At 59.9% G+C, this 54,289-nt stretch carries 65 protein-coding genes (2 of these 65 cut by a window edge); 45 read left to right on the top strand and 20 right to left on the bottom strand.

Annotation, left to right across the window (positions count from 1 at the left end):
• The 35 genes from rpoC to cysK all read left to right on the top strand — a co-directional run.
• A protein-coding gene (rpoC, locus tag FGKAn22_RS09585) for a DNA-directed RNA polymerase subunit beta' (RefSeq protein ID WP_212785426.1) crosses the window boundary here: on the top strand, positions 1–3,870 show its 3' portion. It extends 387 nt beyond the left edge of the window; the window shows 3,870 of its 4,257 coding nt (coding positions 388–4,257); its start codon lies off the left edge, out of view; it ends in the stop codon at positions 3,868–3,870.
• Positions 3,871–3,986: 116 nt separating this feature from the next.
• Positions 3,987–4,361: a 30S ribosomal protein S12 gene (gene rpsL, locus FGKAn22_RS09580; protein ID WP_212785425.1), complete on the top strand. Its 375-nt coding sequence runs from the start codon at positions 3,987–3,989 to the stop codon at positions 4,359–4,361.
• 37 nt (positions 4,362–4,398) lie between these two features.
• The gene (gene rpsG, locus FGKAn22_RS09575; protein ID WP_212785424.1) at positions 4,399–4,869 is read left to right on the top strand and encodes a 30S ribosomal protein S7; all 471 of its coding nucleotides are present in this window, start codon (positions 4,399–4,401) and stop codon (positions 4,867–4,869) included.
• A gap of 24 nt (positions 4,870–4,893) precedes the next feature.
• Positions 4,894–6,987 (top strand): elongation factor G, encoded by a 2,094-nt coding sequence (gene fusA, locus FGKAn22_RS09570; RefSeq protein ID WP_212785423.1) that lies wholly within the window; start codon positions 4,894–4,896, stop codon positions 6,985–6,987.
• A gap of 23 nt (positions 6,988–7,010) precedes the next feature.
• Entirely contained in the window at positions 7,011–8,201 is a 1,191-nt protein-coding gene (gene tuf, locus FGKAn22_RS09565) for an elongation factor Tu (protein ID WP_212785422.1), read from the top strand.
• 89 nt (positions 8,202–8,290) lie between these two features.
• On the top strand, positions 8,291–8,602 hold the full coding sequence (rpsJ, locus tag FGKAn22_RS09560) for a 30S ribosomal protein S10 (protein ID WP_212785421.1): 312 nt from the start codon (positions 8,291–8,293) through the stop codon (positions 8,600–8,602).
• 72 nt (positions 8,603–8,674) lie between these two features.
• On the top strand, positions 8,675–9,319 hold the full coding sequence (gene rplC / locus FGKAn22_RS09555) for a 50S ribosomal protein L3 (protein WP_212785420.1): 645 nt from the start codon (positions 8,675–8,677) through the stop codon (positions 9,317–9,319).
• Complete coding sequence (gene rplD, locus FGKAn22_RS09550) at positions 9,319–9,945, top strand: 50S ribosomal protein L4 (RefSeq protein WP_212785419.1); 627 nt, start codon at positions 9,319–9,321, stop codon at positions 9,943–9,945. The genes rplC and rplD overlap by 1 nt, the downstream gene beginning before the upstream one ends.
• Positions 9,942–10,259, top strand: a complete 318-nt coding sequence (gene rplW, locus FGKAn22_RS09545; RefSeq protein WP_212785418.1) for a 50S ribosomal protein L23 — start codon at positions 9,942–9,944, stop codon at positions 10,257–10,259. The genes rplD and rplW overlap by 4 nt, the downstream gene beginning before the upstream one ends.
• A gap of 5 nt (positions 10,260–10,264) precedes the next feature.
• The gene (gene rplB, locus FGKAn22_RS09540) at positions 10,265–11,092 is read left to right on the top strand and encodes a 50S ribosomal protein L2 (protein ID WP_212785417.1); all 828 of its coding nucleotides are present in this window, start codon (positions 10,265–10,267) and stop codon (positions 11,090–11,092) included.
• Between the two features lie 13 nt (positions 11,093–11,105).
• Positions 11,106–11,381 carry a 30S ribosomal protein S19 gene (gene rpsS, locus FGKAn22_RS09535; RefSeq protein ID WP_212785416.1) on the top strand — a complete coding sequence of 92 codons (276 nt, stop codon included), beginning with the start codon at positions 11,106–11,108 and terminating at the stop codon, positions 11,379–11,381.
• 9 nt (positions 11,382–11,390) lie between these two features.
• On the top strand, positions 11,391–11,723 hold the full coding sequence (gene rplV / locus FGKAn22_RS09530) for a 50S ribosomal protein L22 (RefSeq protein WP_212787203.1): 333 nt from the start codon (positions 11,391–11,393) through the stop codon (positions 11,721–11,723).
• A gap of 9 nt (positions 11,724–11,732) precedes the next feature.
• The gene (gene rpsC, locus FGKAn22_RS09525; protein WP_212785415.1) at positions 11,733–12,443 is read left to right on the top strand and encodes a 30S ribosomal protein S3; all 711 of its coding nucleotides are present in this window, start codon (positions 11,733–11,735) and stop codon (positions 12,441–12,443) included.
• The gene (rplP, locus tag FGKAn22_RS09520) at positions 12,427–12,843 is read left to right on the top strand and encodes a 50S ribosomal protein L16 (protein WP_212785414.1); all 417 of its coding nucleotides are present in this window, start codon (positions 12,427–12,429) and stop codon (positions 12,841–12,843) included. The genes rpsC and rplP overlap by 17 nt, the downstream gene beginning before the upstream one ends.
• 1 nt (position 12,844) lies before the next feature.
• Entirely contained in the window at positions 12,845–13,039 is a 195-nt protein-coding gene (gene rpmC, locus FGKAn22_RS09515) for a 50S ribosomal protein L29 (protein ID WP_212785413.1), read from the top strand.
• Positions 13,036–13,302, top strand: a complete 267-nt coding sequence (gene rpsQ, locus FGKAn22_RS09510; protein WP_212785412.1) for a 30S ribosomal protein S17 — start codon at positions 13,036–13,038, stop codon at positions 13,300–13,302. The genes rpmC and rpsQ overlap by 4 nt, the downstream gene beginning before the upstream one ends.
• Before the next feature lie 133 nt (positions 13,303–13,435).
• Positions 13,436–13,804 carry a 50S ribosomal protein L14 gene (gene rplN / locus FGKAn22_RS09505; protein WP_212785411.1) on the top strand — a complete coding sequence of 123 codons (369 nt, stop codon included), beginning with the start codon at positions 13,436–13,438 and terminating at the stop codon, positions 13,802–13,804.
• Positions 13,805–13,832: 28 nt separating this feature from the next.
• On the top strand, positions 13,833–14,147 hold the full coding sequence (gene rplX / locus FGKAn22_RS09500; protein WP_212785410.1) for a 50S ribosomal protein L24: 315 nt from the start codon (positions 13,833–13,835) through the stop codon (positions 14,145–14,147).
• A gap of 10 nt (positions 14,148–14,157) precedes the next feature.
• Positions 14,158–14,697, top strand: coding sequence for a 50S ribosomal protein L5 (rplE, locus tag FGKAn22_RS09495; RefSeq protein ID WP_212785409.1), 540 nt, complete (start codon positions 14,158–14,160; stop codon positions 14,695–14,697).
• A 10-nt stretch (positions 14,698–14,707) separates the two neighbouring features.
• Positions 14,708–15,013, top strand: a complete 306-nt coding sequence (rpsN, locus tag FGKAn22_RS09490; protein WP_212785408.1) for a 30S ribosomal protein S14 — start codon at positions 14,708–14,710, stop codon at positions 15,011–15,013.
• 10 nt (positions 15,014–15,023) lie between these two features.
• Positions 15,024–15,422, top strand: a complete 399-nt coding sequence (rpsH, locus tag FGKAn22_RS09485) for a 30S ribosomal protein S8 (protein WP_212785407.1) — start codon at positions 15,024–15,026, stop codon at positions 15,420–15,422.
• A 10-nt stretch (positions 15,423–15,432) separates the two neighbouring features.
• A complete protein-coding gene (gene rplF / locus FGKAn22_RS09480) occupies positions 15,433–15,966 on the top strand; it encodes a 50S ribosomal protein L6 (protein ID WP_212785406.1) in 534 nt (177 codons plus the stop codon).
• Between the two features lie 14 nt (positions 15,967–15,980).
• Positions 15,981–16,334, top strand: a complete 354-nt coding sequence (gene rplR, locus FGKAn22_RS09475; protein ID WP_246487496.1) for a 50S ribosomal protein L18 — start codon at positions 15,981–15,983, stop codon at positions 16,332–16,334.
• Between the two features lie 34 nt (positions 16,335–16,368).
• On the top strand, positions 16,369–16,869 hold the full coding sequence (gene rpsE / locus FGKAn22_RS09470; RefSeq protein WP_425513858.1) for a 30S ribosomal protein S5: 501 nt from the start codon (positions 16,369–16,371) through the stop codon (positions 16,867–16,869).
• A gap of 3 nt (positions 16,870–16,872) precedes the next feature.
• Positions 16,873–17,058: a 50S ribosomal protein L30 gene (gene rpmD, locus FGKAn22_RS09465; protein WP_212785403.1), complete on the top strand. Its 186-nt coding sequence runs from the start codon at positions 16,873–16,875 to the stop codon at positions 17,056–17,058.
• Positions 17,059–17,061: 3 nt separating this feature from the next.
• Positions 17,062–17,496 (top strand): 50S ribosomal protein L15, encoded by a 435-nt coding sequence (gene rplO, locus FGKAn22_RS09460; RefSeq protein ID WP_212785402.1) that lies wholly within the window; start codon positions 17,062–17,064, stop codon positions 17,494–17,496.
• 9 nt (positions 17,497–17,505) lie between these two features.
• Entirely contained in the window at positions 17,506–18,822 is a 1,317-nt protein-coding gene (gene secY / locus FGKAn22_RS09455; protein WP_212785401.1) for a preprotein translocase subunit SecY, read from the top strand.
• The gene (infA, locus tag FGKAn22_RS09450) at positions 18,822–19,040 is read left to right on the top strand and encodes a translation initiation factor IF-1 (protein ID WP_212785400.1); all 219 of its coding nucleotides are present in this window, start codon (positions 18,822–18,824) and stop codon (positions 19,038–19,040) included. Before secY ends, infA begins: the two co-directional genes overlap by 1 nt.
• 22 nt (positions 19,041–19,062) lie before the next feature.
• On the top strand, positions 19,063–19,176 hold the full coding sequence (gene rpmJ, locus FGKAn22_RS09445) for a 50S ribosomal protein L36 (RefSeq protein WP_212785399.1): 114 nt from the start codon (positions 19,063–19,065) through the stop codon (positions 19,174–19,176).
• 59 nt (positions 19,177–19,235) lie between these two features.
• On the top strand, positions 19,236–19,601 hold the full coding sequence (rpsM, locus tag FGKAn22_RS09440; protein ID WP_212785398.1) for a 30S ribosomal protein S13: 366 nt from the start codon (positions 19,236–19,238) through the stop codon (positions 19,599–19,601).
• A gap of 30 nt (positions 19,602–19,631) precedes the next feature.
• Positions 19,632–20,024, top strand: coding sequence for a 30S ribosomal protein S11 (rpsK, locus tag FGKAn22_RS09435; protein ID WP_212785397.1), 393 nt, complete (start codon positions 19,632–19,634; stop codon positions 20,022–20,024).
• Between the two features lie 17 nt (positions 20,025–20,041).
• Complete coding sequence (gene rpsD / locus FGKAn22_RS09430) at positions 20,042–20,671, top strand: 30S ribosomal protein S4 (protein WP_212785396.1); 630 nt, start codon at positions 20,042–20,044, stop codon at positions 20,669–20,671.
• 17 nt (positions 20,672–20,688) lie between these two features.
• Positions 20,689–21,657, top strand: coding sequence for a DNA-directed RNA polymerase subunit alpha (locus FGKAn22_RS09425; RefSeq protein WP_212785395.1), 969 nt, complete (start codon positions 20,689–20,691; stop codon positions 21,655–21,657).
• A gap of 33 nt (positions 21,658–21,690) precedes the next feature.
• Positions 21,691–22,077: a 50S ribosomal protein L17 gene (rplQ, locus tag FGKAn22_RS09420; RefSeq protein ID WP_212785394.1), complete on the top strand. Its 387-nt coding sequence runs from the start codon at positions 21,691–21,693 to the stop codon at positions 22,075–22,077.
• 93 nt (positions 22,078–22,170) lie between these two features.
• A complete protein-coding gene (gene cysK / locus FGKAn22_RS09415) occupies positions 22,171–23,175 on the top strand; it encodes a cysteine synthase A (protein WP_212785393.1) in 1,005 nt (334 codons plus the stop codon).
• A 30-nt stretch (positions 23,176–23,205) separates the two neighbouring features.
• Here the strand turns inward: cysK and uvrA are convergent, their stop codons facing one another.
• Positions 23,206–26,025 carry an excinuclease ABC subunit UvrA gene (gene uvrA, locus FGKAn22_RS09410; RefSeq protein ID WP_212785392.1) on the bottom strand — a complete coding sequence of 940 codons (2,820 nt, stop codon included), beginning with the start codon at positions 26,023–26,025 and terminating at the stop codon, positions 23,206–23,208.
• Between the two features lie 187 nt (positions 26,026–26,212).
• On the opposite strand from uvrA, the gene FGKAn22_RS09405 reads away from it, so the two are divergent.
• A complete protein-coding gene (locus tag FGKAn22_RS09405) occupies positions 26,213–27,568 on the top strand; it encodes an MFS transporter (protein WP_212785391.1) in 1,356 nt (451 codons plus the stop codon).
• 1 nt (position 27,569) lies between these two features.
• Positions 27,570–28,025 carry a single-stranded DNA-binding protein gene (ssb, locus tag FGKAn22_RS09400; protein ID WP_212785390.1) on the top strand — a complete coding sequence of 152 codons (456 nt, stop codon included), beginning with the start codon at positions 27,570–27,572 and terminating at the stop codon, positions 28,023–28,025.
• A 70-nt stretch (positions 28,026–28,095) separates the two neighbouring features.
• On the opposite strand, the gene FGKAn22_RS09395 is transcribed toward ssb, so the two are convergent.
• On the bottom strand, positions 28,096–29,187 hold the full coding sequence (locus FGKAn22_RS09395) for a sensor domain-containing diguanylate cyclase (RefSeq protein WP_212785389.1): 1,092 nt from the start codon (positions 29,185–29,187) through the stop codon (positions 28,096–28,098).
• 29 nt (positions 29,188–29,216) lie between these two features.
• The gene (locus FGKAn22_RS09390; protein WP_212785388.1) at positions 29,217–29,828 is read right to left on the bottom strand and encodes a sigma factor; all 612 of its coding nucleotides are present in this window, start codon (positions 29,826–29,828) and stop codon (positions 29,217–29,219) included.
• Between the two features lie 220 nt (positions 29,829–30,048).
• Here FGKAn22_RS09390 and FGKAn22_RS09385 point away from each other — a divergent pair, with 220 nt between their 5' ends.
• Positions 30,049–34,254: a PAS domain S-box protein gene (locus FGKAn22_RS09385; RefSeq protein ID WP_212785387.1), complete on the top strand. Its 4,206-nt coding sequence runs from the start codon at positions 30,049–30,051 to the stop codon at positions 34,252–34,254.
• 40 nt (positions 34,255–34,294) lie between these two features.
• On the top strand, positions 34,295–34,930 hold the full coding sequence (locus tag FGKAn22_RS09380) for a response regulator (protein WP_212785386.1): 636 nt from the start codon (positions 34,295–34,297) through the stop codon (positions 34,928–34,930).
• Here the strand turns inward: FGKAn22_RS09380 and FGKAn22_RS09375 are convergent.
• Complete coding sequence (locus tag FGKAn22_RS09375; protein WP_212785385.1) at positions 34,925–36,226, bottom strand: RsmB/NOP family class I SAM-dependent RNA methyltransferase; 1,302 nt, start codon at positions 36,224–36,226, stop codon at positions 34,925–34,927. The two genes, FGKAn22_RS09380 and FGKAn22_RS09375, sit on opposite strands and share 6 nt — an antisense overlap.
• Positions 36,227–36,381: 155 nt before the next feature.
• Here FGKAn22_RS09375 and FGKAn22_RS09370 point away from each other — a divergent pair, with 155 nt between their 5' ends.
• A complete protein-coding gene (locus FGKAn22_RS09370; RefSeq protein WP_212785384.1) occupies positions 36,382–36,819 on the top strand; it encodes a bacteriohemerythrin in 438 nt (145 codons plus the stop codon).
• Between the two features lie 9 nt (positions 36,820–36,828).
• Here FGKAn22_RS09370 and FGKAn22_RS09365 read toward each other — a convergent pair whose 3' ends face one another.
• Genes FGKAn22_RS09365 through purM form a run of 4 tightly spaced genes read right to left on the bottom strand, consistent with a single transcriptional unit; the run spans position 36,829 to position 40,265 of the window.
• Positions 36,829–37,857, bottom strand: coding sequence for a DUF3108 domain-containing protein (locus FGKAn22_RS09365; protein WP_212785383.1), 1,029 nt, complete (start codon positions 37,855–37,857; stop codon positions 36,829–36,831).
• 26 nt (positions 37,858–37,883) lie between these two features.
• Complete coding sequence (locus tag FGKAn22_RS09360) at positions 37,884–38,585, bottom strand: DUF3108 domain-containing protein (RefSeq protein ID WP_212785382.1); 702 nt, start codon at positions 38,583–38,585, stop codon at positions 37,884–37,886.
• 1 nt (position 38,586) lies between these two features.
• Entirely contained in the window at positions 38,587–39,225 is a 639-nt protein-coding gene (gene purN, locus FGKAn22_RS09355; RefSeq protein WP_212785381.1) for a phosphoribosylglycinamide formyltransferase, read from the bottom strand.
• Complete coding sequence (purM, locus tag FGKAn22_RS09350; RefSeq protein WP_212785380.1) at positions 39,225–40,265, bottom strand: phosphoribosylformylglycinamidine cyclo-ligase; 1,041 nt, start codon at positions 40,263–40,265, stop codon at positions 39,225–39,227. Before purM ends, purN begins: the two co-directional genes overlap by 1 nt.
• A gap of 62 nt (positions 40,266–40,327) precedes the next feature.
• On the opposite strand from purM, the gene FGKAn22_RS09345 reads away from it, so the two are divergent.
• The 4 genes from FGKAn22_RS09345 to FGKAn22_RS09330 all read left to right on the top strand — a co-directional run bounded on the left by FGKAn22_RS09345 (position 40,328) and on the right by FGKAn22_RS09330 (position 42,983).
• Positions 40,328–41,386, top strand: coding sequence for an AI-2E family transporter (locus FGKAn22_RS09345; RefSeq protein WP_212785379.1), 1,059 nt, complete (start codon positions 40,328–40,330; stop codon positions 41,384–41,386).
• Positions 41,383–42,033 (top strand): DnaA regulatory inactivator Hda, encoded by a 651-nt coding sequence (hda, locus tag FGKAn22_RS09340; RefSeq protein ID WP_212785378.1) that lies wholly within the window; start codon positions 41,383–41,385, stop codon positions 42,031–42,033. Before FGKAn22_RS09345 ends, hda begins: the two co-directional genes overlap by 4 nt.
• Before the next feature lie 63 nt (positions 42,034–42,096).
• Complete coding sequence (locus tag FGKAn22_RS09335; protein ID WP_212785377.1) at positions 42,097–42,762, top strand: histidinol-phosphatase; 666 nt, start codon at positions 42,097–42,099, stop codon at positions 42,760–42,762.
• On the top strand, positions 42,759–42,983 hold the full coding sequence (locus tag FGKAn22_RS09330; protein ID WP_212785376.1) for a glutaredoxin family protein: 225 nt from the start codon (positions 42,759–42,761) through the stop codon (positions 42,981–42,983). The genes FGKAn22_RS09335 and FGKAn22_RS09330 overlap by 4 nt, the downstream gene beginning before the upstream one ends.
• Positions 42,984–42,997: 14 nt before the next feature.
• Here the strand turns inward: FGKAn22_RS09330 and FGKAn22_RS09325 are convergent, their stop codons facing one another.
• Entirely contained in the window at positions 42,998–43,495 is a 498-nt protein-coding gene (locus FGKAn22_RS09325) for a hypothetical protein (RefSeq protein WP_212785375.1), read from the bottom strand.
• A gap of 10 nt (positions 43,496–43,505) precedes the next feature.
• On the bottom strand, positions 43,506–46,352 hold the full coding sequence (locus tag FGKAn22_RS09320; protein ID WP_246487381.1) for an AMP-binding protein: 2,847 nt from the start codon (positions 46,350–46,352) through the stop codon (positions 43,506–43,508).
• A gap of 176 nt (positions 46,353–46,528) precedes the next feature.
• On the opposite strand from FGKAn22_RS09320, the gene FGKAn22_RS09315 reads away from it, so the two are divergent.
• A complete protein-coding gene (locus FGKAn22_RS09315) occupies positions 46,529–47,275 on the top strand; it encodes an alkaline phytoceramidase (protein WP_212785374.1) in 747 nt (248 codons plus the stop codon).
• A gap of 91 nt (positions 47,276–47,366) precedes the next feature.
• On the opposite strand, the gene FGKAn22_RS09310 is transcribed toward FGKAn22_RS09315, so the two are convergent.
• The 10 genes from FGKAn22_RS09310 to FGKAn22_RS09265 form a co-directional block, all read right to left on the bottom strand.
• A complete protein-coding gene (locus tag FGKAn22_RS09310) occupies positions 47,367–48,656 on the bottom strand; it encodes an MFS transporter (RefSeq protein ID WP_212785373.1) in 1,290 nt (429 codons plus the stop codon).
• A gap of 80 nt (positions 48,657–48,736) precedes the next feature.
• Positions 48,737–49,387: a YkgJ family cysteine cluster protein gene (locus FGKAn22_RS09305; protein WP_212785372.1), complete on the bottom strand. Its 651-nt coding sequence runs from the start codon at positions 49,385–49,387 to the stop codon at positions 48,737–48,739.
• 19 nt (positions 49,388–49,406) lie between these two features.
• Entirely contained in the window at positions 49,407–50,183 is a 777-nt protein-coding gene (locus FGKAn22_RS09300; protein ID WP_246487380.1) for a class I SAM-dependent methyltransferase, read from the bottom strand.
• 130 nt (positions 50,184–50,313) lie between these two features.
• Positions 50,314–50,856, bottom strand: a complete 543-nt coding sequence (locus tag FGKAn22_RS09295; protein ID WP_212785371.1) for a DJ-1 family glyoxalase III — start codon at positions 50,854–50,856, stop codon at positions 50,314–50,316.
• Positions 50,853–51,287, bottom strand: coding sequence for a hypothetical protein (locus FGKAn22_RS09290; protein WP_212785370.1), 435 nt, complete (start codon positions 51,285–51,287; stop codon positions 50,853–50,855). Before FGKAn22_RS09290 ends, FGKAn22_RS09295 begins: the two co-directional genes overlap by 4 nt.
• A 2-nt stretch (positions 51,288–51,289) precedes the next feature.
• On the bottom strand, positions 51,290–51,784 hold the full coding sequence (locus tag FGKAn22_RS09285; RefSeq protein ID WP_212785369.1) for a hypothetical protein: 495 nt from the start codon (positions 51,782–51,784) through the stop codon (positions 51,290–51,292).
• A 101-nt stretch (positions 51,785–51,885) separates the two neighbouring features.
• Entirely contained in the window at positions 51,886–52,692 is an 807-nt protein-coding gene (locus FGKAn22_RS09280; RefSeq protein ID WP_212785368.1) for a phosphatase PAP2 family protein, read from the bottom strand.
• 22 nt (positions 52,693–52,714) lie between these two features.
• Complete coding sequence (locus tag FGKAn22_RS09275) at positions 52,715–53,203, bottom strand: YajQ family cyclic di-GMP-binding protein (RefSeq protein ID WP_212785367.1); 489 nt, start codon at positions 53,201–53,203, stop codon at positions 52,715–52,717.
• Between the two features lie 80 nt (positions 53,204–53,283).
• Entirely contained in the window at positions 53,284–53,601 is a 318-nt protein-coding gene (gene ppnP, locus FGKAn22_RS09270) for a pyrimidine/purine nucleoside phosphorylase (RefSeq protein WP_212785366.1), read from the bottom strand.
• Positions 53,602–53,615: 14 nt separating this feature from the next.
• Positions 53,616–54,289, bottom strand: the 3' portion of a protein-coding gene (locus tag FGKAn22_RS09265) for an argininosuccinate synthase (RefSeq protein ID WP_212785365.1). Its footprint extends 553 nt past the window's final position; only the last 674 of its 1,227 coding nucleotides appear in the window; its start codon lies beyond the right edge, outside the window — the gene reads right to left on this strand; its stop codon occupies positions 53,616–53,618.

Here is a 54,289-nt window from a genome sequence, read left to right as displayed (position 1 = left end):
ATGACCCTGCGCGACATCGAGCGCGTGCTGTACTTCGAAGCCTACGTGGTGACCGAGCCCGGCATGACCCCGCTGAACCGCGGCCAGTTGTTGACCGAAGACGACTACCTCGCGAAGACCGAGGAATACGGCGACGAGTTCACCGCCATGATGGGCGCTGAAGGCGTGCGCGCGCTGCTGGCCAACCTGGACGTCACCAGCGAGATCGAGACCATCCGTGCCGAGCTGGCCGCAACCGGCTCCGAGACCAAGATCAAGAAGTACGCCAAGCGCCTGAAGGTGCTGGAGGCGTTCAACGCGTCCGGCATCCAGCCGGAGTGGATGGTCATGACCGTGTTGCCGGTGCTGCCGCCGGAACTGCGTCCGCTGGTGCCGCTGGATGGCGGCCGCTTCGCGACCTCCGACCTGAACGACCTGTATCGCCGCGTGATCAACCGTAACAACCGTCTGCGCCGCCTGCTCGAACTGAAGGCGCCGGATATCATCGTGCGCAACGAGAAGCGCATGCTGCAGGAGTCCGTGGACTCGCTGCTGGACAACGGCCGTCGCGGCAAGGCGATGACCGGTGCGAACAAGCGCCAGCTGAAGTCCCTGGCCGACATGATCAAGGGCAAGAGCGGCCGTTTCCGTCAGAACCTGCTGGGTAAGCGCGTCGACTACTCCGGCCGTTCCGTCATCGTGGTGGGCCCGCAGCTCAGGCTGCACCAGTGCGGCCTGCCCAAGAAGATGGCACTCGAACTGTTCAAGCCGTTCATTTTCAGCCGTCTCGAGGCGATGGGCCTGGCGACCACGATCAAGGCGTCCAAGCGCATGGTCGAGGCCGAAGAGCCGGTGGTGTGGGACATCCTCGAAGAAGTGATCCGCGAGCATCCGATCCTGCTGAACCGTGCGCCTACGCTGCACCGTCTGGGTATCCAGGCGTTCGAGCCCATCCTGATCGAGGGCAAGGCGATCCAGTTGCATCCGCTGGTCTGTTCCGCGTTCAACGCCGACTTCGACGGTGACCAGATGGCCGTTCACGTGCCGCTGTCGCTGGAAGCGCAGATGGAAGCGCGCACGCTGATGCTGGCATCCAACAACGTGCTGTCGCCCGCCAACGGCGAGCCGATCATCGTGCCGTCGCAGGATATCGTGCTGGGTCTGTACTACATGACCCGCGAGAAGATCGGCGCGCTGGGCGAAGGCTCGATGTTCGCCAACATCGCCGAAGTGTCGCGTGCCTATGAGTCTCGCGAAGTCGAGCTGCAGGCGAAGGTGGTGGTGCGTCTCAAGGAAGTCCACAAGGACGAGGCCGGCCAGCCGTTCGAAAAACTGACCCGCTACGAGACCACCGTGGGCCGCGCGCTGTTGTCCGAGGTGCTGCCTGCCGGCCTGCCGTTCGCGCTGATCAACAAGGCGCTGAAGAAGAAAGAGATCTCGCGTCTGATCAACAGCAGCTTCCGCCAGTGCGGTCTGCGCGACACCGTGATCATGGCCGACAAGCTGATGTACACCGGTTTCGCGTATGCGACCCGTGCCGGCATCTCGATCTGCGTGGACGACATGCTGATGCCTCCGCAGAAGAACGAGCTGATCGGCGCCGCCGAGAAGGAAGTGCACGAGATCCACACCCAGTACACCTCGGGTCTGGTGACCGACGGCGAACGCTACAACAAGGTTGTGGACATCTGGGGCCGTACCGGCGACGTCGTGGCCAAGGCCATGATGGAACAGCTGGGCAGTGAGCCGGTGCTCGACCGTGTTACGGGCGAGCCGCGCATGGAAAAGGGCAAGCCGGTGATGCAGGAGTCGTTCAACTCCATCTACATGATGGCCGACTCCGGCGCCCGCGGCTCCGCAGCCCAGATTCGCCAGCTGGCCGGTATGCGCGGCCTGATGGCGAAACCGGACGGCTCCATCATCGAAACGCCGATTACCGCGAACTTCCGCGAAGGCTTGAACATGCTGCAGTACTTCATCTCCACGCACGGCGCCCGTAAGGGTCTGGCCGATACGGCGTTGAAGACTGCGAACTCCGGTTACCTGACCCGCCGTCTGGTCGACGTCACGCAAGACCTGGTTGTTATCGAACAGGATTGCGGCACCGAGAACGGCACCGCGATGAAGGCGATCGTCGAAGGCGGTGAAGTGATCGAGGCATTGCGCGAGCGTATCCTCGGCCGTGTGCTGAGCGCCGATGTCGTCAATCCGGAAACTGCTGAAACGGTTTATGAAGCGGGAGTCCTTCTGGATGAAGCCGCGGTGGAGCGCATCGAGGTGCTCGGCATCGACGAGGTGCGCGTGCGCACCCCGTTGAACTGCGAAACCCGCTTCGGTCTGTGCGCCAAGTGTTACGGCCGCGACCTGGGCCGCGGCGGCCTGGTGAACGTGGGCGAGGCGGTCGGTGTGATCGCGGCGCAATCCATCGGCGAACCGGGTACCCAGCTGACCATGCGTACCTTCCACATCGGTGGCGCGGCTTCGCGTACCGTGGTGGCAAGCCAGGTGGAAAGCAAGTCCAACGGTGTACTGAAGTACAGCCCGAACATGCGTGTGGTGACCACCGTACGCGGCGAACTGATCGTGGTGGCGCGCAGCGCCGAAGTCATCATCGCAGATGATCACGGCCGTGAACGTGAACGACACAAGGTGCCTTATGGCGCGACGCTGGCAGTCAAGCAGGGCGACGCAGTGCGTGCGGGTGTGGTACTGGCTAACTGGGATCCGCATACCCGTCCGATCGTTACAGAATATGCCGGTAAGGTCAGCTTCCAGAATGTGGAAGAGGGCGTAACGGTCGCCAAGCAGATTGATGAAGTGACTGGTTTGTCTACGCTGGTGGTTATCGATCCTAAGCAGCGTGCTGGCGCCCAAAGCAAGGGCGTGCGCCCGATGGTTCGCCTGATCGATGATGCTGGTCAGGAAGTCAAGCTGACCGGTACCGAAACGGCTGTTAGTGTTACCTTCCAGACCGGCTGTATCATCACCGTGGAAGACGGTCAGCATGTCGGCGTGGGTGATGTGTTGGCGCGTATTCCGCAGGAATCGTCGAAGACGCGCGATATTACCGGCGGTCTGCCGCGCGTGGCCGAGTTGTTCGAAGCACGTGTACCGAAGGATGCCGGCATGCTGGCAGAAGTGACCGGTACCGTCTCGTTCGGTAAGGACACCAAGGGCAAGCAGCGTCTGGTCATCACCGATGTGGACGGCATTGCGCATGAATTCCTGATTCCTAAGGAGAAGCATGTGCTGGCTCACGATGGTCAGGTGGTTAACCAGGGTGAGATGATTGTGGACGGCCCGGCCGACCCACATGACATCCTGCGCCTGTTGGGTGTTGAGGCACTTGCCCGCTACATCACCGACGAAGTACAGGAAGTGTACCGTTTGCAGGGCGTGAAGATCAGCGACAAGCACATCGAAGTGATCGTGCGCCAGATGCTGCGCCGCGTGCAGGTCTCCGACGTGGGCGATACCCGCTTCATCACCGGCGAGCAAGTGGAGCGTGCCGACGTGCTGGAAGAGAACGAGCGCATGGCTGCGGAAGGCAAGAACCCCGCCAGCTTCGAATACATGCTGCTGGGTATCACCAAGGCGTCGCTGTCTACCGACTCGTTCATTTCTGCAGCATCGTTCCAGGAGACCACGCGTGTCCTGACCGAAGCGGCGATCATGGGCAAGAAGGACGAATTGCGCGGTCTGAAGGAAAACGTGATCGTGGGTCGTCTGATCCCGGCCGGTACCGGCTTGGCATATCACACCACGCGTCGCAAGCAGCGCCTGGGGATCGATATGGCGGAAGGGCGCGAATTGCAGGAGGCCGATGCGGGCGCAGTGGGCGAGACGGTAGCTTCTACCGATTCGCTTGACACCCCAGGGCTTTCTCAATAGAATTCGCAACCTTTTTTGCCGTCGCGGCGGGTATTTTCGTGCCAAGTCGCGGCGGTAGCTTTTTTATTTGTTTGATTTTAAAGAGATTTGAAATTCACTTTTAGGACGTGTAGATAATGCCAACCATTAACCAGTTGATCCGCAAACCTCGTGTTGCAATCGTAGAAAAGAGCAAAGTGCCGGCTTTGGCGGGCTCCCCGCAGAAGCGTGGTGTGTGTACCCGTGTCTATACCACGACACCGAAGAAGCCTAACTCTGCGCTGCGTAAGGTGGCCAAGGTTCGTCTGACCAACGGTTTCGAGGTTATTTCGTACATCGGCGGTGAAGGCCACAACCTGCAGGAGCACTCGGTTGTGCTGTTGCGCGGCGGTCGTGTGAAGGACTTGCCTGGTGTGCGTTACCACATGGTGCGCGGCAGTCTGGATACGGCTGGCGTGAAGGATCGTAAGCAGGCTCGCTCCAAGTACGGCGCGAAGCGTGCTAAGAAGTAATTAAACAGTAACTATCAGAAATTAATTCGAGGTTGATATGCCAAGACGTAGAGAAGTCCCCAAGCGCGAAGTCCTGCCGGATCCTAAGTTCGGTAACCAGGATTTGTCCAAGTTTGTGAACGTGTTGATGACTGCAGGCAAGAAGTCGGTTGCTGAGCGCATCCTGTACGGCGCGCTGGAGCAGGTTGGTAAGAAGACCAACAAGGACGCGATCGAGGTGTTCAATCTCGCATTGAATAATGCCAAGCCGCAGGTGGAAGTGAAGAGCCGTCGCGTCGGTGGTGCAAACTACCAGGTGCCTGTCGAGGTTCGTCCTTCCCGTCGTATGGCGCTGGCGATGCGCTGGTTGCGCGAAGCTGCACGCAAGCGCGGCGAGAAGTCCATGGGTATGCGTTTGGCTGGTGAGCTGATCGACGCGTCCGAAGGTCGCGGTGGTGCGGTGAAGAAGCGTGAAGAAGTGCACCGTATGGCAGAGGCGAACAAGGCCTTCTCGCATTTCCGTTTCTAAATCAGATCAAGTTAGGTATCTACCGTGGCACGTAAAACACCCATTAGCCGTTACCGTAATATCGGCATCAGCGCGCACATCGATGCGGGCAAGACGACGACGACCGAGCGCATCCTGTTCTACACCGGCGTAAGCCACAAGATCGGCGAAGTGCATGATGGCGCTGCTACCATGGACTGGATGGAGCAAGAGCAGGAGCGTGGTATCACCATCACCTCCGCTGCGACGACATGCTTCTGGAAGGGCATGGAGAACCAGTATCCTGAGCATCGCTTCAACATCATCGACACCCCGGGTCACGTGGACTTCACCATCGAGGTGGAGCGTTCGATGCGTGTGCTGGACGGCGCGTGCATGGTGTACTGCGCGGTGGGTGGTGTGCAGCCTCAGTCCGAGACCGTTTGGCGTCAAGCCAACAAGTACAAGGTTCCTCGTCTGGCGTTCGTCAACAAGATGGACCGTTCCGGCGCGAACTTCTTCAAGGTCGTCGAGCAGATGCAGCTTCGCCTGAAGGCGAACCCGGTTCCCATCGTGATCCCTATCGGTGCGGAAGATAGCTTCGTCGGTGTCGTCGATCTGATGAAGATGAAGGCGATCTACTGGGATGAAGCGTCGCAAGGTATGAAGTTCGACTATCGTGACATTCCGGCTGACCTGGTTGCGACAGCCAATGAATGGCGCGAAAAGATGGTCGAGTCCGCTGCAGAGGCCTCTGAAGATCTGATGAATCAGTATCTTGAGAATGGCGAGTTGACGGAAGAACAGATCATTGCAGGTCTGCGTGCCCGTACGCTGGCGTGCGAGATCCAGCCGATGCTGTGCGGCTCCGCGTTCAAGAACAAGGGTGTTCAGCGTATGCTGGATGCGGTGATCATGTTGCTGCCGTCGCCGGTCGATATTCCCGACGTGACAGGCGAGAGCGAGGCGGGTGAGCCCCTCACTCGCAAGGCTGATGATGGCGAGGCTTTCTCCGCGCTGGCATTCAAGCTGATGACCGACCCGTTCGTGGGGCAGTTGACCTTCGTGCGCGTGTATTCCGGCGTGCTGAAGAAGGGTGATACGGTTTACAACTCCGTTCGCGGCAAGAAAGAGCGTATCGGTCGTATCGTGCAGATGCACGCGAACAATCGCGAAGAAGTCGATGAGATCCTGGCTGGCGACATCGCTGCCTGTATCGGCCTGAAGGAAGTGACCACTGGCGAGTCGTTGTGCGATGTGGACAAGCCTATCATCCTCGAGCGCATGGTGTTCCCGGAGCCGGTGATTCACGTCGCCGTTGAGCCGAAGACCAAGGCCGACCAGGAAAAGATGGGTATCGCGCTGGGCCGTCTTGCGGCAGAAGATCCTTCTTTCCGCATCCGTACCGACGAAGAGTCTGGTCAGACCATCATGTCGGGTATGGGCGAGTTGCACCTGGAAATTCTGGTTGATCGCATGAAGCGCGAGTTTGGCGTCGAAGCCAACGTGGGTGCTCCTCAGGTTGCATACCGCGAAGCGATCCGCAAGGCTGTCGAGGTCGAAGGCAAGTACGCCAAGCAGACCGGTGGTCGCGGTCAGTACGGTCACGTCTGGATCAAGATGGAGCCGAGCGAGGCTGGTAAGGGCTTTGAGTTCGTCGACGCGATCAAGGGTGGTACCGTTCCTCGCGAATTCATCCCGGCAGTTGAGAAGGGCTTGCGTGAGACATTGCCGAGCGGTGTGCTGGCCGGCTTCCCGGTCGTTGACGTCAAGGTCACGCTGTTCGACGGTTCCTACCACGATGTGGACTCGAACGAAAATGCGTTCAAGATGGCTGCATCCATGGCGTTCAAGGACGGTATGCGCAAGGCCAATCCGGTCCTGCTGGAACCGATGATGTCCGTCGAGGTGGAAACGCCTGAAGACTATGCGGGTACCGTGATGGGCGACCTTTCTTCGCGCCGCGGTATGGTGCAGGGTATGGAAGACATGATGGGTGGCGGCAAATCCATCAAGGCTGAAGTGCCGTTGTCCGAGATGTTCGGTTACTCCACCGCACTGCGTTCCGCTACCCAGGGTCGTGCGACTTACACCATGGAATTCAAGCATTACTCTGAAGCTCCACGGAACGTCGCTGAAGCGATCATGAACAAGAAATAATTTTGATTTAAGAGGCGATAATCATGGCAAAGAGCAAATTTGAACGTACGAAACCGCACGTGAACGTAGGTACGATTGGCCACGTTGACCACGGCAAGACCACCCTGACCGCGGCGATCACCACCGTGCTGTCCAAGAAGTTCGGCGGCGAAGCCAAGGCTTATGACCAGATCGACGCAGCGCCGGAAGAAAAGGCGCGCGGCATCACCATCAACACCGCTCACGTTGAATACGAAACAGCAACTCGCCACTACGCGCACGTTGACTGCCCGGGCCACGCCGACTATGTGAAGAACATGATCACCGGCGCCGCCCAGATGGACGGCGCGATCCTGGTCGTGTCCGCAGCTGATGGCCCGATGCCGCAAACCCGCGAGCACATCCTGCTGGCTCGCCAGGTTGGCGTTCCTTACATCATCGTGTTCCTGAACAAGTGCGACATGGTCGATGACGAAGAGCTGCTGGAACTGGTCGAAATGGAAGTGCGCGAGCTGCTCTCCAAGTACGACTTCCCTGGCGACGACGTGCCCATCATCAAGGGTTCTGCACTGAAGGCGGTGCAAGGCGACCAAGGCGACCTGGGCGAGCCCGCCATCTTCCGTCTGGCCGATGCGCTGGACAGCTACATCCCGACTCCTGAGCGTGCCATCGACGGCGCCTTCCTGATGCCGGTTGAAGACGTATTCTCCATCTCCGGTCGCGGTACTGTGGTGACTGGTCGTGTCGAGCGCGGTGTCATCAAGGTCGGCGAAGAAATCGAAATCGTCGGTATTAAGCCGACCCAGAAGACCACCTGCACCGGCGTGGAAATGTTCCGCAAGCTGCTCGACCAAGGTCAGGCAGGCGACAACGTCGGCGTGCTGCTGCGCGGCACCAAGCGTGAAGACGTCGAGCGCGGCCAAGTGCTGGCCAAGCCCGGCTCCATCACCCCGCACACCAAGTTCACTGCCGAGATCTACGTGCTGGGCAAGGACGAAGGCGGCCGTCACACTCCGTTCTTCCAAGGCTATCGCCCGCAGTTCTACTTCCGTACCACCGACGTGACCGGTGCGGTCGAGCTGCCGGCAGGTACCGAAATGGTTATGCCTGGCGACAACGTCAGCATCACCGTGAATCTGATCAACCCGATCGCGATGGAAGAAGGTCTGCGCTTCGCGATCCGCGAAGGCGGTCGTACCGTCGGCGCCGGCGTGGTTGCAAAGATCATCGAGTAAAGATACAATGCGCCCCCTCGCGTGGCTGCGGCCACGCGATTTTCGTTCTTTAAACCAGCGGCATTGCCGCGTAAATGCAAGAGAAGATTATGCAAAGTCAAAAAATTCGCATTCGCCTCAAGGCGTTTGACTATCGCTTGATTGACCAGTCGGCCGCGCAGATCGTTGATACTGCCAAGCGCACTGGTGCTGTGGTGAACGGTCCCGTGCCGTTGCCCACCAAGATCGAGCGTTTCGATGTGCTGCGTTCGCCGCACGTCAACAAGACTTCGCGCGATCAATTCGAGATTCGCACCCATCTGCGCCTGATGGATATCGTCGATCCGACAGACAAGACTGTGGATGCGCTGATGAAGCTGGATCTGCCGGCTGGCGTGGATGTGGAAATCAAGTTGCAGTAATTGTTGTGCCAGGTAGTAAAAGAGAATCGGCTGGCCAATTGAAGTCAGCCCCTTAACCAAAGGAAATAAAAAATGAGCTTAGGACTTGTCGGTCGCAAGATTGGCATGACCCGCGTATTCACCGAGGACGGTTCTTCGTTGCCGGTGACTGTGCTGGAAGTGTCCAATAATCGTGTCACTCAGGTTAAAACCGTGGATACCGATGGCTATACTGCTGTGCAAGTTGCACACGGTGTGCGCCGTCCCGGTCGCGTCAGCAAGGCTGCCGCCGGACATTACGCCAAGGCGGGTGTGGAAGCGGGGAGTGCACTCAAGGAATTCACCGTATCCCCTGAACAATTGGCTGGCCTGCAGGCTGGCTCGACGATCAGCGTCGAGATTTTTCAGGCGGGTCAACTCGTCGATGTGACGGGCGTATCCAAGGGTAAGGGTTACGCTGGTACCATCAAGCGTTACAACTTCAAATCCGGCCGTGCATCGCACGGTAACTCCAAGTCGCACAACGTGCCGGGCTCCATCGGTATGGCGCAGGATCCGGGTCGCGTGTTCCCGGGCAAGCGCATGACGGGTCATCTTGGTGATGTGCAGAAGACTGTGCAGAATCTGGAAGTTGTGCGTGTCGATGTTGCGCGTCAGTTGTTGCTGGTCAAGGGTGCCGTTCCCGGCGCGCAGGGCGGCAGCGTGATCGTGCGTCCAGCAGTGAAGGCAGGTGCGTAATGGAACTCAAGGTCATTAACGATAAGGGTCAAGCGACCGCAAATCTGAGCGCGTCCGACGAGTTGTTCGGTCGTGAATACAACGAAGATCTGGTGCATCAGCTGGTTACCGCCTACATGGCGAACGCCCGTGCTGCCAACAGCAAGCAAAAGGGTCGCAGCGAGATCGCCAAGTCTACCCGCAAGCCGTTCGCGCAAAAGGGTACGGGTCGTGCTCGTGCCGGTATGGCATCCAGCCCGCTGTGGCGCGGGGGTGGCAAGATTTTCCCGAATACCGGTGAAGAGAATTACACCCACAAGGTGAACCGCAAGATGTATCGCGCAGGTCTGGCTGCGATCTTGTCGAAGCTGGTTAGCGAGAACCGTCTGGTGGTTGTGGATAGCCTGACTGTCGATGCTCCCAAGACCAAGCTGCTGGCGCAGAAGATCAAGGGCATGGGCTTGGATTCCGGCCGTCTGTTGATCATCACCGACAGCCTAGACGAGAACCTGTATCTGTCTTCGCGCAACCTGCCCAACGTATTGGTGCTGGAAGCCAATCAGGCCGACCCCGTCAGCCTGGTGCGCTTCCCGAGCGTGGTCGTTACCCGCAATGCGGTGGCAAAAATTGAGGAGATGTTCGCATGAGTACGCAACAATTCAGCCAAGAGCGTTTGATGAAGGTGCTGCTCGCTCCGCAGATCTCCGAAAAGGCGACTTTCGTTGCCGACAAGAACGAGCAGGTGATCTTCCGCGTCGCTCCCGATGCAACCAAGCCTGAAATCAAGGCGGCCGTTGAGATGATGTTCAAGGTGAGCGTGGATACCGTGCAAGTGGCCAACGTCAAGGGCAAGGTCAAGCGCATGGGCCGTTTCGTCGGTCGTCGCAACAACTGGAAGAAGGCCTATGTGTGCCTGGCAGCCGGTCAGGAAATCAATTTTGCTGCAAGCGAGCAAGGGTAATCATCATGGCATTGATTAAACTAAAACCAACAACTCCGGGACAGCGCGCGGTATTGCGCGTTGTCAACCCCGACCTGCACAAAGGTAAGCCGGTCGCGTCCCTGGTCGAGAAGAAGACCAAGACTGCGGGCCGTAACCACAATGGTCATATCACCACCCGTCATATGGGCGGCGGTCACAAGCAGCACTATCGTCTGGTGGACTTCAAGCGCAACAAGGATGGCATTCCTGCCACCGTCGAGCGCCTGGAATACGACCCGAACCGTAGCGCGCACCTGGCCCTGCTGTGCTATGCCGATGGTGAGCGTCGTTACATCATCGCTCCCAAGGGCGTGACAGTCGGTACGACCCTGATCAGCGGTTCCGAAGCTCCGATCAAGTCGGGCAATGCCTTGCCTCTGCGCAACATTCCGGTGGGTTCGACCATTCACTGCATCGAGATGCTGCCGGGCAAGGGCGCGCAGTTGGCGCGTTCCGCCGGTACTGCGGTGCAGCTGCTGGCCCGCGAAGGCAGCTACGCTCAATTGCGTCTGCGTTCCGGCGAGATCCGCAAGGTGCACATCGACTGCAAGGCGACACTGGGCGAAGTGGGCAACTCCGAACACAGCCTGCGTTCCATCGGCAAGGCCGGTGCAATGCGTTGGCGCGGTGTGCGTCCGACAGTCCGCGGTGTGGTGATGAACCCGGTTGATCACCCGCACGGTGGTGGTGAGGGCAAGACAGCTGCAGGCCGTCATCCGGTCAGCCCATGGGGTGTGCCGGCCAAGGGCTTCCGCACTCGTCGCAACAAGCGTACTAGCGGCATGATCGTGCGCCGTCGCTTTCAGGTTTAAGGGGTAGATAAATATGGCACGTTCCATTAAAAAAGGTCCATTTGTCGACGCTCACTTGCTCAAGAAGGTTGAGGCGGTGCGTGCGACTAACGATAAGCGCCCGGTGAAGACCTGGTCGCGCCGTTCCACGGTGCTGCCCGAGTTCGTCGGCCTGACGATCGCGGTGCACAACGGCAAGCAGCACATTCCCGTGTATGTGTCGGAGAACATGGTGGGGCACAAGTTGGGCGAGTTTTCCCTGACTCGTACCTTCAAGGGCCATGCTGCCGATAAAAAGGCGAAGAAATAAGGAGGCATGATGACAACGACTACTGCTGTTGCAAAAAACATTCATCTCTCCGCGCAAAAGGGCCGCCTGGTTGCTGACCAGATCCGTGGTTTGCCGGTCGCGCAGGCTTTGAACATCCTGACCTTCAGCCCGAAGAAGGGTGCAGGCATCATCAAGAAGGCTCTGGAGTCCGCGATCGCGAACGCCGAGCATAACGATGGCGCTGACATCGACGAGCTGAAAGTGACCACCATCTATGTCGATAAGGCGGCTTCGCTGAAGCGTTTCAGTGCGCGCGCCAAGGGGCGTGGCAATCGCATCGAGAAGCAAACCTGCCACATTACGGTCAGCGTCGGGAACTAAGGGTAAATTATGGGACAGAAAATTCATCCAACCGGTTTCCGGTTGAGCGTTCGTAAAAACTGGGATTCCAAGTGGTATGCCAACAGCGAGAATTTCGCTACTTTGCTGCACAAGGACATCGAAGTTCGTGCATTCCTGAAAAAGAAGCTGGCTTCCGCCGGTGTTTCCAAGGTGGTCATCGAGCGTCCTGCAAAGAACGCCAAGGTAACCATCTACACCGCGCGTCCTGGCATGGTGATCGGCAAGAAGGGCGAAGACATCGAGGCATTGCGCGCCGAGTTGCGCAAGCGCATGGGTCTGCAGTCCGTTGATCTGGCCATCGAAGAAGTGCGCAAGCCCGAAATCGATGCGCAACTGATCGCTGACAGCATCACCGCCCAGCTGGAAAAGCGCATCATGTTCCGCCGCGCCATGAAGCGCGCGATGCAGAATGCAATGCGTCTGGGCGCTCAAGGCATCAAGATCATGAGCTCGGGCCGTTTGAACGGCATCGAAATCGCCCGTACCGAGTGGTACCGTGAAGGCCGCGTGCCGTTGCATACGCTGCGTGCCGACATCGACTACGGCACTTCCGAAGCGAAGACCACTTACGGCATCATCGGTGTGAAGGTTTGGGTGTTCAAGGGTGAGACCACTGGTCAGGAAGCAGCTGCGCCAGTCGCCGCTGAACCGGAAAAGAAAGTAAGAAAGTCGGGAGCAAAACATGCTACAGCCAGCTAGAAGGAAATACCGCAAGGAGCAGAAGGGCCGCAATACCGGTCTGGCTACCCGCGGCAACAAGGTGAGTTTCGGTGAGTTTGGCCTGAAGGCGGTTGCCCGCGGCCGTTTGACTGCACGTCAAATCGAAGCTGCGCGTCGTGCGATGACCCGCCACATCAAGCGCGGTGGTCGTATCTGGATCCGCATTTTCCCGGACAAGCCGATCTCCAAGAAACCGGCCGAAGTTCGTATGGGTAACGGTAAGGGTAACCCCGAGTACTACGTCGCCGAGATTCAGCCTGGCAAGATGTTGTACGAAATGGATGGTGTCGATGAGACATTGGCGCGCGAGGCTTTCAAGCTCGCTTCCGCAAAGTTGCCGATCGCAACCACATTCGTTGTTAGACAGGTAGGTGCATAACATGAAAGCTAGTGAACTGAAGACCAAGTCTGCGACAGATCTCCAACAAGAGCTGCTGTCCTTGACGAAGGCTCAATTCGGTCTGCGTATGCAAGTTGCAACGCAGCAGATGACCAATACCAGCGAATTGCGCAAGGTGCGTCGCGACATCGCCCGCGTGAAGACCGTATTGAAAGAGAAGGGTGCCCAGAAATGAGCGAAGCAAAGACACTGAAACGTACCCTGACCGGTACCGTGGTTAGCGACAAGATGGACAAGACTGTTACGGTCTTGGTCGAGCGCAAGGTGAAGCACCCCTTGCTGGGCAAGATCATTCGCGTCTCCAAGAAGTATCACGCGCACGACGAAGCCAACGAGTTCCATACCGGCGACGTGGTGACAATCGAAGAGTGCCGTCCTCTGGCCAAGACTAAGGCTTGGCGCGTTGCCAAGCTGGTTGAAAAGGCGGTTGCGGCTTAACTCGAAAATTTAGCTTGCGTCTTTTCTGAATTTGCATATAATGCGCGGCTTCGTTTCATCGCCGCTTGCGGCGACCTAACCCGTACGGGTTCCAAAACTGGCCGCCGCGGCGGAAAAAGTTGGAGATTAAATAATGATACAAATGCAGTCTGTTTTAGATGTGGCTGACAACACTGGCGCACGTTCCGTGATGTGCATCAAGGTGTTGGGCGGTTCCAAGCGTCGTTATGCTTCCGTTGGTGATGTCATCAAGGTTAGCATCAAGGACGCCGCACCGCGCGGTCGTGTGAAGAAGGGTGAAGTGTACAACGCCGTGGTGGTTCGCACTGCTAAGGGTGTGCGCCGCACTGATGGTTCTCTGGTTAAGTTCGACGGCAACGCTGCTGTGTTGCTGAACGCCAAGCTGGAGCCGATCGGTACGCGTATCTTCGGGCCGGTGACGCGCGAGTTGCGTACCGAGAAGTTCATGAAGATCGTTTCGCTGGCACCGGAAGTGCTGTAAGCGTCAACGGATCGAGTCGAGGAAAATCATGCGCAAGATCAAAAAGAATGATGACGTCATCGTCATCACTGGTAAAGACAAGGGTAGTCGCGGCAGTGTGCAGCAAGTGCTGGGCGATTTCCTGCTGGTAAGCGGTATCAACAAGGTCAAGAAGCATCAGAAGCCGAATCCGGTGAAGGGCTTGAGTGGCGGTATCGTTGAAAAAGAGCTGCCGATCCATATCTCGAACGTGGCGATCTACAACGCTGCGGCCAAAAAAGGCGATCGAGTCGGGATCAAAACGCTGGAAGACGGGCGCAAGGTGCGCGTGTTCAAGTCCAGCGGCGAAATGATTGACGCTTAAGGGGTAAGGCATGGCTCGTTTGTACGAATTTTACAAAGACAAGGTCGCTAAGGACCTGATGAAGCAGTTTGGCTACAAGTCCATCATGGAAGTGCCGCGCATCGAAAAGATCACTCTGAATATGGGTGTCGGCGAGGCGGTTGCTGACAAGAAGGTGATGGATTTTGCGGTTGGCGACATGCAGAAGATTGCCGGTCAGAAGCCTGTGATTACCTTGTCCAAGAAGTCCATCGCTGGCTTCAAGATCCGCGAAGGTTATCCGGTCGGTTGCAAGGTGACGCTGCGCAAAGAGCGCATGTACGAATTCCTGGATCGTCTGATCTCTGTGGCGATTCCGCGTATCCGCGACTTCCGTGGTATTTCCGGCAAGTCTTTCGACGGCCGTGGCAATTACAACATGGGCGTGAAAGAGCAGATCATTTTCCCGGAAATCGAATACGAAAAGGTTGACGCTCTGCGTGGTATGAACATCACCATCACCACCAGCGCCAAGACCGATGAAGAGGCCAAGGCATTGCTGCTGGCTTTCAAGCTTCCATTGAAGAAGTGAGGGAATACTAATGGCAAAGATAGCACTGATTAACCGCGAGCAAAAACGCCGCGAGACCGTGAAGAAGTTCGCGGCCAAGCGCGAGGCCCTGCTGGCGACTATTTCCAACGTGAGCCTCAGCGACGAAGAGCGCGCTGCTGCGCGCCAGAAGCTGCAAGCGCTGCCGCGTGACGCAAGCCCGGTTCGTTTGCGCAACCGTTGTGCGTTGACCGGTCGTCCGCGTGGTACTTTCAGGAAGTTCGGTTTGGGGCGTATCAAGGTTCGCGAATTCGCGATGCGCGGTGAGATTCCTGGTGTTGTTAAGGCAAGCTGGTAGGAGCAATTAAATGAGTATGAGTGATCCGATCTCCGATATGCTGACGCGCATTCGCAATGCGCAGCTTGCGGAAAAAGCCACAGTGGCGATGCCTTCTTCCAAGTTGAAGGCGGCGATTGCCGAGGTGTTGAAGGACGAAGGTTATGTTGATGGCTACAGCATCATCAGCGGCGAAGGTGGCAAGGCCACGCTGGAAATCGGCCTGAAGTATTACAGCGGCCGTCCAGTGATCGAAAAGATCCAGCGCGTAAGCCGTCCTGGTCTGCGTATCTACAAGGGCTCCGAAGACATGCCTAAGGTGATGAACGGCCTGGGTATTGCTATCGTGTCCACGTCCAAGGGTTTGATGACCGACCGCAAAGCGCGCGCCAATGGTATCGGCGGCGAAGTGCTGTGCGTAGTCGCGTAGTGAGGTAAGTATGTCTAGAGTCGCTAAGAATCCTGTCGTCGTGCCGAGTGGCGTTGAAGTCGCGCTGGCAGCGAACGAAATTTCTGTGAAGGGCCCGTTGGGTTCTTTGAAGCAAGCCCTGTCGGCAGATGTGAGCGTAGTGCGCGAGGGCGATAGCCTGCTGTGCAAGGCGCAGAACGACTCCATGCAGGCCAATGCGATGTCCGGCACGGTTCGTGCCCTGCTGGCCAATATGGTCCAGGGTGTGAGCAAGGGCTTCGAGCGCAAGTTGAACCTGGTTGGTGTGGGTTACCGTGCTCAAGCTGCCGGTGACACACTGAACCTGACATTGGGCTTTTCCCACCCGGTCTCTTACAAGATGCCCGCTGGCGTGAAGGTCGAAACCCCGACGCAGACTGAAATCGTGCTGAAGGGTGCTGACAAGCAGCGCGTTGGACAAGTTGCTGCGGAGATTCGTGCTTTCCGTGAACCCGAGCCTTACAAGGGCAAGGGCGTGCGCTATAGCGACGAAGTGGTGATCCTGAAAGAAACCAAGAAGAAATAACTGAGGCAGATATGTTGAACAAGAAAGAAGCACGTCAGCGCAGAGCACGCAAAACCCGTGCACGCATTGCTGAGAAAAAGACGGTACGTCTGGCTATTCATCGTACCAACTTGCACATCTATGCTCAGGTGATTTCCGCCTGCGGCGGCAAGGTTCTGGCCAGCGCATCCAGCGTCGAAGCCGAAGTCCGCAAGGATCTGGCGAACGGCGGTAACGCTGCCGCTGCCGCGGTGGTGGGCAAGCGCATCGCCGAGAAGGCGAAGAGCGCGGGCATCACCCAAGTGGCGTTCGACCGTTCCGGTAACCGATATCATGGTCGTGTCAAGGCGCTGGCTGATGCTGCGCGTGAACACGGTCTGCAGTTCTAATTGGAGTTGAGTGATGGCTAAGCCGCAAGGAAAAATGCAGCAACAAGAAGAGCGCGATGACGGTCTGATCGAAAAGATGATTTCCGTGAATCGCGTCACCAAGGTGGTTAAGGGTGGCCGTATCATGGGTTTCGCCGCGTTGACCGTGGTTGGTGACGGCGATGGTCGCGTAGCGATGGGCAAGGGCAAGTCCAAGGAAGTACCGGTTGCAGTGCAAAAGGCTATGGACGAAGCTCGCCGCAATCTGGTCAAGGTCAGCCTGAAGAACGGCACCTTGCACCACACCGTGGTCGGCAAGCATGGCGCAGCGAAGGTGCTGATGCAGCCTGCTTCCGAAGGTACCGGCATTATCGCCGGCGGCGCGATGCGTGCCGTGTTCGAGGCGGTTGGCGTGAAGGACGTGCTGGCCAAGTGTATCGGCTCCAGCAATCCTTACAACGTGGTTCGCGCTACGTTGAACGGCCTGAAGGCGCTGAATTCTCCTGCCGAGATCGCTGCAAAGCGCGGCAAGAGCGTTGACGAGATTCTGGGGTAAGACATGACACAAGCTAAAACGATCAAAGTGACACAGGTCAAGAGCCTGATCGGCACCAAGCAATCGCACCGCGACACCATTCGCGGTCTGGGGCTGCGTCATATCAACCACACCGTGCAGCTTGAGGATACTCCTTGCGTGCGCGGCATGATCAACAAGGTGTATTACCTGGTTAAGTGCGAGGCATAAGAAATGCAACTCAATAATATTCAACCTGCACAAGGCGCCAAGCACGCCAAGCGCCGCGTCGGTCGCGGTATCGGTTCCGGCCTGGGCAAGACTTGCGGTCGCGGCCACAAGGGTCAGAAGTCCCGTGCCGGCGGCTTCCACAAGGTCGGTTTTGAAGGCGGTCAGATGCCGCTGCAGCGCCGTCTGCCGAAGCGTGGCTTCGTCTCCTTGACTCGCGACGATACAGCTCAAGTGCGTCTGTCTGACCTGCAGAAGATGCCGGTCGACAGCATCGATCTGCTGGCGCTCAAGCAAGCTGGCGTGGTTCATGCGAATGCCCTGTCTGCCAAGGTCATCATGTGCGGCGAACTGACCCGTGCGGTCAAGCTGCAAGGCTTGTTGGCAACCAAGGGTGCTCGTGCAGCGATCGAAGCTGCCGGCGGCAGCATCGCCGAGTAAGGCCAGTAAGTGAATACCGCAGCCAAGGGGGTAGGCAAGGCCAAGTACGGTGACCTCGGTCGCCGCCTGTGGTTCTTGCTTGGTGCATTGGTGGTGTTCCGCATCGGTGCGCATATTCCGGTGCCGGGCATCGATCCGACGGTGCTGGCGGATCTGTTCAAGAGTCAAAAGGATGGCATCCTGGGCATGTTCAACATGTTCTCGGGCGGCGCGCTGGAACGTTTCACGATCTTCGCGCTGGGGATCATGCCGTACATCTCGGCATCGATCATTATGCAGCTGGCATCCATTGCGGTGCCGCATCTTGAGCAGTTGAAGAAAGAAGGCGAAGCCGGGCGTCGCAAGATCACGCAGTACACTCGCTATGGCACGCTGGCTCTGGCCGTGTTCCAGGCGTTCGGTATCTCGGTGGCCTTGCAGGCCCAGCCGGGACTGGTGCCCAATCCAGGTGCAATGTTCCAGTTGACCACGGTGGTTACCCTGGTGACCGGCACGATGTTCCTGATGTGGCTGGGTGAGCAGATCACCGAGCGCGGTCTGGGTAACGGTATTTCGCTGATCATCTTTGCTGGTATCGCTGCAGGCTTGCCGAATGCGATCGGTAGCACGCTGGAGCTGGTTCGAACCGGTGCGTTCTCGATCCCGCTGGTGTTGCTGCTATTCGTTGGTGCGATCGCGGTGACGGCCTTGGTGGTATTCGTCGAGCGTGGCCAGCGCAAGATCCTGGTGAACTACGCGAAGCGTCAGGTGGGCAACAAGATCTATGCCGGGCAGAGCTCGCATCTGCCGTTGAAGCTGAATATGGCCGGTGTGATTCCGCCGATCTTCGCTTCCAGCATCATCCTGTTCCCGGCGACCATCGCGGGCTGGTTCGGTAGCGGAAGCGGCATGACTTGGCTGAAGGACGTCAGCGACAAACTGTCTCCCGGTCAGCCGATCTATGTGATGGTATACGCGGCAGCGATCGTGTTCTTCTGCTTCTTCTACACGGCGCTGGTGTTCAGCCCGAAGGAAACGGCAGAGAACCTGAAGAAGAGTGGTGCGTTCTTGCCCGGTATTCGTCCCGGCGATCAGACTGCGCGTTATGTGGAAAAGATCATGCTGCGCCTGACCATGGTCGGAGCAGTGTACATCACCCTAGTGTGTCTGCTGCCGGAGTTCCTGGTAGTGAAGTGGAATGTGCCGTTCTATTTCGGCGGTACGTCGCTGTTGATTCTGGTTGTGGTAACGATGGATTTCATGGCGCAAGTGCAGTCCTACCTGATGACACATCAGTATGAAAATCTGCTGAAGAAGGCCAATTTCAAGGGTGGGTTAGCACGCTAATGGCAAAAGAAGACGTGATTCAGATGCAAGGCGAGATCGAGGAGTCGCTGCCGAATGCGACTTTCCGGATCAAGCTGGAAAACGGTCATGTGGTGTTGGGTCATATCTCTGGGAAAATGCGGATGCACTATATTCGCATCCTGCCCGGCGACAAGGTGACGGTAGAATTGACACCCTATGATTTGAGCAAGGCGCGCATTGTGTTCCGCGCTAAATAGTTGAGCAAGTAAGGAGAAGCAAATGAGAGTCCAAGCATCAGTAAAGAAGATCTGCCGTAACTGCAAGATCATCCGTCGTAACCGCATCGTGCGCGTCATTTGCACGGAGCCGCGACACAAGCAACGCCAAGGCTGATTGAACAAAGTAGCCTGTGGGTGATATAATTTTCGTCTTTCAAAATATAGGGTAGCTGCATGGCACGTATTGCAGGGGTAAACATCCCCAACCATCAACACGCTGTGATTGCCTTGACTGCAATCTACGGTATCGGTCGTACTCGTTCGCAAAACATTTGCGCGGCGGCGGGCGTTAACACCACCACCAAGATGAAGGATCTGACTGACGCGGAAGTTGAAAAGCTGCGCGAAGAAGTCGCCAAGTTCACAGTGGAAGGTGATCTGCGTCGCGAAACGACGATGAACATCAAGCGTCTGATGGACTTGGGTTGCTATCGCGGCCTGCGTCATCGTCGCGGTTTGCCCTGTCGCGGTCAGCGCACTCGCACCAACGCACGTACCCGCAAGGGACCGCGCAAGGCGATTGCTGGCGCCAAGAAGTAATTTTGCTATAACGCATTAGAGGATTTGATTATGGCTAAGCCAAGCAGCACGAAAGTGCGCAAGAAAGTTAAGAAGAACGTGGCCGAGGGTGTTGCTCACGTTCACGCCTCTTTCAACAATACCATCATCACCATTACCGACCGTCAAGGCAACGCCCTGGCATGGTCTACCAGTGGTGCGCAGGGTTTTAAGGGCTCTCGTAAGAGCACCCCGTTCGCTGCGCAGGTTGCTGCCGAGGTTGTTGGCAAGTCGGCTCAAGAATGTGGTGTTAAGAATCTTGAAGTGCGCATCAAGGGCCCCGGTCCTGGCCGCGAATCCGCTGTGCGTGCACTGAATGCTGCTGGCTTTAAGATCACCAGCATTTCCGATATTACGCCGGTGCCGCACAACGGCTGCCGTCCGCCTAAAAAGCGCCGTATCTAATTTTTTGGGAGTCGATCTTGGCTAGAAATCTTGATGCAAAGTGCCGTCAGTGCCGCCGCGAAGGCGAAAAGCTGTTCCTGAAGGGCGAGAAATGTTTTACCGACAAGTGTGCCGTTGAGCGCCGCGCCTATGCGCCTGGCCAACACGGTCAGAAGAAGAATGTCCGTCTGTCCGAGTACGGCGGCCAGTTGCGCGAAAAGCAGAAAGTTCGCCGCATCTATGGCGTGCTGGAAAAGCAATTCCGCCTGACTTACAAGGCTGCGGAAAGCCAGCGCGGCATTACCGGTGAAAACCTGCTGCAGAACTTGGAGTCCCGTCTGGACAACGTGTCCTACCGCATGGGTTTCGGTGCTTCCCGCGCCGAAGCGCGCCAAGTTGTGCGTCACAACGGTTTGCTGGTGAACGGCAAGCGCGTGAACATTCCTTCCTTCCAGGTGCGCCCCGGCGACGTGGTTGAAGTGGCTGAAAAGTCCAAAGCGCAACTGCGCATCAAGGCTGCACTGGCTGCTGCCGAGCAGCGCGGTTTCCCGGAATGGATCGAAATGGACACCAAGGCATTAAAGGGTACATTCAAAGCCAAGCCGCAACGTGCTGAACTGCCTGCAACCATCAACGAGCATCTCGTGGTTGAGTTGTATTCCAAGTAATCCACGCGGAGTAGCGTATGCCTAAGAATGAATTTTTGAAGCCTCGCATCATCGATGTGCAAAAGATCTCCGCCACCCAGGCTAAGGTGGTGATGGAGCCCTTCGAGCGCGGCTACGGCCACACTTTGGGCAATGCCTTGCGTCGCATCCTGTTGTCTTCCATGCCCGGTGCTGCACCGACCGAGGTGAAGATGGCTGGCGTGTTGCATGAATATGCGACCATCGACGGCGTTCAGGAAGATGTCGTCGACATCCTGCTGAACCTGAAGGGTGTCGTGTTGCGCCTGCACAATTTGCCGGAAGTCGTACTGACCATCAAGAAGGAAGGCGCCGGCGTCGTGACTGCTGGCGACATCAGCGGCAACGCAGACGTCGAAGTGCTGAATCCCGAGCACGTGATCGCTCACCTGACCGCTGGCGGCAAGCTGGACATGCAGATCAAGGTCGAACAAGGTCGCGGTTATGTGTCGGCTATCTCGCGTCAGACTCCGAACGAATCTCGTGCCGTGGGCCATATCGCGCTGGATGCATCGTTCAGCCCGGTCAACCGCGTCAGCTATGCAGTCGAAAGTGCTCGCGTCGAGCAGCGCACTGACCTGGACAAGCTGGTGATGAACATCGAGACCAATGGCGCGATCGATCCGGAGCAGGCGATCCGCAATGCGGCCCGCATCCTGGTTGACCAGTTCTCCGTGTTCGCGGCGCTGGAAGGCACCGAGCCGGTGGTCGAGAAGGTTCAGGCACCGAAGGTCGATCCTATCCTGTTGCGTCCGGTAGACGATCTGGAGCTGACCCCGCGTTCCTCCAACTGTCTGAAGGCTCAAAGCATTCATTACATTGGCGACCTGATCCAGTACACCGAGAACGATCTGTTGCGCACCCCGAACCTGGGCCGCAAGTCGCTGAACGAAATCAAGCAGGTTCTTGCCGAGCACAACTTGTCGCTGGGTATGAAGCTGGAAAACTGGCCTGTCACCGCGGCTTAACGCAGTGCAGCATTAGAACAAGAGAGGCAAATCATGCGTCACCGTTTAGGTTTAAGAAAACTCAACCGCACCAGCAGCCACCGTCTGGCGATGTTCCGCAATATGACCGTGTCGCTGTTGCGTCATGAAGTCATCAAGACTACCCTGCCGAAGGCCAAGGAACTGCGCCGTGTCGCGGAACCCATTCTGACGCTGGGCAAGAACCCCAGCTTGGCTAACAAGCGTTTGGCGTTTGCGCGTCTGCGCGACCGCGAGATGGTAGTCAAGCTGTTCGACGAGCTGGGTCCACGCTACGCAGCACGCAACGGCGGTTATCTGCGCGTCCTGAAGTTCGGTTTCCGTCAGGGCGACAATGCTCCGATGGCACTGGTCGAACTGCTGGATCGTCCCGCAGAAGCGACAGCGGTCGATGCAGAATAAGCAATAGACTGTACGCAGTATCAAGCAAAAGGCCGGGTTATCCCGGCCTTTTTGTTTGGTACACTTTGTTCATGACCTAACCGGGAGTTCGGCATGGCAAACTGGCACGCAGACAATTCACTTTCCATCGGCCGTACGCCCCTGGTGCACCTCAACCGCATCACCGAGGGCGCGCCTGCCACGGTCCTTGCCAAGATCGAAGGCCGCAATCCTGCATACTCCGTTAAAGACCGCATCGGTGCTGCGATGGTCGCCGATGCCGAAAGGCGCGGTCTGCTCGGCCCCAGCAAGCACATCGTCGAAGCCACCAGCGGCAATACCGGCATCGCGCTCGCTTTCGTCGCTGCCGCTCGCGGTATCCCGCTCACGCTGACCATGCCGGATACCATGAGCATCGAGCGGCGCAAGCTGCTGCTCGCATTCGGCGCCCATCTGGTGCTCACCGAAGGCGCCAAGGGTATGAGCGGGGCGGTGGCCAAGGCCGAAGAGATTGCCGCCTCCGACCCGCGGCGTTACGTGTTGATGCAGCAGTTCAAGAACCCCGCCAATCCAGCCATCCACGAGCAGACTACCGGTCCCGAGATATGGAACGATACCGACGGCAAAGTGGACATCTTCGTCTCGGGAGTGGGTACCGGGGGCACCATCACTGGGGTGTCGCGCTATATCAAGCAGACCAGGGGCAAGGCCATCATCTCCGTGGCGGTGGAACCCTCCGCCAGCCCCGTCCTGACCCAGGTGCGCGCGGGCGAGCCGCTGAAGCCGTCGCCGCACAAGATACAGGGCATAGGCGCGGGCTTTGTGCCGGAAACCCTCGACTTGTCGCTGGTAGATATGATCGAACAGGTTAGCAACGAGGAGGCTGTGCTGTACGCCCGCCGCCTGACGCTCGAAGAGGGCATCCTTTCTGGCATCTCCTGCGGTGCGGCGGCGGCCGTTGCCGTGCGGCTGGCCAAGCGTCCGGAGAACGCCGGCAAGACCATCGTCGTCATCCTGCCTGATTCCGGTGAACGCTATCTCAGTTCGATCCTGTTCGAGGGCTTGTTCGACGAGAAAGGGCTGCCGGTCGCCCAAGCCAAGTATTCGACCGACTGGTAGGCAAGCACCGCGACTTGCGGGTGCGGAAGATCACCCCTTGAACATTGGCTTGAGGTATTTCCCGGTCACGCTCTGCGGCTGCTGAGCGACTTCCTTCGGGTTCCCTTCGGCGATAATTCGTCCTCCGCCATCGCCGCCTTCCGGCCCAAGATCGATCACCCAGTCTGCCGTCTTGATCACGTCGAGGTTGTGCTCGATCACCACGACGGTGTTGCCCTGGTCGCGCAGCTTGTGAATCACCTTGAGTAGCAGGGCGATGTCGTGGAAGTGCAGGCCGGTGGTCGGCTCGTCGAGGATGTACAGCGTGCGTCCGGTGTCGCGCTTGGACAGTTCGAGCGACAGCTTCACGCGCTGTGCTTCGCCGCCGGAAAGCGTGGTGGCGCTCTGTCCCAGCGTGATGTAGCCCAGACCAACGTCCAGCAGCGTCTGCAGCTTGCGCGCGATCACCGGCACCGGTTCGAAGAACTCGTACGCCTGCTCCACCGTCATCTCCAGTATCTGGTGGATGTTCTTGCCCTTGTACTGGATCTCCAGCGTCTCGCGGTTGTAGCGATGCCCGTGGCACACGTCGCACGGCACGTACACGTCCGGCAGGAAGTGCATCTCCACCTTGATCACGCCGTCGCCCTGGCAGGATTCGCAGCGCCCGCCCTTGACGTTGAACGAGAAACGCCCCGGGCCGTAGCCGCGCTCGCGCGCCGACGGCACGCCCGCGAACAGCTCGCGGATCGGCGTGAACAGGCCGGTATAGGTTGCCGGGTTGGAGCGCGGTGTGCGCCCGATGGGCGACTGGTCGACGTTGATCACCTTGTCGAAGAACTCCAGTCCCTCGATCTCGGCATAGGGCGCGGGCTCGGCGCTGCTGCCGTACAGGTGCTGCGCCACGGCGTGGTACAGCGTGTCATTGATCAGCGTGGACTTGCCCGAGCCGGACACGCCGGTGATGCTCACCAGCAACCCCACCGGCAGGTTCAGCGTGACATCCTTCAGGTTGTTGCCGCAGGCGCCGATGATGCGCAGCATACGCTCGGCGTCGGGCTTGATGAATTTCTTCGGTACGGCGATGCTGCGCTTGCCCGAGAGATAATCGCCTGTGAGCGACTGCGGGTTGGTGCATACTTCCTTCGGTGTGCCCTGCGCAACCACCATGCCGCCGTGCTCGCCCGCGCCCGGTCCCATGTCCACCACGTAATCGGCATGGCGGATCGCATCCTCGTCGTGCTCCACCACGATCACGCTGTTGCCCATGTCGCGCAGCATCTTCAGCGTGTCCAGCAGGCGGTCGTTGTCGCGCTGGTGCAGGCCGATGGAAGGCTCGTCCAGCACATACATCACCCCGGTCAGTCCCGAGCCGATCTGGCTGGCCAAGCGGATGCGCTGCGCCTCGCCGCCGGATAGCGTCTCGGCGGAGCGCTCCAGCGACAGGTAATCCAGTCCCACGTTGTTGAGGAAAGTCAGGCGGCTGGCGATCTCCAGCACGATCTTCTCCGCGATGGCCTGCTTGTGTCCGGCCAGCGTCAGCCCCTGGAAGAAAGCCAGTGCCTGCTTCAGCGGCAGCGCGCTGAGCTCGTGCAGGTTGCGATCCCCGATGCGCACGTTGCGTGCTTCCACGCGCAGGCGCGCGCCCTCGCATTCCGGGCAGGTGCAGGTGTTGAGATACTTGGCCAGCTCCTCGCGCACGGTGGGGGAGTCGGTCTCCTTGTAGCGGCGCTCCAGATTGGGGACGATGCCCTCGAAGCTATGCTCGCGCAGCACAGGCTTGCCGCGCTCGTTCATGTAGTTGAACGGTATTTCCTCGCGGCCACTGCCGTACAGGATCACTTGCTGGATCTTTTCCGGCAGGCTCTCGAACGACTGCTCCAGGTCGAAGTTGTAGTGCTTGGCCAGGCTGGCGAGCATCTGGTGGTAGAACTGGTTGCGCCGGTCCCAGCCCTTGATCGCACCGGAGCTCAGGCTGAGTGTTGGGAAGGCGACGACGCGCTTGGGATCGAAGAAGCTGATGCTGCCCAGCCCGTCGCACTTCGGACATGCGCCCATGGGGTTGTTGAACGAGAACAGACGTGGCTCGAGTTCCGGTAGCGAGTAGTTGCAGATCGGGCAGGCGAACTTGGCCGAGAACAGATGCTCCTTGCCCGAGTCCATCTCCACTGCCAGCGCACGCCCCTCGGCGTGGCGCAGCGCGGTCTCGAACGACTCCGCCAGCCGTTGCTTGGCCTCCGCGTTCACTTTGAGGCGATCCACCACGATCTCGATGGTGTGCTTCTTGTTCTTCTCCAGCTTCGGCAGCGCGTCGATCTCGTACACCGTGCCGTTGACGCGTAGCCGCGTGAAGCCCTGTGCGCGCAGTTCGTCGAACAGGTCGAGCTGCTCGCCCTTGCGTTCCACCACCAGCGGCGACAGGATCATGATGCGCGTGCCCTCCGGCAGCGACAGCACATGGTCCACCATCTGGCCGACAGATTGCGCCTCCAGCACTAGGTCGTGCTGCGGGCAATACGGATCGCCCGCGCGCGCAAACAGCAGGCGCAGGTAATCGTGGATCTCGGTGACCGTGCCCACGGTGGAGCGCGGGTTGTGAGAAGTGGCCTTTTGCTCGATGGCGATGGCGGGCGACAGTCCCTCGATCAGGTCCACGTCCGGCTTTTCCATCAACTGCAGGAATTGCCGCGCATAGGCGGAAAGCGATTCCACATAGCGCCGCTGCCCCTCGGCATAAAGGGTATCGAAAGCGAGCGACGACTTGCCCGAACCGGACAGGCCTGTAATGACCACCAGCTTGTTGCGCGGCAAGTCGAGGTTGACGTTCTTCAGGTTGTGGGTGCGCGCACCGCGGATTTTGATCTGGTCCATGCCTGGCTGCGAATAAGATAAACGACCGAGCAATATACGCGAATTCTCGGGCTTTCCCAATCCGGTGAATTGGGTAAAAACAGCAGCCTGCTGAACCTGTTGATTACTGCAGTCTGGACGACCTGCTAGAATGCGCGAGTTTTTTAGTCAAGTTAATCCATCTTCGATGCAATCTACACAAGTTTCCATGACCCCCGCCGAGCGCCGAGCCAGCTTTGGCCTGGCCGGTATTTACGGCCTGCGCATGCTGGGCCTGTTCATCATCCTGCCGGTGTTCGCCTTGTATGCCGAACATCTGCCCGGCGGCGAGAGCCATCTGTTGATGGGCGTTGCGCTCGGCGCTTACGGGCTGACGCAGGCGATCCTGCAGATTCCCGCCGGCTGGCTGTCCGACCGTTACGGGCGCAAGCCGGTGATCTACATCAGTCTGGTGTTGTTCGCGCTGGGCAGTTTTATTGCCGCCGCGGCGGACAACATCTATTGGGTCATCATCGGGCGCGTGGTGCAGGGCGCGGGGGCGCTGAACGCGGCGGTGATGGCGCTGACGGCCGACCTGACGCGCGAGGAGGTGCGCACGCGGGCGATGGCGACGATCGGCATGACCATCGGCATCACTTTCTCGCTGTCGCTGGTGCTGTCACCGCTGCTGCACGGCGTGATCGGCGTACCGGGGCTGTTCGCGCTGACCGGCGTGCTGGCGCTGGCCGCAATCGCGGTGGTGCGCTTCGCGATTCCCAATCCCGCGATCACCCGTTTCCACAGCGATACTGAAGCTGGCCACGGCCATTTCCGCGAGGTGCTGCGCAATCCCGATCTCCTGCGGCTGGATTTCGGCATCTTCGCGCTGCACGCCATCCTGATGTCGGTGTTCATGCAGGTGCCATTCATCCTGCAGGCCGACGGGCTGGCAGTGGCGCAGCATTGGCAGGTTTATCTGCCGGTGATGCTGGTCGCCTTCGTGCTGATGGTGCCGCCCATCGTCATCGCCGAGAAGAAGGCGAAGATGAAGCCGGTGTTCATGTCGGCGGTGGCATTGGCGCTGGCGGCGCAGGCGCTGCTGATGTTCGCGCAGCACAGCCTGTGGGGTGTGGCGATCGCGCTGCTGCTGTTCTTCACCGCGTTCAACGTGCTGGAAGCGACGCTGCCCTCGCTGATCAGCAAGATCGCGCCGCTGGCCGCGAAGGGTACGGCGATGGGCGTGTACAGCAGCGTGCAGTTCTTCGGCGCGTTCTTCGGCGCGGCGGTGGGCGGGGCGTTGATGCAATACGTCGGCGGCGATGCGGTGTTCCTGTTCAGCATGGCGCTGCTGGCGTTGTGGCTCGTCGCGGCCTCCGGCATGCGGCCTCCGGCGGCGGTTCGCACCAAGCTGTATCATTTGCCCGAACTGGACGAGGCGGCTGCGGTAGAATTGCGCCGGCACCTGTTGCAACTCGCCGGTGTGCGCGAGGCGATGGTGGTGGCGAGCGAAGGCATGGCCTGCCTCAAGGTGGACATGCAGGGCTTCGATGAAGCCGCGGTAGAACAATTGATAAAGGGAGCTTGATATGTCGGTGAACAAGGTGATTCTGGTGGGGCGTCTGGGCAAGGACCCGGAGACGCGTTACATGACCAACGGCGAGGCGGTGACCAACGCCACGCTGGCGACTTCCGAGAACTGGAAGGACAAGAGCGGCGAGAAGCAGGAAAAGACGGAATGGCACAACCTGGTGTTCTATCGCCGCTTGGCTGAAGTCGCGGGCGAATACCTGAAGAAGGGTTCGCAGGTCTACATCGAAGGCAAGATCCAGACCCGCAAGTGGCAGACCAAGGAAGGCCAGGACCGCTACACCACCGAGATCATCGTCAATGAGATGCAGATGCTGGGCGGCAAGTCCACCGGCGGCAGCAGCTTCGAAGTGGTGGAGAACCAGTCCGCACCGTCGCGTTCCGCCGCGCCTGCGAGATCCGCCCCTGCCGCAAAGAGCAGCTTCGACAACTTCGACGACGATATTCCGTTCTAGCAGCTACCTGTAGCTGTTTGGCAAAAGAAGAGGCCGGCTTACAGCCGGCCTCTTCTTTTGTGTGTGCTTCTTATCCGTAATAGCTATAGCCAAACAACTCGAGCCGTCCCGTGGCATCGGCAATGAGCGCTTCCGAGAAGAACTGGTAATTGTTCCGGCCCAGTTCCTTGGCCTTATACATGGCGATGTCGGCGTTTTTCACCATGCTTTCCGTAGTGTCGCCGTCGTTGGGATAGACGGCGATGCCAATGCTGCCGGAGAGCGATATCTTGCGGTTGCCGATTTTGATTTCTCGTGCGATGGCATCGAGGATTTTTTGCGCCACCAGTTCGATATGGATCACCGAACTGACGTCGGGCAATACAAAGAGGAATTCGTCGCCGCCGATACGGGCCACGGTGTCTTCCTCGCGCATGATGCCCAGGAATCTCTCGGCCATCGTCTTCAGGACATGGTCGCCGGCTTCATGCCCCAGCGATTCGTTGATGGCCTTGAATCCATCGAGGCCGCAAAACAGGAAGGCCACCTGATGCTTGTCGCGGTTCGCATGGCTCAGCACCAGCCCGGCACGGTCATAGAGCAAGGCAAGGTTCGGGAGGTCGGTGAGCGGATCGTGGAGTGCCGCAATGGTATTTTGCGATTTCCCCATCTCATCCACTTTTCGCGCATTGTCCAGAATCAGCGAAAGGGCGCTGGCGAAGCTCTGCAACAACTCCTGGTCTTCATCGCTGAATGGCGTGCCATCAAGCCTGTCGCAGAGGTAGATCCTGCCGTATACCCGTCCCAGATTCGAGATCGGCACGGCCAGCAGCGTTTTCATTTGCGGGTGGTTGGGAGGGAATCCTGCGCTTCTCGGGTCCTTCATCATGTTGTCCAGCCGCAGCACGGCATTTTCCCGAACGACTACGCCGAGCAGTCCGCGGCCTTCCGGCGGATGGCCGATCCGTTGGACTTCTTCTGCGCTCATTCCGGTGTGAACGAACTGGATCAGGTTGCCCTTTTCGTCTAGCAGACCGATCGCGCCATATTTCACCCGGATCAATTTCGTGAGCGCTTCGACGGCCGACTGCAGCAGGTCGGTTTCAGGTGTGTTCTTCGTCAGGGTGGCGAGCAGGGACCTGGTGATGTTCAGAAGCTCGGCGCGTTTATTGGAGTACCTCATGGGGGGCGTCATGCATGAGGTAAGCAGCGCTAATCGTACAAACCGCCGAATTCAGGGGGGAGTTCCGGATGGCTGGAATGCCGGTGCTCATGAATCCGGTTCTCGATAAATGCTCTGATGACATAAATGCCCTGAGGTTGGGCGGAAACGCTTGGCGTCGTCCGGTGGCGGGAAGCCGCATACTGTGGCTCGGTTTGAGCCACTTTGAGGAGTTCATGCCGGTCAGCGATAAGGTGCTCGATATGCTGGCGGATGCACATGGCGGCGTAGTTCGAGAAATCGGCATCCTTGCCTGGTTTGAAGTGCTCCAGCGCCTGGATGAGGCCATGGTTGCCTGCCTTGACCAGCTCAACATCTTCCACTCCGCGATCTGTGTATTGCCTGGCGATGCTGATCACCATGTGCAGGTGCTGGATGAGCGTTCTTTGCTCGATATCAAAATCGTCCTCCTCGGACTGGTTCGCCGAAGCCTGCCGCGGTTCATCGTTCGATGATGAAACCTGCTCGGCATCATTGAAATAGTGGAGGCGCCGCAACGAATAGGTTCCCGCCGAGACAGGCTTATGACCGTTTTCGCTTGGCTTTTCGCTTGGCTCCAGTCCGGGCAAGAATTCTTGTTCCGAGTGCGCAGTTCCAGTCATGGTGAACTCCTGTGGTTTTGATCGATGGCAACGGTTTCCGGGGAAGGTAATTCTGCAGCTATGGCAGCACCTGAAATATCGGTGATTCGCTTAATAATCGCTAAGCCAGTAGGGAAATTCCGCATCGGTGTTTGTCCTATGCCGCTGGTCGGACAAACTCTGTAAACTTCCGCGCAGTCGGCCATGGCAACCAGGAAAAACGGAGTGGTTTCGAGCGAGCATGAATACTCAAGCGATATTGGCTGGCAATGAGGCCGGCCGTACAAACCGGGACAGGAATATCGTTTGGTGGCCTTTGCTGATCTTTATCCTCTTCGCGCTCGCCATCACCATGGCTGGCATCAGCGCCTTCCAGCATTACCGGGATAGCATAAAAAGCGACAGGCAGAATGAACTCAGCGGCATCGCCGAGCTGAAGATCGGGCAGATCACCACCTGGATGACGGAGCGCAAGGGCGATGCCCAAGTCCTCAAGGGCGACCCTCTGTTCCTGGACGAAGCCGATCGCTGGTTGTTGCGGGGGAGTCCGGACGACGCGAGCAAGGCGAAACTGGCCGAGCGTCTGGCATCGATACAACGGACTTATGGGGGCAACGGCTATAGCGCGATCTCGTTGTTCGACGACAAGCTCAAGTTGCGCCTGTCCACCTCCGCGAATACAACCGCGCTGCAGGATAACGAAAAGGAACTGCTGCTGGAAAGCCTGCGCAGCGGAAAAATCCTTTTTTCCGACATGCATCGGGGATTGCCCGGCAGCGGGCACGATATCGCTATCGCTATCGCTATCGATATGGTGATGCCGTTGTATATCCACAAGAATGGAAAAGAGCGCAGCATCGGTGCGGTGCTGTTTCGTACCGATCCTTACAGCTTCTTGTTTCCGCTCATCCAGCATTGGCCGACTCCAAGCCCAAGCGCCGAAAGCCTGCTGGTGCGCCGCGAAGGTGGCGAAGTGGTGTTCCTGAATGAACTGCGCCACAACAAGGGGGCTGCGCTGTCCATGCGCCTGCCGCTCAGCCGGCCCAAACTGCCTGCAGCGATGGCGTTGATGGGTAGGGAAGGGCTGGTGGAGGGACTGGATTACCGGGGCGTGCCGGTGGTCGGAGTGTTGCAGAAGGTCACCGGCACTTCATGGGTGATGGTCAGCAAAATCGACAAGGCTGAGATTTACGCCCCCATCGACAAGTTGGCGGGATGGATAACGGCACTGATAGTGGTGCTGATCGGCGCCGGCGGCGGCGTGGCATTTACCTGGCGGGAGCGACAACGCCAGCACATCCTGAATCTGCAAAGGCAATATGCGAGCGAAGCGGAGAAACGCCTGCTGGGCGAGGCGCTGAAACAATCCGGGAGCGCCATCGCAGTGGGAGACAGGAACAATCGTTTCATCTACGTCAATCCGGCGTTCTCCAGGCTATTCGGCTACTCCTACGAAGATGCATTGGGCAAGCCCGTCAACGAATTGGTCGGTATTGAAGACTCAACTTCCATCCATCCATCCCAGGTCGTTTCCTTCACGAACCAGCATGGGATGTTCCAGACGGAAACGACCCGTCGGACGAAGGACGGGCGCATCATCCCGGTGTTGATATCACACAGCGCGGTGCGCGATGAAGAAGGCTGCATCGTGAATTACATTGCCAGCTTCACAGACCTCACACGGCACAAGCAGGCCGAAGATGAACTGGCCAAGCAGAAAGAATTCATCCGGCTGATCATTGACAGCGATCCCAACCTGATCTTTGCCAAGGATGCCGAGGGCCGTTTCCTGTTCGCCAACGAGGCGATGGCGAAAGGCCTTGGGCAGACCACAGAGAGTATCGTCGGGAAATCCAATCGGGATCTGGTCGATAGCCGGAAACTGGCGGCAACGTATGAACAGGCGAACCGGGAAGTGATCGAGACGGGACAGCAGCGCGTGGCAATCGAGGCGGCAGAGTTCACCGATGGCAGGAAACGCTGGTTCCGGACCATCAGAAAACCTTTGATACAGGACGATGGTTCAGTCAGCGTGCTGACTATCGCGACGGACATCACAGACATCAAGGAAGCGGAAATCTCGCTGCAAAAATTCAACCGGGTGCTCTTGATGTTGGGTGCCTATAACGCAACGCTGGTGCATATCGAAGAAGAGCAATTGTTGCTGACGGAGATATGCAAACTGATCGTAGAGACGGGCGGCTACTGCATGGCTTGGGTGGGATATGCCGAGCATGATCCGGCGTGCAGTGTGCGCCCGGTCGCTCGCTATGGTTTTGATGAGGGGTATGTGGATGGAGCGGACATCAGTTGGGCGGATACGGAACGTGGGCGTGGGCCCACCGGCAGCGCAATCAGGACTGGAATGACACAGTTCAACCAGGGGTTTCTGAACAATCCGCAACTGGCGCCATGGAGCGAGGCCGCAGCCGCTCGTGGCTACCAGTCCAGCATCGCCATCCCGCTTGTCTGCGAACGGCGTACTTGCGGCGTGCTTACGATTTACTCCACGGAAACCGATGCCTTCAATACCGATGAGGTGAAACTGCTGGAGGAACTTGGGGCCAACCTGTCTTTCGGGATCGTGACGCTGCGCGCCCGCGTAGAACGGGCTCAGGCCGTGGAGAGGCTGCGGCAAAGCGAGGAGCATTTCCGTTTCCTGACTGAACGGTCAACGGACATGGTTTACCTCATGTCCGTCCCAAGCGGACGCCACGAATATGTCAGTCCAGCCTCGATCCAGCTGTTCGGCTACACCCCGGAGGAGTTCTGCGATTCCCCGCTGCTGATACGCCGCGTCATCCATCCCGACTGGAGGGACTACTTCGAGACGCAATGGGAAAGACTGCTGGCTGGGGATGTATCGTCCAATTACGAATACCAGATCATCCACAAGTCCGGCGACACCCGCTGGATGAACCAGCGCAATTCGCCGATCCGGAGCGGCGATGGCAGCGGCACCTTGATCGCGATCCTCGGTGTGGTCACTGATGTGACCGAGCGCAAACTGGCTGAGGGAAACCGTATGCAGTTGAGTGAAGCGCTCAAACAGACGCAGGAAGCCGTTGCTTTGGCTGACCAGAACAACCGTTTTGTTTATGTCAATCCGGCCTATGAACGTCTCTTCGGCTACTCCGAGGAAGAGTTGGTGGGGAAGCATGTCAACGAAGTGATGGGCGGGCTGGATGCGACAGTGCAGCCGAGTCAGGCATTTGCCACCTCAAGCGAGCAGGGAGTGTTTCGAGGGGAGGTGATTCGCAAAACCAAGGATGGACGTATCGTTCCGGTGTTGCTGTCGGCCGCTTCCATCAAGAATGAATATGGGCAAATCACGGGCTATGTTGCCAATATGACCGATCTCTCCGAGCGTAAGCGGGCCGAGGAAGCGCTGCAAAAGCAGAAAGAGTTCATGTGGCATGTGCTCGATACCGATCCCAACCTGATCTTTGTCAAGAATGCCGAGGGCAAGTTTATCCTGGTCAATCAGGCGATGGCGGACGCCTGCGGCAGGACGGTGCAGGAGATGATCTGGAAGAGCAATGCCGAGATTTATCCCGACCACCCGCAGGAGGTCGCGGGTTTTCTGGCGGCGGATCGCGAGGTGATCCAGGATCGGCGTGAAGTGGTCCTGACCGAATCTGCGCAGTTGCCGGATGGGAGACAACGCTGGTATCTGACCATCAAGCGTCCGCTGATCGAGGACAACGGAGTAGTCAGCGTGCTGGGTATCGCGATGGATATCACGGAGCAAAGGCAATCGCAGATAAAACTGGCGGAATCCTACAAGGAACTGCAGCGGCTTTCCTCCCACCTGGAAAATGCCCTGGAAGATGAGCGGACGCGGATTGCGCGCGAGTTGCACGACGAGATGGGGGCGACGCTGGCCGCGATGAAGATGCGGGTAGCCTGGCTTGCCTCCAGGCTTCCCGCCCAGATGCCGCACCTGGTCGAAGAGGCGGGGCACATCTCCGAACTGGTGTCGGATGGCATTCAGACCGTGCGCCAGATCGTTCACAAGCTGAGGCCCAGTCCTCTGGAGGATGTCGGGCTGGCGGCGGCGATCGAGGATTATGTGAAGAAGTTCCGCCAGCACACCGGTATCGAATGCATGCTCGCCCTTCCCGGGCAGGTGCTCACGCTGGAGCAGGGGCAGGCCGCAACGTTGTTCCGCATCCTTCAGGAGTCGCTGAGTAACGTGGCCAAGCATGCGCAGGCAAGCCGGGTGGATATTATCCTGACAAAAAGAGGCAAGTCGCTGTTGCTGGTGGTGGAGGATAATGGCATCGGTTTCGAGTTGGGACGGAAGGAAAAATCCTTCGGTTTGCTCGGCATCCGGGAGCGTGCCCTCATGGCGGGGGGCAAGGCCAGGATCAGCAGCGAGCCGGGCAAGGGCTCGCGGATATCCATAAGCATTCCGGTTGCGCCTGGTGCGTTGAAGGCCGGATGATTCATTGCTGCAGCCGTCATTTATCGGGGGGAGTTGAACCGTGATTCGAGTGCTGATCGTTGATGACCATGCCATCGTGCGCCAGGGATTGCGCAGGATAATGGACGAGACCAAGGACATCCGTGTCGGCGGGGAGGCCACCAACGGCGTCGAGGCCCTGAAGAAGATCCGCAGCGAAAAGTGGGATATCGTACTGCTCGACATCTCGATGCCCGAGAAGAACGGCATTGACACACTGAAGCTGATCCTGGATGGCAACAGCGCGGCCAAGGTGCTGATGCTGAGCATGTATCCCGAAGATCAGCATGCCGTTCGCCTGCTGAAGGGGGGCGCTTCTGGTTACCTCACCAAGGATGCTGCACCGGAGCAACTCGTCGAAGCGATCCGCAAGGTGATGGCGGGCAAGAAGCACATCAGCCCTGTGCTTGCCGAGCTGCTGCTGCATGAGTGCGGGCGCGATTCTGCCAAGCCGCCGCACGAAATGCTGAGCGACCGCGAATACCAGGTACTGCGGCTGCTGGGCTCCGGCAAGAAGGTCTCCGAGGTTGCACGGATACTGGCGCTGAGCGTGAAGACCGTCAGCACCTACCGTGTGCACATCCTCGAAAAGATGAAGCTGAAGAACAACGCCGAACTGATGCTGTACGTGGTCGAGAACGGCTTGCGGGAACTATGACCCGGTGCGCTCCAGCACCGCGGCGAAGAAGCCGTCCGTGCCGTGCAGCTGCGGGCGCAACTCCAGATAGTCGCCCATCTCCAGCGCGATCTTTTGCTGGTGCAGTACGTCGCCGGCTGGCTTCAATGTGAAGTCGGGATGTTCGGCGAGGAAGGCTTCCACGATGCGTTGATTCTCTTCCGGCAGGATGCTGCAGGTCGCATACACCAGGCGTCCGCCCTTCTTCAGCAACCGGCTGGCCGAGGCGAGGATGGCAGCCTGCTTGCGCGTGAGTTCCTCGATGCTGCCGGGCGACTGGCGGAACTTCAGGTCGGGGTTGCGGCGCAGCGTGCCGAGGCCGCTGCACGGCGCGTCCACCAGCACGCGGTCGATCTTGCCCGCAAGCCGTTTCACCTTGAGATCATTCTCGTGTGCGATCAGCATCGGCTGGATGTTGCTCGCTCCGGAGCGCTTCAGGCGAGGCTTGAGGTTGGCGAGGCGCTTCTCCGAAACGTCCAGCGCGTACAAGCGGCCCTGCGAATTCATCTGTGCTGAGAGCATCAGCGTCTTGCCGCCGGCGCCCGCGCAGAAATCCACCACCATGTCGTTGCGTTTCGGCGCGAGCAGGAGACCGAGCAGCTGGCTGCCTTCATCCTGCACTTCGACCTTGCCTTCGGTGAACAGCGCGTCGCGGTTCAACGGGATCTTGTCCTTGAGGCGAATGCCGATGGGCGAGTAGGGCGTGGCGCTCGCTTCGATCTTCTTTTCGTGCAGTTGCTGCAGCACTTCGTCGCGCTTGGCGAGCAGGGTGTTGACACGGATATCCAGCGGCGCGCCCTGCTGCATGGCGCGGCCGATGGCGAGGATGTCCGCGTCGGAATACGAGGCGCGCATCTTTTCCACCAGCCAGTCCGGCAGTTCGGCCTGCACCGTCAATGGCAGTTCCTCCACCTTCACGCCCTTCACCGTCGCGAGCCATTCCTTCTCGCCGTGCTTCAGCACAGGCTCGATCTCGCGCAGGTTGTAGCCGCCGAAACGGACGAAGTAAGCCAGCGCCATGCGGCGCGGCGTGGCGACTTTGGCGGAAGAGGGCGCGGCATCGGACGCTGCCTCACCTTTGCTTTCGCAGGCGTGCTCCAGCAGCAGGCGATGGCGAAGCACGCCGAATACGGTCTCGGCGACCAAAGCGCGCTCATTCGAGCCGATGCGGTTGTCCTGGAAGAAATAGCGCAGGGTGGTATCGGCAGGGTGCGCCAGCGGCAGGATGGCGCGCAGGGCCTGGATGACGAGGTCTAGACGGTATTCGGTAATCAGCATGATGCGTTAGGGCTACTTGAATCGAGGCGCGCAGTTTAACAGGGTCGCGGGCTAGGCCGAAATATATAGGCATTCTGACATATATGCCGCTGCCAGTCGGGAGAGTAGAGTCCTTGTCCGGATGGCACGGAGTGCTGCGATTTGGATAGGATTTGTTGCGGGAGCGCATCATGACTTTGACATGGACAGAGCAGTTGAGCGTCGGGAATGCGATCATCGATTCCGAACACCGGAATTTGATCGGCTTGATCAATAGCGTCGAACATGCGCTCAGGTCGGGCAATGAGCATGCGTTGTCGCATGCATTCAAGCTGCTTACGGACTGCGTGCGGCTTCATTTCATGAATGAGGAAAAGATCGCACAGGCGGCCGAGCTCCCTTTCGAGCAACACAAGCAGTCTCACCAGTATCTGCAAAAGGAGCTTCAGTACATCAGGGACGAGCTGGAGGCCAAGAGCGGCATGTGGTCGGAGGGCGCGGTCGAGCATTTTACCCGCACGCTAGGAAACTGGATGATGGATCATCTTTCGGGCGAGGATAAACTTCTGAAGCCTGCATTGCTGACACTTCCCAGCGATTTCTCCGCGGCCTGAGCCTCGCGTTCATTCATCCGACACGCGGATGTCGGAAATCGCCATCTCCCCCGCGATCTGTCCGGTGCGGTCTATCTGGCGTACCTTGACCGGCAGCAGGCGATATTCCAGTCCCAGCCAGATATCCAGCCCTTCCTCGCCCTGAGCGTGCCGCTTGCGCAGCGGCAATGCGCGCAGCTTGCCCAGCGGCGTCGCGATCTCCTCTTCCGCGCCGATCTCCAGTTCGTAATATTCCAGCTTCTTGCCGTTGCTGATGCTGAACGGCATCGTTTGCCGGTTGGCCATAGGCATCTGAGAGAGCTGGTAGAGGAAGCTCGCAATGTCTTGAGCCTGTTCCGGCAGGGCTGCTTCGCCGCCGTGCGAAAAGTGCAGCTTGTGTGCCTCCCAGTCGAATTCAGCCCTCAGGCCCTGGTTGCCCTTGGACTGCTTCTTTTCTTCGTCGAAGGCGAGGGGATGCAGTCCCTGCGCATCGACCCGTCCCCGGCTGGTCTGGGTCAGCGTATAGCTCTTGAAGAAGCTGACGACCCCCGTAGTCTGCGACACCGTTTTGAGTGTGTATTGTCCTTCTTCGATGTCCAGACGGTGAACCGCCTCGCCCAGTTGCATGCCGCCGCTGCCCTGATAGACGGCGAAGGTCAGCTGCGCATGCTTTGGCAGCAGTGGCTTGGCCTGCTCCGTTGCTTCAGCGGCGGGTTGGGGCTCGGCGACGGCTTGCGGCTGTTCGCCTGTGGCTTCCGGGCTGGGTGTTTCCGGCAGGCTTTCCTGAACTGCCGGTGCGGTGCTCTCGACGGCTTTGGGCTTCGGCCGTGGCTTCTTTTTCGGCGCAGGTGCGGCCGCGATCTTGGGCAGCGGTTCGAGCTTGGCGGTGAGCGGCGGCAGTGGCACTTCGCTCTTCGGCAGCTCGACCAGTGGACCGAACAGCACGATGGCGTGGATCAGGAGCGACAGGCCGATGGCGAGTGCGATCCTTGCCGCTGGCTGTTGCGGCAGGCTGGGGAGATACCGCTTCAACCGGTTCAGGACAGGCCACTTCGACAAGCTCATTTGCGGCAAGGCGGACACGGTCAGCGGATCTGGAGTTTGCTCAGTACTTGGGTGAGTTGATCGCCGTTGGCTTCGGTGATGACCATCTTGCACGGCAGATTGTAACGCTGCGTGGCCAGCCAGATCTCGTTATGTCGCTCGCCGGACTTGGCCTGGTCGTCGAGATACAGCGTGGAGAATTCACCCGCTGGGGTCTTGAGCTTCTGGCCGCGCGAGACGGCGTAGTGGTAGTTGTTCAGCCTGATGCCGTTGGTCATCGGGAAGTCTACCACCGTGGCTGAGTTGGGCAGGAACATGAACTGGTACATCGCGCTCAGGCGGTCCTGAGTGCCCTCGGGGAGTGCGACCATGTCGCGCTGTTCCTGATGGATCTGCGTGAGCTCGCCTTTCTCCCAGTCGAATTCAGCGCTGCTGTCCTTGCTCGCATCCTGTTCTCTCCGGTGATCGAAGTGCAACGGCTTCAGGCCCTGCTTGCCGACCAGGCCGCGGCTGTTGACGAACACCTTTTCGGGCTTGAATACCGCGAAAATGCCGACCGGCTTGGTGATGCTGGATAGTGTGTAGTGGTCCTTGTCCCGCGTGTAGACCTCTTCGATCTCGCCGATCTTGATGCTGCCCTTGTAGATGTCGTAAGTGACCTGCACGCTATTCGGCGCGGCGGCATGTGCTGGAACGGCAATGCAAAGCACCAGCCATGCGAGGATATGCGAGAACCACTTCATGTTATTCCAGACCCGGTGAAATCAGAGAGTGAGCGGATTGCTTATGGCGATGCAATACGACCCGCCCGTTGGCATCCAGTTCAATCTGGTTTTCGCACAGCCAGCGTATGGCCTGAGGATAGATGCGGTGTTCTTCATTCAGCACGCGCGCAGCCAGGGTCTTCTCGGTGTCGTGGCTCAGCACGGGCACCGCGGCCTGGATGATGATCGGGCCGTGATCCAGGTCGGGCGTGACGAAATGCACCGTGCAGCCGTGGATCTTCACGCCGTCGTGCAGTGCCCGCGCGTGGGTGTCGAGGCCGCCATAGGCGGGCAGCAGCGAGGGATGGATATTGACCAGCTTGCCGTAGTAACGCTTGACGAATCCCTCGGTGAGGATGCGCATGAATCCGGCGAGGATCACATAATCGGGCTGGAATCCGTCGATGGTCTGCGCCAGCGCGGCGTCGAAGCTGGCGCGGTCCGAATAGTCGCGATGCGACACGACGGCGGTCTGGATGCCATGCTTGCGGGCGAATTCCAGCCCTTCGGCGTCCGTCTTGTTGCTGATCACCGCGGCGATGCGGCAGGGCAGCTTGGCCTTCAGCAGGGCCTGCATGTTGCTGCCGCGCCCCGAGATCAGGATGACGATGGACTTCATCAGGCGACTTGCGTCTGGTGCTCGTCGCCGTTGCGTGCGCGTATCTTGCCGATGACGCTGGCGGTCTCGCCGCTCGCCTTGAGTTGTGCCAGTGCCGCATCCGCGTCTGCTGCATCGACGATCACGACCATGCCGATGCCGCAGTTGAAGGTGCGGAACATCTCCTGCGCCTCGACGTTGCCGCCTACTCTTAGCCATTCGAAAAGTTTGGGCATCTGCCAGGTCTTGCTGTCGATGTCGGCAACCACGTTGGATGGCAGTACGCGCGGCACGTTCTCGGTGATGCCGCCGCCGGTGATGTGCGCCATGCCCTTGACGGTGATGCTCTGCATCAGGCTCAGCATCGGCTTCACGTACAGACGTGTCGGGGCCATGATGCAGTCGGCCAGTGTGCGCTCGCCGTCGAACTTGGCGTTCAGGTCAGGCTTGCTGCGCTCGATGATCTTGCGCACCAGCGAATAGCCATTGGAGTGCGCGCCGTTGGAGGCCAGGCCGATCACCACATCGCCAACCTTGATGTGCTCGCCGGTGATGATCTTGCTCTTTTCCACCACGCCGACTGCGAAGCCCGCGAGGTCGTATTCGCCTACCGGGTACATGCCGGGCATCTCGGCGGTCTCGCCGCCGATCAGCGCGCAGCCGGATTCTTCGCAACCCTTGGCGATGCCCTTGATGACATCGGTGGCCGCGGGCACGTCCAGCTTGCCGCAGGCGAAGTAGTCGAGGAAGAACAGCGGTTCAGCGCCCTGTACCAGGATGTCGTTGACGCTCATCGCGACGAGGTCGATGCCGACGGTGTCGTGGCGGTTCAGCTCGAACGCAAGCTTCAGCTTGGTGCCGACGCCGTCGGTGCCGGACACCAGCACGGGTTCCTTGTATTTCTTCGAGATCTCCACAAGACCGCCGAAGCCGCCGATGCCGGAAAGGACCTCGGGACGCATGGTGCGCTTGGCGTAGGGTTTGATGTTCTCGACCAGTTGGTCGCCCGCGTCGATATCGACGCCGGCATCGCGATAGGAGAGGGAATTGTTCTGGCTCAAGTTGAGTTCTCGCTTTCTAAAAGGTAAAGTGCAGCACGTTTTTGCCGCGAATTTTACCCGAAATGACCTTATCCCGCTTCGCCGCCGTGCAATGGCTGTCAGTGGCTGCCGTCGTTGCCGTGCTGCTGTACCTGCTGGGGCCCATCCTGACACCGTTCGTCGCTGCGGCGATCCTCGCCTACATCTGCAATCCGCTGGTGCAGCGGCTGTGCGGCTGGAAGGTTCCGCGCACGGGCGCGGTGGTGCTGGTGATGGGCGGGTTGCTGCTGCTGTTCATCCTGCTCCTGCTCATCATGCTGCCGCTGCTGGAAAAGGAAACCCGCCTGTTCCTGGCACGGTTGCCGGACTGGATCGAGGCGGCGCGCGTGAATCTGTTGCCGCAATTGCAGCAATGGTTCGGTGCCGAACTGCAATGGGACAGCCAAGCGGTAAAGAACGCCTTGCTGAGTCACTGGCAAAGCGCGGGCGGCGCCGCAGCCAAGCTACTGCCGATTATCGGCGGTAGCACCGGCGCGCTGGTCGCGCTGCTGGTCAATCTGCTGCTGATCCCCGTGGCGATGTTCTACCTGCTGCGCGACTGGAACGAGATGGTCGCTCATATTGATCAGGTAGTACCTCGCCAGTGGCATGCCAAGGTGCGCGAGATCGCCATGGAAGTGGATGCCATCCTCGCCGAATTCCTGCGCGGACAGATTTCCGTGATGCTGCTGATGAGCGTGTTCTATGTCGTGGGACTGTGGCTGGCCGGGTTGGAGTTCGCGTTGCCCATCGGCATCGTCGCGGGCATGCTGGTGTTCGTTCCCTATCTCGGCATGATCCTCGGCCTGCTGCTTGCGACGCTGGCGGCTGCGATGCAGTTCACCGCTTTCGGCAGCGTGCTGCTGGTGTGGGCGGTGTTCGGCGCGGGGCAGTTGATCGAAGGCATGGTCGTCACGCCTTGGCTGGTCGGCGATCGCATCGGCCTGCACCCGCTGGCGGTGATCTTCGCGCTGATGGCGTTCGGCCAGCTATTCGGCTTCTTCGGTGTGCTGCTGGCCTTGCCGCTCGCTGCGGTGCTGCTGGTCGCGCTGCGCCATGCGAAGGCCGCCTATCTCACCAGCGAGATGTACCAAAAAACATGAGTCAGCTGCTGCTCGACATTTCCCCCGAGAGTCAGCCGACGCTCGAAAATTTCGTCGCGGGACGCAATGCGGAGTTGATTGCCGCGCTGCGCCAGGCGCTTGCGGGCGGCGGCGAGCGGAGCATCTACCTGTGGGGCGAGGAGGGCAGCGGCAAGAGCCATCTGCTGCAAGCCTGCGTGGCTGCCGCACAGGGGGCGCAATGCGATGCAGTCTATACGAAAGGCAGCGTTCCCCAGCCGGCGGATATGGTGGCGGTGGACGACGTCGAACTGCTCGACGATGAGGCACAGATCGAGTTGTTCGATCTCTACAATCAGATGCGCGACAGCGGCGGCATGCTGCTGGTGAGCGGCAAGGCATCGCCGCTGCATCTCAATCTGCGCGACGACCTGCGCACTCGCCTGGGCTGGGGGCTGGTGTACCAACTGCACGGCCTGAGCGACGAAGAAAAGGCGCAGGCGCTGACGCAGCATGCGCAGTCGCGCGGCTTCGCGCTGCCGCCGGAAGTCACGCAGTACCTGTTGCGCCACGGACGGCGTGACCTGCCCAGCCTGATGGCGGTGCTCGATGCGCTGGACGAACATTCGCTGCGCCTGCACCGCGCGCCGTCGGTGCCGCTGCTCAAGGAAGTGATGCAAGCTCTGTAGGGGCGCGATGAATCGCGCCCCTACGTGATGGCACAAAATTTTCGAAATGAAACCGGAATTGAAATGAATCTTGCCTTATTCGACTTAGACAACACTCTGCTTAACGGTGACAGCGACTTTGAGTGGTCGCAATTCCTCATCGGCATCGGCGTGCTCGACCGCGAGCTGTTCGAGGCGAAGAACCTGCATTTCTACGAGCAGTACAAGCAGGGCACGCTGGACATCCACGAGTTCCTCGACTTCCAGTTGAAGCCGCTGTCGCGCCACTCGCGCAAGACGCTGGATGAATGGCACCAACAGTTCATGCGCGACAAGGTGATGCCGATGATCACGAAGCCTTCGCGTGAGCTGGTGGCGAAACATCAGGCGGCGGGCGACGTGTGCGTCATCATCACCGCGACCAACAGCTTCGTCACCGCGCCCATCGCGCACGAGTTCGGCATCGAACACCTGATTGCCACCGACCCGGAGCAAAAGGACGGCGAATTTACCGGTGGAGTTGCGGGCGTACCATCGTTCCGCGAGGGCAAGATCACGCGGCTGGAGAGCTGGCTCGCCGAACGCGGCTGGACGCTGGACGGTTTCGCCGACAGCACTTTCTACAGCGACTCGCTCAATGACCTGCCGCTGCTGCGCATGGTGAAGCATCCCGTCGCGGCGAATCCGGACGCCACCCTGCGCGCCCACGCCGAACAGCACGGCTGGCCCATCGTCAATCTGCGCGGATGACCGCACTCGCTCTCTACGGTACCAGCTGCTGCCACCTGTGCGAGCAGGCCGAGGCGATCCTGCATGAGGCGGGACTCGCCGCGGAACACATCGACATTGCCGAAGACGACGAACTGCTGGAGAGATACGGCATACGCATCCCGGTGCTGCGGCGCGCCGACAATGACGCGGAACTGGGCTGGCCGTTCGATGCGGAGGCGGTGGCAGACTTCCTGAAATAAATAATTTGCGGTGATTATTGCTTCGCCGCGGAATCGTCTGACTTGGATGGCCTTTCTGCTTTGTTGGCCTGAAATAGACCGGCAGCAATACCGCTAATAGCAAGCAATATGGTAATTCCCAAATGCAGCCAACGCTCAGGGGTATAGAGACCATCTGAGATGTCGCTGGCAATCATGGTGGCAGCTACGCCATACAGAAACCCAATAGCGATAGCCAATGCGATGCCCGTTTGGAATTTGAACCTTGGGGCGATGCTGGCACCTGCGACAATTAGCACAAATGGAGCAAAGAAAGCTCTGCCGAAGTATTCGAGTACATCTGGGGGAATCGCTGCCAAATAGTAGTAGATGCTGAGAGGACTGCCGCTGCCACTGTCGTCAGAACTTGTGCCGAAATGCTGAATGAGCATGACAACCCAATGGATCGGGAATAGCACAAGAACTACACAAAGCAGAGCGCCGGGTAGCACGGCGACCCACCTCAAAATGTAGTTTCGACGTTGTGGTTCCATTGCGGTCCCCTTATCGCGCTTGAACCGGCGTCTTCTCTCCCGATGCCAGGTCTGGCTCCCCGCACAGGCGCAGGATTTCCACGCGGGTCGCATCGCGCAGGCGAATGGCTGCGGCCCAGTCGTTGCCGTCCGGATGGATGGGGGCGCACAGCGTGACGGAGATCGCGCCACGTCTCGGGAACCAGTGGCCGGAGCGCAGCATGGAGCGCGTGCCGCGGATCACGACAGGCACGACGGGCACGCCCGCTTCTGAGGCCACCACGAAGGCGCCCATGCGGAAGGGCAGCAGGCCGGGCTTGCGGTCGAAGGTTCCTTCCGGGAAGAACACCGGGCTGTGGCCCGCGCGCAGCGAGGCCGCGACCAGCTGCACGTCCGCCGCCCCCCGTTGCGGATCGAAGCGCTCGACGAAGTCCGTGCCGATATGCCGCAGGAAGACGCGCGGAAGGAACTTGTTCAGCAGTTCCTTCTTTGCGACGAAGCCGTATTGCCTGCCCTCGATCGGCAGCGCCGCGACCATCACGATGCCGTCGAGATAGCTCGCGTGGTTGGCCGCGATCACACAGGGCATGGCGGGCAGGTTCTCCAGCCCGCCCACAGCGAGCGGCGTGCCCGTCAGGCGCGCATACAGTCGTGCCATGATGCCGCTCGCGTCCCAGCTCAAGGCGGGGCGCGGCAGCAGCGCGGCGGCCAGCCAGGTCAGCGGCGCCATCACCCAGAACAGCGACCACACGTATGCGGCGTAGAGCAGGTCTGCCGCGACGCGGATGCCGCGGCGCAACTCGGGCAGCAGTCCGGCCCACACGAGCCGTACCACCTGCCACCACACCGCGCGCTCGGGCGCCGCGCCTTTTTCATATAGTTCACGGCAGGCTGTGCGGCGGATCTTGCCGCTGGAGGTCTTGAGCACGCCATGCATGGGTGCCAGCACGATGTCGTCCGCGGGCATGCCCAGCATGTCCAGCGTCAGCGCGTTGATGCGGCCGCGCAGCTCTTCGCGTTTCTGCTTGTCGGTCTCTCGCGTCTCGGCCATCACCACCAGCCGTTCCGTGCCGGACACCGGGTCTTGGCTGCCGAACACCGCGACGCAACCCTTGCGCATACCGGCGAGGTTGCCCACAGCCTCTTCCAGTTCGTGGGGATAGATGTTGCGTCCGGCACGGATGACGATGTCCTTCGCTCGGCCGGTGAGATAGACGTCGCCCTCGGCGAAGTAGGCATAGTCGCCGGAATCGAGCCACTCTTCGTGGAACAGCAGCCGGTTCTGCTCGGGGTTGCGGAAGTAGCCGGAGGTGGTGGATGGCCCCTTGAATTCGAGCCGTCCTTCGACGCGCTCGCTCACTTCGCGGCCCGTGGCGTCGACGATCCGGATCTGGTGGCCAGGCAGGGGACGGCCGCAGGCGACGAAGCGCAGTGCATCCGTCTCTTCATCAGCCGCGGGTTCCGCGCGGCCCGAACGCGTGAAGCTGTCGCGCTTGATGCGGTCGACCAGCGGCCCGCGCAGAGGGGGAGGGAAGGCCAGACCCACCGAGCATTCCGCCAGCCCGTACACCGGGGCGAGCGCTTCACGGCGCAGGCCGTAGCGTTCAAAGCGCTGCGCGAAATTCGCGAGCGTGTCCGGGCTGACCGGCTCGGCGCCGTTGAAGGCCCAGCGCCAGCCTGACAGGTCGAGTCCCTCAAGAGCTTCGTCCGGGATCTTGCGCATGCAGAGTTCGTAGCCGAAGTTGGGCGAGGCCGAGAACGTGCCGCGATACTTGTGGATCGCCCATAGCCATCGCTCCGGCCGCGCGAGGAAGGTGAGCGGCGACATCACCACCAGCGTCATGGCGTAATACAGGCTGCCCAGCCATGCGCCGATCAGCCCCATGTCGTGGTACAGCGGCAGCCAGCTCACGAACACGTCGGTGGAGCCGACTTGTGCGGCCTGCCCCATGGCGCGGATATTGGCGAGCAGGTTGGCGTGGGTGAGGGCGACGCCCTTGGGATTGGCGGTGCTGCCCGAAGTGTATTGCAGCAGCGCGACCTGTCCCGGCTGGAGCGCATAGTCCAGCACCTGTTGCCCGGCGACGGTCAGCTCGTCCGCGGTGACCACGGCGTGCAGGGTTTCCACCTGAGCCTGGAGCAATCGCGCCACGGCCTTGGCTTCCGGCACGGTGATCAGCATCGCGGCGAGCGCGTTGGAGAGGATGCCGGCATGGCGGCGCAGATGGTCTTCGATCTGCGAGGGGCGGGCGGGAGGGTAGATGGGCACGGGCACGCCGCCCGCAAGCAGCACGCCGAAGAAGCAGCGGAAATAATCGCGGCCCGTGGGCAGCATGAGCGCCACCGATTGGCCGGGTTGTAGCCCGCGTTCGAGCAGGCCTGCGGCGATCTCTGCTGCGCTGTCGCGCAGTTCGGCGTAGGTGATGGGAGTTTCGTTTCCGGTTTCGTCCAGCAGGATGATGTGCGTGCGCTGAGGGTGGGCGCGCACGTGCCAGTCGAGCGCTTCGGTCAGCGTGAGCGCGGCAGAGGGTTCGGATTCCACTCGCTCAGGCATCTCGCGTCGTGGCATGGCTGCCGCTGCAGCAGTGGCGGGGGATGCGGCCAGCACCGATCGCAACAGGTCGCGCGGCGTCTCGGCGCTGGCCAGCAGATGCTCGGGCAGGCTGACGCCGAACGCGCGCTCGACGCGCATCAGCAGTTCCACGCGACCCAGGCTGTCCAGTCCCAGATCCTTCTCGAGGGAACTGTCCAGCGAGACCGGCATCTCTCCACCGGAGCGGGCGCGTGATTCGGCGGCGAAGCGGCGCACGGTCTCCAGCAGCACGTCGGATGTGCTGCTGCGGGTATCCGTTGCGGGAGTATCCTGTCGTTCGTTCAAGTCCGTTCTCCCTACGCGATGTTGCACAGGTGACCGACACAGAATTCAGGAGCGCAGCATATCACTTATGGCAAAACGGTGAGGTGTGGCATGGCCGTAGCAACGAACTGTCGAACTTACTGGCTTCCCCGCATCGCGAGGGGGCGGTGCCCGCTTTGTCTGGCGGGGGACGGACGATGAGGCGCGGCTGGGTTGCGCTCCTGTTGCCGGCATGCGCCGTCGCGCTTGCGTTGATGCTTCTGCCGCCAATCCCGCAGCCGCAGGAATACCACCATTTCGCGGATGCGCGCGTCTTCTTTGGCATGCCGAATTTCCTCGATGTGGTTTCCAACCTTGCGTTTCTCGTTGTCGCAGCGCTCGGATTGATCGCGCTGCATTCCGCTTCGTTTGCTGACAGCAAAGAGCGCTGGCCGTATGTGCTGTTCTTCATCGCGCTGGCCACCACCGCCTTCGGCTCGGCCTGGTACCACTTCGCGCCGGACGACGCGCGGCTGTTCTGGGACCGCCTGCCGATCAACATCTGCTTCGCCGCGCTGCTGTCCGCCGTGATCGCGGAGCGCATTAGCTTCAGGGCAGGGCTGGTGGCGTTGCCGCCATTGTTTGCAACGGGCGCGGGTACGGTTTGGTATTGGCTGTGGAGCGAGATGCGCGGTGCCGGGAACGTGCTGCCCTATTTCGCGTTCCAGCTCTATGTGCTGCTCGCGATCCTGCTGATGATGCATTTATTCCCGCCTCGCTACCGCCGCGGCGAGGACCTCTACCGCGTCGTCATGCTGTACGGCGCCGCGCTGGCCGCCGAGCTGCTCGACCGTCACATCTTTTCCCTCTGGCAGATCGTCAGCGGCCACACGCTGAAACACCTGCTGGCGGCCCTGGCTGCGTATCAGGTGGTGCGCATGCTGCGTTTGCGGAGGCTCATCTGACTTAGGGAGCACTGAATAAATCGTCATTCCCGCGCAATGGGGTAAGCAGGCAAGGCGTGAAGGGGGAACGACAACTTTGTTCAGCGTACCCTCAGGTGTCTTCCATGGCCGCTTTGTGTCCGCGCTTTGCATCCACACCCGCGAGGATCAGCAGCCCGATCAGGAAATAGCTGCCGGTGATGAGGATCGCCAGGCGGTGGTCGCCGTGCGTGAGCCAGCTCACCAGCCCGTAGGTCACCGGGCCGAGGATGGCGGAGAGCTTCACCGCGAGCCCCCACAGGCCGAAGAATTCCGCGCGGCGCGAGACGGGGGAGAACAGGCCCACCAGCGCACGGCCCGCCGACTGGCTCGCGCCCATGCACAGCCCCGCGATGTTGGCCGCCACCCAGAACAGCCCCGGCCCTTCCGCCGCCCATGCCAGCACCACCATCACCAGCCAGCCGAACAGCGTGAGCGCGATGGCGGGGATGTGGCCGATGCGGTCCTGCAGATGGCCGAAGGCGAAGGCTCCGACGGCGGCAGTGACGTTGACCACGAAGATCAGCATCAGCGTCTGCTGCGTGTCGAACTTCATCGCCTGCTGCGCGTAGATCGCCGCGAGCGTGATCACCGCCTGGATGCCAGCCTGGTAGAACACCGTGCAGACGAGGAAGCGCCACAGGTCGCGGTAGCGGGCCGCATGGCGGACCGTCTGCGCCAGCCGCGCGAAGGACTCCTGCACCATGTTCATCCCCGCGAGGTGAGGCTGGGGCTGCGCGCGCTCTTTGAGTATCAGGAAGGTGGGCACGCTCGCCAGGGCGAACAGCGCCGCCGTGATCAGCATGGTGACGGGCACGAAGTCTGCGGCGGTGTCGCCGCGCGTCTGCGCCCAGTTCACATAGGCGAGGCAGGCGCCGAGGCTGACCAGCCCGCCCACATAGCCCAGGCTCCAGCCCCAGCCTGAAACGCTGCCGATGGCGTCCTCGCGCGCCAGCTCCGGCAGGAACGCCGCGATCAGGTTCTCGCCGCTGCCGTAGAAGAAGTTGGAAAGCACGAGCAACGGAATCGCGATCCACAGGCCACCCGGCCCGGCGAAGGCGAGCGCGGCGGTGAACGCTACGCAGCCGACGGTGGTGAGCAGCAGCAGGCGTTTCTTTGCCGCATAGGCATCTGCATACGCCCCGATCAGTGGCGCAGTCAGCACGATCAGCGCGTAAGAGAGCGCGAGCGACAGCGTCCAGGCCAGCGTCGCCCACGGCGCATCCTCCGCCACCACCGCGACGAAATAGGCGTTGAAGATGGCGGTGATGACGATGGTGGTGTAGCCCGAGTTGGCGAAATCATACATCGCCCAGGCCCAGGCTTCGCGGACGGATACATCGGAGGCAAGGTATCGGGGCATGGCTTGCTCCTGTCGGGAGATGGGGGATTGTAGTCCCGCCAAGAGGGACTACCAACGAGGGGAAGTATGTAGGCTGGGGCTCAGTCTTTGGGGAATACGGATTCGCCCTCGTGCCATCTTGCCTCGGTGGTCTCGTCGGTCAGCGCCAGCAGGACGGCACTGTTCAGTTCATGAGACGATGAACGAAGCCCGATCTCGCGGTATGCCTTGGATGTTCCATGCATGAGGGCATTGACACCCAGGAGCATCCCCAGATTTTGCGGGATCTCGGGGGCGAAGCTTTGGCAGCGTTCCGAGGAAAGGGAGTGCGCCCTCCTGCATACGGCAGGGCGGACCTCGTAGATCGAGCAGAGCTGCTCCTCGAGGAAAGTGCAGTCACGGCGTGAGGGGGCGTCGTCGGCAGCGGCTGCGGCCACAAAGCCTTGCAGGCGTTCGATCAGGGCAGCGACTTGCGCGGGCGGGCGCTTCCTCACCTCGCGTGCGATGCGGAAGATCTCGGGTTCGCTCGCCTCGACGCGGACGCTGCAACAGCACGCGCAACCGGCTTTGCATTCCGTCTTTTGGCCATGATCTCCCGCCTGCTGTGTGATCTTGTCCACGGAGCGGTGAAGGTTCGCGACAAAGTCGACTGCGAACGACGCACCCCGGTTAGAGCTGAGGTGGTTGACCGCGCTCTGACGGACTCTCTCGATGGCGTCCAGCGTGGCTTTCCGTTCATCTTCGCTCAGCATTTGTCTACTCCCATGTGAATTACATGCGCCACACCAGCAGTGTGGACCGGTGCAGGTCGTCCACCTGCACGGTCTCGTGCGGCGATTGTTCCGGCACGGCGAAGGTGCTGCTGACGAACACGCTGCCGGGGCGCATTTCGGCGCGGGCCTTGTGCCACAGGCGTTCCATCGGCACGGGGGAGAGATAGGCGAACACCACATCGTATTGCGACAGGTCGCAGGCCCCCAGCTTGTCATCCCAGATACTGCCCCAATGCACTTTGCAGTTGCTATGGCCGCCGAGCCTGATGCGCAGCCAGCTCCACAGGAAGGGCAGGGGGGCGGATTCCACGCCGGTGTATTGGCCGTCCGGACGGACGCTTGCGAGGTGGGTTAGCACGCCTCCGAGGCCGGAGCCGAGGTCGACGAAACGTAAGTCTGCACCGGGTTTCTGCTGCGGCAGTAAATCCTCCAGCGCCTGCCACACCTTGTTGCTCGAAAGGTACAGCGGTACCTGGGTACGGAATGTGCTCCAGTACACCGCCAGCAGGACGAGGAAGGCCGCGAGAAAGAAGCCGGACGGGATGTCGAACGCGAGCATCAGCACCAGCGCGGGGACGAAGGCGAACTGGATCGTCAGCCACCAGCTCGCCAGCCCGGCGAAGTAACTGAAGGCTGCGGCATAGGCGCCGCACAGCAGGGCGAAGGTCAGTGCCGAGACTTGCTGGCCCGCAACGCGCAAGCTCAAGACGGCGAGCGCGAAGGCGGCGAATTGCAGCAACAGGGCGGTGACGGCGGGCGGGAGTTTTGTGAACAAGGCGTTGATATCAGGAAAGGAATGATTTAATCCGTTCGTGGTGATAACCAGCGACTTGGCCGTTGTTTTTTAACGGCCTAGTCGAATGGCTAGTAGTTTCATCAGGGCGAACGGATGACTCCACTCGCACTTATCGCACCAATCCGTCCTCGACTTCCATCCGCTTGGCGTGACCAACGAGCCGCTCTACCAATGTCAGGGCGAAATCCATCGCCGTGCCCGGCCCGCGCGAGGTGATGAGCTTGCCGTCTTCCACTACGGCCAGCGGCTCGCGCAGGACTTTCGGGAAGGGATCGAGCGAGCCGGGGAAGCTGGTGGCGTGCTTGCCGTCGAGCAGGCCGGCGGTGGCGAGTACCGAGGGGGCGGCGCAGATCGCGGTGACGTATTTGTCCGCCTCGTGCATTCGGCGCACCAGCTTGAGCACGCGCGCGTCGGTCTTGAGGTTGTTGGTTCCGGGCTGGCCGCCGGGCAGCACGACCATGTCGTAGTCATGGTCCAGCACATCGTCCAGCGTGGTGTCGGGCACCAGCACCGTGCCGCGGCTGCCGCGCAGCGGGCCTTCGTGCAATCCCGCGAAGACGACAGTCACGCCGCCGCGGCGCAGCAGGTTGATGACGGTGACGGCTTCGAGCTCTTCGCTGCCGTCGGCAAAAAGTATCAGTGCGGTTTTCATGCTTCCATTCCGAGTTGGTATGCCTGGATCAATGCGCTCTTGAGTTTCGGATGCTGCTCGAGGTTCTCGATGCCCATTTCGCGCAATGCGATGGCCTGCAGCGAGTCGAGCATCTGGCTGTCCCCCCGCTGCGCGGCAAAGCCTTCCAGATCGAACACGCCGTCATGCAGGAACTGCACGGCGAGGCCCTTGGGATTGTCGAACTCGATTTCCTCTACCTCCATCACCTCGTAGAGGTAGGAATAGGTACTGATGCCGTGCTCGACCGCGAGCACGTGATGCAGCGATGGCGGTTCGATGTACTTGTCCAGCATCCGGTCGAGGTCCAGCGTGGATGTCAGCGAGTAGGTCTCCCCTTTGAAACTGAATTCGATGTGGGCGTCGATGCTGTTGGCCGCTCCCTTCGTTGCGGCCGTGTCTTCATGCTCCATGCTTACATGCGTCCCAGGTCTTCGATCGCGTCCACCACCATCGCGGTCCCTATCGTGATCAGAAGGATGTCGCTCGCCACGCGCACATAGCGGTGTCCTGCGGGCGGCTCTCCGAGCTCCCTCGCGAGCCGGGGTGGCAGGTCGTAGAAAATTACGCCGCGCGGCAGCGGCCTGCCCATCGACCATTTTTTTGCCTGTCCGGGCGGCATGCAGCCGTTGTGTTTTTTGGCGAGGCCGGGTGGACAGCGGCCTTGTCGGAATTGCCCGGCGAAGTAGTCATGGGCGAGCGTGCGCTGATGGTCGTCGAAATGCCCGCTCCCATCGCGCCGTTTATCTCCCTTGTCGTGTCCCTGATCGCCTTCGCGTTGTTGTTCCTGCTTTCCCGATTTGCCTCCTCCAGCCCATTCCGGCTTGTCGGCAAGCGCGGGGCCGGCCGCAAGCATCCCGGCGAACAGAAGGGCCAGCATGTGGTTCATTTGCACGGTGATACGTTGCATGATCGGCCTCCGGATAGAAAGAGTTGTGGGCCCGCATTGTCGCCCAGGCGTATTGCAGCGGCAATGGGCAAAATACCTAAGCCGTCTTGTTCGGGGAAGTGTTAGAAGTTGCCGGCTACGCGCACGCCAACCATGCCCGGCGCAATCTCGGGCAGCAGCACCAGCTTGCCCGAACGCAGGGTCTGGTTGTGGGCGACGACGCTCTGGCCGACCAGTGTGCCGATCAGCGCGCCGGCCAGCACGTCCGAGGCGAAGTGGGCGTCGTGGTAAGTGCGGGCCAGACCGGCCAGCCCGGCGATGGAGTACGAAGTGCACTTGACCCAGGTTTCGTCATAGTGGGCAGCGACGACAGAGGCCACGGCGAAGGCCTGTGTGGTATGCCCAGACGGGAAGGATGCAGCGCCGCTGAACGGGCGGAAGTTGGTGTAACCCTGGTTCTGGTTGGGGCGGCTGCGGCCTGTGGCGAATTTCAGCACAGGGGTGACGATGCCGCTGGCGATGATGCTGGCGGCGAGACCGTCCTGTGCGACATTGAGGGCCTTGTCGTTTTCCATCAACGCGCCCGCGACGTAGAAGCCGCCCAGCACGCCCAGCGAATATTCCGCACCAAAGCGCTCTACGTCGCGCATGAAGCGGTTGTTGCCACGACGGCGGAGCATCTCCCTGCGTAGCGGGCGATCGACGATGGCGGCAGTACCGACCACGGCGAGGGTGGCGAGGCCGAAGTCCTGCCAGTCGTCTTTCTCCCAGCGCGCCGGGGCGGTGACGACATGCTTGACGTCGTCGAGCACCATCATGGGATAGGAGGGTGTCGCGTCGGCGGCGTGCGCCGTGCAGTTCAGGCTGCAGAGGAGGACAGCGGCGGGAATGGTAACGCGGCGAAGACTTGCAGCAACGTTCTCAAACATGGCCTGCCCTCCTGTGGGGTGGTTAGTCGCGGAAGTTCTGGTACTGCAGCGGGAAGTCGGTGATGGATTTCTTGATGAAGGCGATTGCGGCCTGCAGGTCGTCTCGGTTCTTGCCGGTTACGCGCACTGTGTCGCCCTGGATGCTGGCCTGCACTTTCATCTTGCTGTCCTTGATGAGCTTGACGATCTTCTTCGCTAGCTCGATCTCCACGCCCACCTTCACGGTGCAGCTGCGCTTGACCTTGTTGCCGCTGACCTTCTCGACCTTGTCGCTGATCTCCAGGCACTTGATGTCCACGCCGCGCTTGGTCAGCTTGCCGTTCAGGATGTCCTGCACCTGGTCGAGCTGGAATTCATTGTCGGCATGGACGGTCAGCACCAGTTCGGCCTGTTCGACGCGAGCGTCGCTACCCTTGAAGTCGAAGCGCGTGCTGACTTCCTTGTTGGTCTGCTCGACCGCGTTCTTGACTTCTGTCTTTTCTACTTCGGAAACGATGTCGAAAGATGGCATAACGAATCTCCTTACTGGGTTAACCGCAACGCACCGCGAAGCGGTGCGTTGCGGTTGATACTTACCGTCTCAGGTCAGTATCAACCAAAACTGCAAACGTAGTTCACCTCATCCTTTGCATGGATGTCGAAACTACCGTTCTCCGCAACCTTGAAGCTGGTGCCCGCGGTGTAGGTCTTGAACGCTGCTTCACCTGCGATCTTCACGTCGCAGGTGCCGCTGGTGATTTCCATCAGTTCTGGCGCGCCGACGTTGAAGGTAAGTTGGCTGCCCGGCAGGATGACGCCCACGGTCTTGCGCGAGCCGTCCGGGAAGAACACCGAGTGCGACACGCACTTGCCGTCGAAGAATACGTTGGCCTTTTTGCCCACGCTGACGTTATCGAATTTGTCCGACATGTTGATATTTCCTCTTATTTGCGATTCTTGAGATTGGCGGCGATGCGCATGCGCAGCGCGTTCAGCTTGATGAAGCCGCCCGCGTCCTTCTGGTCGTACGCGCCCTTGTCGTCCTCGAAAGTGGCGATGGTCGGGTCGAACAGCGAATCGGTCTTGGAGTCGCGGCCGACGACGATCACGTTGCCCTTGTACAGTTTGACGCGCACCCAGCCGTTGACGGTCTGTTGCGTGTGGTCGATCAGGGTCTGGATCGCGCGGCGTTCCGGGCTCCACCAGTAGCCGTTGTAGATCATGCTGGCGTAGCGCGGCATCAGGTCGTCCTTCAGGTGGGCGACTTCGCGATCCAGGGTGATGGATTCGATGGCACGGTGCGCCTTGAGGATGATGGTGCCGCCGGGGGTTTCGTAACAGCCGCGCGACTTCATGCCGACGTAGCGGTTCTCGACCAGGTCGAGGCGGCCGACGCCGTGCTTGCCGCCCAGCTCGTTCAGCTTGGTCAGGATCTGTGCGGGCGACATCTTCGTGCCGTTCAACCCGACGATGTCGCCGCGCTCGAATTCGATGTCCAGATATTCGGCAGCATCCGGTGCCTTCTCCGGCGACACGGTCCAGCGCCACATTGACTCTTCTGCCTCGGCGGCTGGGTCTTCCAGATGGCGGCCTTCATAGGAGATGTGCAGCAGGTTCG

The organism is Ferrigenium kumadai, assembly GCF_018324385.1.
Lineage (GTDB): Bacteria > Pseudomonadota > Gammaproteobacteria > Burkholderiales > Gallionellaceae > Gallionella > Gallionella kumadai.
Note: the sequence above shows the minus strand (reverse complement) of the source record. Positions and strands in the feature narration are given on the sequence as shown.

What these genes read in the sequence shown, in the direction of transcription:
- rpsL (WP_212785425.1), top strand. Translation starts at nt 3,987, where the DNA reads ATGCCAACCATTAACCAGTTGATCCGCAAACCTCGTGTTGCAATCGTA.
- rpsG (WP_212785424.1), top strand. Translation starts at nt 4,399, where the DNA reads ATGCCAAGACGTAGAGAAGTCCCCAAGCGCGAAGTCCTGCCGGATCCT.
- tuf (WP_212785422.1), top strand. Translation starts at nt 7,011, where the DNA reads ATGGCAAAGAGCAAATTTGAACGTACGAAACCGCACGTGAACGTAGGT.
- rpsJ (WP_212785421.1), top strand. Translation starts at nt 8,291, where the DNA reads ATGCAAAGTCAAAAAATTCGCATTCGCCTCAAGGCGTTTGACTATCGC.
- rplC (WP_212785420.1), top strand. Translation starts at nt 8,675, where the DNA reads ATGAGCTTAGGACTTGTCGGTCGCAAGATTGGCATGACCCGCGTATTC.
- rplD (WP_212785419.1), top strand. Translation starts at nt 9,319, where the DNA reads ATGGAACTCAAGGTCATTAACGATAAGGGTCAAGCGACCGCAAATCTG.
- rplW (WP_212785418.1), top strand. Translation starts at nt 9,942, where the DNA reads ATGAGTACGCAACAATTCAGCCAAGAGCGTTTGATGAAGGTGCTGCTC.
- rplB (WP_212785417.1), top strand. Translation starts at nt 10,265, where the DNA reads ATGGCATTGATTAAACTAAAACCAACAACTCCGGGACAGCGCGCGGTA.
- rpsS (WP_212785416.1), top strand. Translation starts at nt 11,106, where the DNA reads ATGGCACGTTCCATTAAAAAAGGTCCATTTGTCGACGCTCACTTGCTC.
- rplV (WP_212787203.1), top strand. Translation starts at nt 11,391, where the DNA reads ATGACAACGACTACTGCTGTTGCAAAAAACATTCATCTCTCCGCGCAA.
- rpsC (WP_212785415.1), top strand. Translation starts at nt 11,733, where the DNA reads ATGGGACAGAAAATTCATCCAACCGGTTTCCGGTTGAGCGTTCGTAAA.
- rplP (WP_212785414.1), top strand. Translation starts at nt 12,427, where the DNA reads ATGCTACAGCCAGCTAGAAGGAAATACCGCAAGGAGCAGAAGGGCCGC.
- rpmC (WP_212785413.1), top strand. Translation starts at nt 12,845, where the DNA reads ATGAAAGCTAGTGAACTGAAGACCAAGTCTGCGACAGATCTCCAACAA.
- rpsQ (WP_212785412.1), top strand. Translation starts at nt 13,036, where the DNA reads ATGAGCGAAGCAAAGACACTGAAACGTACCCTGACCGGTACCGTGGTT.
- rplN (WP_212785411.1), top strand. Translation starts at nt 13,436, where the DNA reads ATGATACAAATGCAGTCTGTTTTAGATGTGGCTGACAACACTGGCGCA.
- rplX (WP_212785410.1), top strand. Translation starts at nt 13,833, where the DNA reads ATGCGCAAGATCAAAAAGAATGATGACGTCATCGTCATCACTGGTAAA.
- rplE (WP_212785409.1), top strand. Translation starts at nt 14,158, where the DNA reads ATGGCTCGTTTGTACGAATTTTACAAAGACAAGGTCGCTAAGGACCTG.
- rpsN (WP_212785408.1), top strand. Translation starts at nt 14,708, where the DNA reads ATGGCAAAGATAGCACTGATTAACCGCGAGCAAAAACGCCGCGAGACC.
- rpsH (WP_212785407.1), top strand. Translation starts at nt 15,024, where the DNA reads ATGAGTATGAGTGATCCGATCTCCGATATGCTGACGCGCATTCGCAAT.
- rplF (WP_212785406.1), top strand. Translation starts at nt 15,433, where the DNA reads ATGTCTAGAGTCGCTAAGAATCCTGTCGTCGTGCCGAGTGGCGTTGAA.
- rpsE (WP_425513858.1), top strand. Translation starts at nt 16,369, where the DNA reads ATGCAGCAACAAGAAGAGCGCGATGACGGTCTGATCGAAAAGATGATT.
- rpmD (WP_212785403.1), top strand. Translation starts at nt 16,873, where the DNA reads ATGACACAAGCTAAAACGATCAAAGTGACACAGGTCAAGAGCCTGATC.
- rplO (WP_212785402.1), top strand. Translation starts at nt 17,062, where the DNA reads ATGCAACTCAATAATATTCAACCTGCACAAGGCGCCAAGCACGCCAAG.
- infA (WP_212785400.1), top strand. Translation starts at nt 18,822, where the DNA reads ATGGCAAAAGAAGACGTGATTCAGATGCAAGGCGAGATCGAGGAGTCG.
- rpmJ (WP_212785399.1), top strand. Translation starts at nt 19,063, where the DNA reads ATGAGAGTCCAAGCATCAGTAAAGAAGATCTGCCGTAACTGCAAGATC.
- rpsM (WP_212785398.1), top strand. Translation starts at nt 19,236, where the DNA reads ATGGCACGTATTGCAGGGGTAAACATCCCCAACCATCAACACGCTGTG.
- rpsK (WP_212785397.1), top strand. Translation starts at nt 19,632, where the DNA reads ATGGCTAAGCCAAGCAGCACGAAAGTGCGCAAGAAAGTTAAGAAGAAC.
- FGKAn22_RS09425 (WP_212785395.1), top strand. Translation starts at nt 20,689, where the DNA reads ATGCCTAAGAATGAATTTTTGAAGCCTCGCATCATCGATGTGCAAAAG.
- rplQ (WP_212785394.1), top strand. Translation starts at nt 21,691, where the DNA reads ATGCGTCACCGTTTAGGTTTAAGAAAACTCAACCGCACCAGCAGCCAC.
- cysK (WP_212785393.1), top strand. Translation starts at nt 22,171, where the DNA reads ATGGCAAACTGGCACGCAGACAATTCACTTTCCATCGGCCGTACGCCC.
- uvrA (WP_212785392.1), bottom strand. Translation starts at nt 26,025, where the DNA reads ATGGACCAGATCAAAATCCGCGGTGCGCGCACCCACAACCTGAAGAAC.
- FGKAn22_RS09405 (WP_212785391.1), top strand. Translation starts at nt 26,213, where the DNA reads ATGACCCCCGCCGAGCGCCGAGCCAGCTTTGGCCTGGCCGGTATTTAC.
- ssb (WP_212785390.1), top strand. Translation starts at nt 27,570, where the DNA reads ATGTCGGTGAACAAGGTGATTCTGGTGGGGCGTCTGGGCAAGGACCCG.
- FGKAn22_RS09395 (WP_212785389.1), bottom strand. Translation starts at nt 29,187, where the DNA reads ATGAGGTACTCCAATAAACGCGCCGAGCTTCTGAACATCACCAGGTCC.
- FGKAn22_RS09390 (WP_212785388.1), bottom strand. Translation starts at nt 29,828, where the DNA reads ATGACTGGAACTGCGCACTCGGAACAAGAATTCTTGCCCGGACTGGAG.
- FGKAn22_RS09385 (WP_212785387.1), top strand. Translation starts at nt 30,049, where the DNA reads ATGAATACTCAAGCGATATTGGCTGGCAATGAGGCCGGCCGTACAAAC.
- FGKAn22_RS09375 (WP_212785385.1), bottom strand. Translation starts at nt 36,226, where the DNA reads ATGCTGATTACCGAATACCGTCTAGACCTCGTCATCCAGGCCCTGCGC.
- FGKAn22_RS09360 (WP_212785382.1), bottom strand. Translation starts at nt 38,585, where the DNA reads ATGAAGTGGTTCTCGCATATCCTCGCATGGCTGGTGCTTTGCATTGCC.
- purN (WP_212785381.1), bottom strand. Translation starts at nt 39,225, where the DNA reads ATGAAGTCCATCGTCATCCTGATCTCGGGGCGCGGCAGCAACATGCAG.
- FGKAn22_RS09345 (WP_212785379.1), top strand. Translation starts at nt 40,328, where the DNA reads ATGACCTTATCCCGCTTCGCCGCCGTGCAATGGCTGTCAGTGGCTGCC.
- hda (WP_212785378.1), top strand. Translation starts at nt 41,383, where the DNA reads ATGAGTCAGCTGCTGCTCGACATTTCCCCCGAGAGTCAGCCGACGCTC.
- FGKAn22_RS09335 (WP_212785377.1), top strand. Translation starts at nt 42,097, where the DNA reads ATGAATCTTGCCTTATTCGACTTAGACAACACTCTGCTTAACGGTGAC.
- FGKAn22_RS09330 (WP_212785376.1), top strand. Translation starts at nt 42,759, where the DNA reads ATGACCGCACTCGCTCTCTACGGTACCAGCTGCTGCCACCTGTGCGAG.
- FGKAn22_RS09325 (WP_212785375.1), bottom strand. Translation starts at nt 43,495, where the DNA reads ATGGAACCACAACGTCGAAACTACATTTTGAGGTGGGTCGCCGTGCTA.
- FGKAn22_RS09315 (WP_212785374.1), top strand. Translation starts at nt 46,529, where the DNA reads ATGAGGCGCGGCTGGGTTGCGCTCCTGTTGCCGGCATGCGCCGTCGCG.
- FGKAn22_RS09310 (WP_212785373.1), bottom strand. Translation starts at nt 48,656, where the DNA reads ATGCCCCGATACCTTGCCTCCGATGTATCCGTCCGCGAAGCCTGGGCC.
- FGKAn22_RS09305 (WP_212785372.1), bottom strand. Translation starts at nt 49,387, where the DNA reads ATGCTGAGCGAAGATGAACGGAAAGCCACGCTGGACGCCATCGAGAGA.
- FGKAn22_RS09295 (WP_212785371.1), bottom strand. Translation starts at nt 50,856, where the DNA reads ATGAAAACCGCACTGATACTTTTTGCCGACGGCAGCGAAGAGCTCGAA.
- FGKAn22_RS09290 (WP_212785370.1), bottom strand. Translation starts at nt 51,287, where the DNA reads ATGGAGCATGAAGACACGGCCGCAACGAAGGGAGCGGCCAACAGCATC.
- FGKAn22_RS09285 (WP_212785369.1), bottom strand. Translation starts at nt 51,784, where the DNA reads ATGCAACGTATCACCGTGCAAATGAACCACATGCTGGCCCTTCTGTTC.
- FGKAn22_RS09280 (WP_212785368.1), bottom strand. Translation starts at nt 52,692, where the DNA reads ATGTTTGAGAACGTTGCTGCAAGTCTTCGCCGCGTTACCATTCCCGCC.
- FGKAn22_RS09275 (WP_212785367.1), bottom strand. Translation starts at nt 53,203, where the DNA reads ATGCCATCTTTCGACATCGTTTCCGAAGTAGAAAAGACAGAAGTCAAG.
- ppnP (WP_212785366.1), bottom strand. Translation starts at nt 53,601, where the DNA reads ATGTCGGACAAATTCGATAACGTCAGCGTGGGCAAAAAGGCCAACGTA.